45 protein-coding genes, 1 pseudogene and 1 riboswitch (1 of these 47 running past the window's edge) are annotated in these 57671 nt (G+C 48.6%); of the genes and pseudogenes, 13 read left to right on the forward strand and 33 right to left on the reverse strand.

Annotated features, from left to right (window positions below):
* A pseudogene (locus tag CR164_RS12195) lies at positions 1-200 on the reverse strand (MotA/TolQ/ExbB proton channel family protein); the annotation flags it as partial.
* A gap of 364 nt (positions 201-564) precedes the next feature.
* On the opposite strand from CR164_RS12195, the gene dnaG reads away from it, so the two are divergent.
* On the forward strand, positions 565-2460 hold the full coding sequence (dnaG, locus tag CR164_RS12205; RefSeq protein WP_110024278.1) for a DNA primase: 1896 nt from the start codon (positions 565-567) through the stop codon (positions 2458-2460).
* 274 nt (positions 2461-2734) lie between these two features.
* Here dnaG and CR164_RS12210 read toward each other — a convergent pair whose 3' ends face one another.
* From CR164_RS12210 to CR164_RS12220, 3 genes are all read right to left on the reverse strand, one after another.
* Positions 2735-3103, reverse strand: coding sequence for a DUF2784 domain-containing protein (locus tag CR164_RS12210; protein ID WP_110024279.1), 369 nt, complete (start codon positions 3101-3103; stop codon positions 2735-2737).
* A gap of 229 nt (positions 3104-3332) precedes the next feature.
* Positions 3333-4655 (reverse strand): serine hydroxymethyltransferase, encoded by a 1323-nt coding sequence (gene glyA, locus CR164_RS12215; protein WP_110024280.1) that lies wholly within the window; start codon positions 4653-4655, stop codon positions 3333-3335.
* A gap of 150 nt (positions 4656-4805) precedes the next feature.
* Entirely contained in the window at positions 4806-6062 is a 1257-nt protein-coding gene (locus tag CR164_RS12220; RefSeq protein ID WP_110024281.1) for a bifunctional 3,4-dihydroxy-2-butanone-4-phosphate synthase/GTP cyclohydrolase II, read from the reverse strand.
* A gap of 287 nt (positions 6063-6349) precedes the next feature.
* Here CR164_RS12220 and carB point away from each other — a divergent pair, with 287 nt between their 5' ends.
* The gene (gene carB / locus CR164_RS12225; RefSeq protein WP_110024282.1) at positions 6350-8206 is read left to right on the forward strand and encodes a carbamoyl-phosphate synthase large subunit; all 1857 of its coding nucleotides are present in this window, start codon (positions 6350-6352) and stop codon (positions 8204-8206) included.
* On the opposite strand, the gene CR164_RS12230 is transcribed toward carB, so the two are convergent.
* Positions 8191-8646: a putative molybdenum carrier protein gene (locus CR164_RS12230; protein WP_110024283.1), complete on the reverse strand. Its 456-nt coding sequence runs from the start codon at positions 8644-8646 to the stop codon at positions 8191-8193. The genes carB and CR164_RS12230 overlap by 16 nt on opposite strands.
* 12 nt (positions 8647-8658) lie before the next feature.
* A complete protein-coding gene (locus CR164_RS12235; RefSeq protein WP_110024284.1) occupies positions 8659-9075 on the reverse strand; it encodes a Rieske (2Fe-2S) protein in 417 nt (138 codons plus the stop codon).
* A 91-nt stretch (positions 9076-9166) separates the two neighbouring features.
* Between CR164_RS12235 and CR164_RS12240 the strand changes: the two genes are divergently transcribed.
* From CR164_RS12240 to CR164_RS12285, 10 genes are all read left to right on the forward strand, one after another.
* Positions 9167-9652 (forward strand): rubrerythrin family protein, encoded by a 486-nt coding sequence (locus tag CR164_RS12240; protein ID WP_110024285.1) that lies wholly within the window; start codon positions 9167-9169, stop codon positions 9650-9652.
* 322 nt (positions 9653-9974) lie between these two features.
* Entirely contained in the window at positions 9975-10226 is a 252-nt protein-coding gene (locus CR164_RS12245) for a FeoA family protein (protein ID WP_322113289.1), read from the forward strand.
* The gene (locus CR164_RS12250; protein WP_110024287.1) at positions 10223-10450 is read left to right on the forward strand and encodes a FeoA family protein; all 228 of its coding nucleotides are present in this window, start codon (positions 10223-10225) and stop codon (positions 10448-10450) included. Before CR164_RS12245 ends, CR164_RS12250 begins: the two co-directional genes overlap by 4 nt.
* Complete coding sequence (gene feoB, locus CR164_RS12255) at positions 10450-12798, forward strand: Fe(2+) transporter permease subunit FeoB (RefSeq protein WP_110024288.1); 2349 nt, start codon at positions 10450-10452, stop codon at positions 12796-12798. The genes CR164_RS12250 and feoB overlap by 1 nt, the downstream gene beginning before the upstream one ends.
* Before the next feature lie 40 nt (positions 12799-12838).
* On the forward strand, positions 12839-13090 hold the full coding sequence (locus CR164_RS12260) for a FeoC-like transcriptional regulator (protein ID WP_239994558.1): 252 nt from the start codon (positions 12839-12841) through the stop codon (positions 13088-13090).
* Positions 13091-13441: 351 nt separating this feature from the next.
* On the forward strand, positions 13442-15961 hold the full coding sequence (locus tag CR164_RS12265; RefSeq protein WP_110024289.1) for a TonB-dependent receptor: 2520 nt from the start codon (positions 13442-13444) through the stop codon (positions 15959-15961).
* A 30-nt stretch (positions 15962-15991) separates the two neighbouring features.
* Positions 15992-16879, forward strand: coding sequence for an ABC transporter ATP-binding protein (locus CR164_RS12270; RefSeq protein WP_110024290.1), 888 nt, complete (start codon positions 15992-15994; stop codon positions 16877-16879).
* Positions 16880-16937: 58 nt separating this feature from the next.
* Positions 16938-18911, forward strand: coding sequence for a DUF4857 domain-containing protein (locus CR164_RS12275; protein ID WP_110024291.1), 1974 nt, complete (start codon positions 16938-16940; stop codon positions 18909-18911).
* 172 nt (positions 18912-19083) lie between these two features.
* Positions 19084-19278 carry an indolepyruvate ferredoxin oxidoreductase subunit alpha gene (locus CR164_RS12280; RefSeq protein WP_110024292.1) on the forward strand — a complete coding sequence of 65 codons (195 nt, stop codon included), beginning with the start codon at positions 19084-19086 and terminating at the stop codon, positions 19276-19278.
* Positions 19279-19357: 79 nt separating this feature from the next.
* Complete coding sequence (locus CR164_RS12285) at positions 19358-19543, forward strand: 4Fe-4S binding protein (RefSeq protein ID WP_110024293.1); 186 nt, start codon at positions 19358-19360, stop codon at positions 19541-19543.
* 59 nt (positions 19544-19602) lie between these two features.
* Here CR164_RS12285 and CR164_RS12290 read toward each other — a convergent pair whose 3' ends face one another.
* The 21 genes from CR164_RS12290 to CR164_RS12390 all read right to left on the reverse strand — a co-directional run bounded on the left by CR164_RS12290 (position 19603) and on the right by CR164_RS12390 (position 45796).
* A complete protein-coding gene (locus CR164_RS12290) occupies positions 19603-20217 on the reverse strand; it encodes a DUF3793 family protein (protein WP_110024294.1) in 615 nt (204 codons plus the stop codon).
* A gap of 14 nt (positions 20218-20231) precedes the next feature.
* The gene (locus tag CR164_RS12295) at positions 20232-20891 is read right to left on the reverse strand and encodes a metal-dependent transcriptional regulator (RefSeq protein WP_110024295.1); all 660 of its coding nucleotides are present in this window, start codon (positions 20889-20891) and stop codon (positions 20232-20234) included.
* Between the two features lie 178 nt (positions 20892-21069).
* Entirely contained in the window at positions 21070-23205 is a 2136-nt protein-coding gene (locus tag CR164_RS12300) for a TonB-dependent receptor (protein ID WP_110024296.1), read from the reverse strand.
* A 36-nt stretch (positions 23206-23241) separates the two neighbouring features.
* Complete coding sequence (locus CR164_RS12305; protein ID WP_110024297.1) at positions 23242-24699, reverse strand: ABC transporter permease subunit; 1458 nt, start codon at positions 24697-24699, stop codon at positions 23242-23244.
* A 105-nt stretch (positions 24700-24804) separates the two neighbouring features.
* Positions 24805-26196 (reverse strand): ABC transporter permease subunit, encoded by a 1392-nt coding sequence (locus CR164_RS12310; RefSeq protein ID WP_110024298.1) that lies wholly within the window; start codon positions 26194-26196, stop codon positions 24805-24807.
* A 2-nt stretch (positions 26197-26198) separates the two neighbouring features.
* On the reverse strand, positions 26199-26903 hold the full coding sequence (locus tag CR164_RS12315; RefSeq protein ID WP_110024299.1) for an ABC transporter ATP-binding protein: 705 nt from the start codon (positions 26901-26903) through the stop codon (positions 26199-26201).
* Positions 26904-26918: 15 nt separating this feature from the next.
* On the reverse strand, positions 26919-28145 hold the full coding sequence (locus tag CR164_RS12320; protein WP_110024300.1) for an MFS transporter: 1227 nt from the start codon (positions 28143-28145) through the stop codon (positions 26919-26921).
* Positions 28135-28956, reverse strand: coding sequence for a Rossmann-like domain-containing protein (locus tag CR164_RS12325; protein WP_110024301.1), 822 nt, complete (start codon positions 28954-28956; stop codon positions 28135-28137). The genes CR164_RS12320 and CR164_RS12325 overlap by 11 nt, the downstream gene beginning before the upstream one ends.
* A complete protein-coding gene (locus tag CR164_RS12330) occupies positions 28949-30226 on the reverse strand; it encodes an ATP-grasp domain-containing protein (protein WP_110024302.1) in 1278 nt (425 codons plus the stop codon). Before CR164_RS12330 ends, CR164_RS12325 begins: the two co-directional genes overlap by 8 nt.
* A 7-nt stretch (positions 30227-30233) precedes the next feature.
* A complete protein-coding gene (locus CR164_RS12335; protein WP_110024303.1) occupies positions 30234-31238 on the reverse strand; it encodes a pyridoxal-phosphate dependent enzyme in 1005 nt (334 codons plus the stop codon).
* A gap of 1 nt (position 31239) precedes the next feature.
* The gene (locus CR164_RS12340) at positions 31240-32112 is read right to left on the reverse strand and encodes a GHMP family kinase ATP-binding protein (RefSeq protein WP_146204173.1); all 873 of its coding nucleotides are present in this window, start codon (positions 32110-32112) and stop codon (positions 31240-31242) included.
* A gap of 567 nt (positions 32113-32679) precedes the next feature.
* Positions 32680-32927: riboswitch (cobalamin riboswitch) on the reverse strand.
* 89 nt (positions 32928-33016) lie between these two features.
* Complete coding sequence (locus CR164_RS12345) at positions 33017-33664, reverse strand: class I SAM-dependent methyltransferase (RefSeq protein ID WP_110024305.1); 648 nt, start codon at positions 33662-33664, stop codon at positions 33017-33019.
* Positions 33665-33869: 205 nt separating this feature from the next.
* Positions 33870-34892: a class I SAM-dependent methyltransferase gene (locus CR164_RS12350; RefSeq protein WP_161953531.1), complete on the reverse strand. Its 1023-nt coding sequence runs from the start codon at positions 34890-34892 to the stop codon at positions 33870-33872.
* A gap of 351 nt (positions 34893-35243) precedes the next feature.
* Entirely contained in the window at positions 35244-36497 is a 1254-nt protein-coding gene (locus CR164_RS12355; RefSeq protein ID WP_110024307.1) for a hypothetical protein, read from the reverse strand.
* The gene (locus CR164_RS12360; RefSeq protein ID WP_204901814.1) at positions 36494-37309 is read right to left on the reverse strand and encodes an outer membrane lipoprotein-sorting protein; all 816 of its coding nucleotides are present in this window, start codon (positions 37307-37309) and stop codon (positions 36494-36496) included. Before CR164_RS12360 ends, CR164_RS12355 begins: the two co-directional genes overlap by 4 nt.
* A 92-nt stretch (positions 37310-37401) precedes the next feature.
* Positions 37402-40041: an efflux RND transporter permease subunit gene (locus tag CR164_RS12365; protein ID WP_204901815.1), complete on the reverse strand. Its 2640-nt coding sequence runs from the start codon at positions 40039-40041 to the stop codon at positions 37402-37404.
* Positions 40042-40097: 56 nt separating this feature from the next.
* Positions 40098-40544, reverse strand: coding sequence for a MarR family winged helix-turn-helix transcriptional regulator (locus CR164_RS12370; RefSeq protein WP_161953532.1), 447 nt, complete (start codon positions 40542-40544; stop codon positions 40098-40100).
* A gap of 272 nt (positions 40545-40816) precedes the next feature.
* A complete protein-coding gene (locus CR164_RS12375) occupies positions 40817-42607 on the reverse strand; it encodes an ABC transporter ATP-binding protein (RefSeq protein ID WP_110024310.1) in 1791 nt (596 codons plus the stop codon).
* Positions 42608-42610: 3 nt separating this feature from the next.
* Positions 42611-44395 carry an ABC transporter ATP-binding protein gene (locus CR164_RS12380; protein ID WP_110024311.1) on the reverse strand — a complete coding sequence of 595 codons (1785 nt, stop codon included), beginning with the start codon at positions 44393-44395 and terminating at the stop codon, positions 42611-42613.
* A 439-nt stretch (positions 44396-44834) separates the two neighbouring features.
* On the reverse strand, positions 44835-45242 hold the full coding sequence (locus CR164_RS12385; protein WP_110024312.1) for a hypothetical protein: 408 nt from the start codon (positions 45240-45242) through the stop codon (positions 44835-44837).
* Between the two features lie 146 nt (positions 45243-45388).
* Positions 45389-45796, reverse strand: a complete 408-nt coding sequence (locus CR164_RS12390) for a winged helix-turn-helix transcriptional regulator (RefSeq protein WP_204901816.1) — start codon at positions 45794-45796, stop codon at positions 45389-45391.
* 150 nt (positions 45797-45946) lie between these two features.
* Between CR164_RS12390 and CR164_RS12395 the strand changes: the two genes are divergently transcribed.
* Positions 45947-46489 (forward strand): nuclear transport factor 2 family protein, encoded by a 543-nt coding sequence (locus tag CR164_RS12395; RefSeq protein ID WP_110024313.1) that lies wholly within the window; start codon positions 45947-45949, stop codon positions 46487-46489.
* A gap of 85 nt (positions 46490-46574) precedes the next feature.
* On the opposite strand, the gene CR164_RS12400 is transcribed toward CR164_RS12395, so the two are convergent.
* The 6 genes from CR164_RS12400 to CR164_RS12425 form a co-directional block, all read right to left on the reverse strand.
* Positions 46575-48347, reverse strand: a complete 1773-nt coding sequence (locus CR164_RS12400; RefSeq protein WP_110024314.1) for an ABC transporter ATP-binding protein — start codon at positions 48345-48347, stop codon at positions 46575-46577.
* Positions 48340-50223, reverse strand: coding sequence for an ABC transporter ATP-binding protein (locus tag CR164_RS12405; RefSeq protein WP_110024315.1), 1884 nt, complete (start codon positions 50221-50223; stop codon positions 48340-48342). Before CR164_RS12405 ends, CR164_RS12400 begins: the two co-directional genes overlap by 8 nt.
* Before the next feature lie 486 nt (positions 50224-50709).
* Positions 50710-54084, reverse strand: a complete 3375-nt coding sequence (locus CR164_RS12410; RefSeq protein WP_110024316.1) for an ABC transporter permease — start codon at positions 54082-54084, stop codon at positions 50710-50712.
* Positions 54081-54980, reverse strand: coding sequence for an ATP-binding cassette domain-containing protein (locus tag CR164_RS12415; protein ID WP_204901817.1), 900 nt, complete (start codon positions 54978-54980; stop codon positions 54081-54083). The genes CR164_RS12410 and CR164_RS12415 overlap by 4 nt, the downstream gene beginning before the upstream one ends.
* Positions 54981-55064: 84 nt before the next feature.
* A complete protein-coding gene (locus CR164_RS12420; protein ID WP_161953533.1) occupies positions 55065-57077 on the reverse strand; it encodes a TonB-dependent receptor in 2013 nt (670 codons plus the stop codon).
* Between the two features lie 393 nt (positions 57078-57470).
* Positions 57471-57671, reverse strand: the final stretch of a protein-coding gene (locus tag CR164_RS12425; protein WP_110024319.1) for a class I SAM-dependent methyltransferase. It continues 624 nt past the right edge of the window; the window shows 201 of its 825 coding nt (coding positions 625-825); the start codon falls outside the window, past its right edge; the stop codon is at positions 57471-57473.

A 57671-nucleotide genomic window follows, 5' to 3' on the forward strand; every position in this document is an offset into this window, starting at 1 on the left:
TTGTTCAACGCTATCATCCGCTCCACGATATAGGCGATCACCATCAATATCAGCGCCATCAGCACTATCACCACCTGCCCCCCCTTGTAGAGCTCGTGAAAGGTCGTTCCATCCGGGGTCGTTCCCATCCAAAGGTAAAAACCCCCCGACACTACCGTCGTCACCACGATCAGGAGTAGCGTGAATATTCCTTGTTTCATAGCATGAATATATTTTTAAACATATTGTGGATATACTACCGACTGCGGAACATGAACTCGATTGGTCACGGGAAGTATACAAATAAAAACAACTGCGAAAAACCTCTGTTCAACCTCAACCGATAAGCCTTTTCAAAGTACTGTCGAGAAATTTAGAAAAAAGGAAAGTTTCAGGAAAAATCTTTTTTCTCTGATCGGTCTTTTCTTGCTCGTCCCCACAAATAAATCACGATACGAATGCCCGATAATTGCGAATTGCTGTTTTTCACGCTATCATATGATCAAAAGCATCAAGCAAACCAAAAGGAAAAAAATCTGAAAAACACAATACAGACCAAGCAACAAAAGAATACAGTATCCTCCAATGATTCCGCAGAACAAAATTGATGAAATACGTGAAAGCTGCGATATCGTTGATGTGATATCGGATTATGTGAAACTCCGGCCTTCAGGCAGAAACTTCAAGGCGCTTTCACCCTTCACCAAGGAAAAAACCCCCTCGTTCGTCGTCTCTCCGGACAAGCAGATTTACAAATGTTTTTCCAGCGGAAAAGGGGGAAACGTCTTTACCTTCATTATGGAAATGGAGAAGGTCTCTTTCCCTGAAGCCGTCGAAATAAGCGCCAAACGCTGCGGTGTGGATATCAGCAACTACGTGAAAGGGCCAGCAACTCCTGGTCCGGCCGAGCAGACCTCCCATGAAACGCTCAAGTGGGCGGCAAGGCTTTTCAACCGACTGCTTAATTCCTCGGATGGAAAAGCAGGACTCGGTTATCTTGTAACCAAAAGAGGCCTGACACCCAAAACCATAACAACATTCGGCCTTGGCTGTGCACCCGACCAGTGGGAATATCTGCTTTCCCATGCAAAACGCTCAAAAATACCACTCGAGCATCTTGTCTCAACCGGCCTTGTTTATCACAACCCGAAAAAAAACTCTTACTACGATTATTTTCGCAACCGGATCATGTTTCCAATTTTTTCCATTGGAGGCCAGGTCATCGGTTTTGGGGGAAGAACACTCAGCAGCGATAAAAACGCTCCCAAATACCTCAATTCCCCCGAAAACAGAGTCTTTGACAAATCAAAAGTCCTTTATGGCCTGCATGCAGCGAAAGAAACCATTCGCAAAGAGGCCTTGGCTATTCTTGTAGAAGGCTATATGGATGTACTGGCTCTTCACCAGGCTGATCTCTGCAATGCAGTAGCATCCTGCGGTACTGCACTGACCCGCGAACAGGCAAAAATATTGCGAAGATACACCGAAGACGTGCTCTTTGTCTATGACGGTGACGAAGCCGGTATAAAGTCAATGCTTTCAGGAATTGACATCCTTGTCGGGTCAGGTCTTACGCCATGGATAGCCTCTCTCCCGAAAGGTGAAGATCCGGATAGTCTGATAAGAAAAAAAGGGAAAGAGGGGTTTCTGCAGTTCGTGGAAAGCTCACGAGAATCGTTCACCGATTTCCAAATCTCCTTTTACCGCAAGCTCGGTTTTTTCGAACAGCCAGAGAAAAAATCACAAGCGGTCCATGAAATGCTCAAAACGGTCGCACTTGTTCCCGACACTATCCGCAAAGAATTTTACCTGCAGAAGCTCGAACAAAAAGTCGGCATAAGCGTACCGGTTCTCAAGAAGATCATGGCTGAGGATAAATCAGTTAAGCGTCTTTTAAAACGATCTGAGAATGAAAAAGAGGCTGCAGATAAAAGTACCGCAAATAAAACCTCGCTTTCGGTGCTTGAAAAAACATTTATCAAAGCATTGCTCGAAAGCACCTGGTATGGAAACGAAGTACTTGAGTTTTGCGCTTCGCATGAAGCTCTCCTGAAACTATCCAATCCACTTGCAACCCATATACTCCAACACCTTGTCGAACGATATCGAGAAAAACAGAGCGTTCCTGACAGCTACCTCGACATTACAACGGAAATAAGCTCGATATCGCTTCCCGAAGCACGCGACCTCGCTTCAGGCCTCTTGATAGATCCTCCGGTGAGCAACCGATGGTACGAATCATTCGATGAAAAGCAGCAAAAAGCCAAACGGTGTTTAACCGCCTTTCTCGATTCAGTGAGAAGCCTTATTCTGGAAAATTTCCGAGAAAAAAGAAAGCGGGTAACTGAAAAACTACGCACCGCTCCTGATCTCGACACGGAAAAAAAACTTGCCGCCGAACTCAACATTTTGCGAAAGGAAGAACAAACAACCGAAGCAGAGGTCAATAAGATGATCAAGATCATTCTGCAAAGCCATTAAGTGCGATCCCGCACCGGTACTGTCGCTTAAAAAAAATGCCTTAGTGTAGCTAAATCGTACTAAGTGTGCGATTTATTTCGTATAATATTATCACAAAATCACTGTTAACCCCCGACAAACAACCCCTATGCTTTTCGAGTTCATACATTCGAACATGTTTTTCGAGCTTATGACGTTCCTTTCAGTGTACCTATTGGCAGGTCTCCTGTGGCTTGCGCTCAAGCGCAGGTAACAACAAATCCCAATGTTTTCGGCAGCACTCCCTTTTTTCATCTCACTTCTTGCGTAACGAGAAAACTGTGTATCCACCATAAAAAAGAAGATTCACAACAATCACCAATGCCCCAAGAAAATACTGTATCTCCTGGGTAAGACCTGCCGGATAAACAATGGGAAGAAGATAGTGCCCGATAAACCCTCCCTCGTAACCGGAACCTTGTGCTTTATATCGAAGATAGTTTTCCAGAGGAGTCAGGGGACATATCCACCCTTTCCACTCGATCATCACAGCCCAGACAACTGCAGGGAGATGGAACCATGCGACCCAGCGTTTCACAAAGAGCAGTAATCCGCCTGCAATGACGAAGATGATAAACAAAAGATGGAACGCCACAACAACATCCGCAGCAATATCGTAGACCATGATTTCTCAGATAAGAACGTGACGAGTTGGGAGGGATAGCATTCGACCCCGAGATCCGATATTGGCTTTGAGAACATCAGACAAGCCTCTAATGAATTGCCATCACCGAAGCACAGTAGGGGCGAAAAATTTTTCGCCCCTACGGGATCATCCACAAATATCTCACATGAGCGAGCATCCCGACATGTCGCTTAACAATTCAACAGTCTTCCGAATTCCAGCTTCTCATTCATGGAGTAGGGCCAAAATCATTGAGAGGTAATGCTCCGCACATCGCCTTGACATCCTCCCTCACTTCCGCACAAACTTTTTCTGACTGATCACCGTTAGCTGCACTGATTACCCTATCGATGAACCCTACAATGGCTTCTGCATGTGATTCGCTCATCCCTCTTGTCGTCATCGCCGGAGTTCCGATACGGATACCACTCGTCACAAAAGGAGACTTATCATCGAATGGCACCATATTTTTGTTGACCGTAATACCTGCCTCGTGCAGAAGGTTTTCCGCTACCTTTCCGGTAACATCCTTGTTGCGCAGATCAATCAGCATGAGATGGTTTTTTGTTCCACCGCTGACAATGTGGTAATCAAGACCGATAAACTTGTCAGCCATAACAGCTGCATTTTTACGAACCTGTACGGCATAATCATGGAACTCGGGCTGCAAGGCTTCACCGAAAGCAACACCCTTGGCAGCAATGATATGCATAAGCGGACCACCCTGAATACCCGGCATGATCTCGGCATCTATCACCTCAGACATCATTTTGGTACGCACACCTTTCTTTGTCTTTACGGTAATCCCAAGAGGATTCTCAAAGTCCTGACCCATCATGATCATGCCCCCCCGAGGTCCACGAAGGGTCTTGTGAGTTGTCGTTGTCACAAAATGACAATGCGGTATAGGGTCGTTTAATAAACCGGAAGCAATAAGACCTGCCGGATGAGCGATATCGGCCATGAGAAAAGCCCCTGCCTTATCGGCTACCTCCCTGAATGCTTTGAAATCAAACCCCTGGGAATAGGCACTTGCCCCGCAAATGATAAGCTTCGGACGAACCTGAAGAGCCATTTCCTCGATCTTGTTCATATCGATACAACCTGTCGCCCTGTCTACCCCATAGGTATGGGCATCAAAAAACTGACCTGAAAAATTGACCTTGCTTCCATGAGTCAAATGGCCACCGTGTGAGAGATCGAGTCCCATAATTTTGTCGCCGGGCTTCAATACAGCAAACAGCACTCCCATGTTCGCACTCGAACCCGAATGTGGCTGGACATTGACATACTCGCAACCGAACAGTTTTTTTGCACGTTCCCTTGCAAGATTTTCCGCAACATCGACAAATTCACATCCCCCGTAATACCTTTTGCCAGGATATCCTTCGGCATATTTGTTTGTCATGACCGAACCACAAGCTTCCATAACGGCCCTGCTTGCAAAATTCTCCGATGCAATCAGTTCGAGAGTTTCTGTCTGGCGACGAACCTCTCCGCTTATCGCCTCAAAAATCTCTTTATCCTGTTTCTGAAGGACATCCATGTTCATATGCTGTTTATTCTTCTTATAGTTAATGGTTAGTTACCGATTGACTCACAACACTTACCTGGAGATAATCGTATCCGTCTTCAACATATCAATACAGTTCAACAGCCCTCTGTCTCCGATACACTCTTCTTGGCTATCGAGCTTGGCTTATCATTTATGCTGATGGTCGTTTTCAGATGTACAAATGCAGGAACACGAAATCATATGCCCCATTTTATCCCGCTTGGTCTCAAGATACATTTGATTGACCGAATTAGGAGCTATTTCAATCGGAACCCTTTCGACTATCTCGAGCTCATATCCTTCAAGCCCTATAATCTTTTTCGGGTTGTTGGTCATCAGACGCATTTTCTTCACCCCGAGATCCTGAAGAATTTGCGCCCCGATACCATAATCCCTAAGGTCAGCCTTGAACCCGAGTTTTTCATTGGCTTCCACCGTATCGAAACCTTGATCCTGAAGATTATACGCTTTGAGTTTGTTGATAAGACCGATACCACGCCCTTCCTGCATCAGGTAAACAAGAACGCCCCTGCCATCTTTTTCGATCTGCTGCAAGGCAGCGGCAAGCTGGTTTCCGCAGTCACAACGCAACGAAGCAAAAACATCGCCAGTAGCACATTGAGAATGGACACGCACCAGAACCGGCTCGTCAGTATCTACGTCACCTTTTACAAAAGCGAGATTGTTTTGCTGTTTATCATCACAACATGTTCCATAGGCAATCAGCTTGAACTCTCCGTGCATCGTCGGCAGCTTTGTTTCCACCAACCGTGAAACCAGTTTCTTGCGTTTCATCTGATAGGCAACGAGATCCTTTATGGTAATCAGCTTCAACCCGAATTTCTCTTTGATCTTCAGGAGCTCGGGCAACCTGGCCATACTTCCGTCGTCATGCAAGATTTCACAGAGAAGTCCTGTAGGTGAACACCCTGCAAGTTCGGCAAGATCAACCGCGGCTTCTGTATGACCGACTCTTCTGAGAACCCCCCCATCCATTGCACGCAAAGGGAAAATATGGCCGGGCCTCGAAAAATCGTCCGCATGGGTATCAGGGTCTCCCAGCATCTTTATCGTCATGTACCGATCGTAGGCAGAAATACCGGTTGTCACCCCTTCGGCAAGAGCATCGACCGATACGGTAAAATTGGTTTCATGCTGTGAAGTGTTTCGTTGAACCATAGGATCGAGCTGCAATTCTTTCGAGCGTTCCATAGTCACTGCGACACAGAGCAAACCTCTTGCCTCCTTCGTGATGAAGTTCACCATTTCCGGGGTTACTTTTTCAGCGGCAGCTATAAAATCACCTTCGTCCTCACGGTCCTCATCATCGATAACAATAACAAGCTTTCCCGCCTTTATATCCTCAATTGCCGACTCAATTGAATCAATCTTCGACTGTTCCATACTGATATATCCCTAATGTTAATGACCCCTGTAAAAAACCAAACCGGCACTCCAAAGCAGTTGCATTTCTACTCAAAAGAAATGATGGAATGCGGCGGTAAAACAGGTGGTCCGAAACTCCATATAACGTACAGTAATGTAAAAAATCTTCGGATACAACCCCCCTCTTTGATAACCCTTCACATTTTTGTATACTTCACGGATTTACGATTACCAGGGTATTTTTCTTATCTTTCTTTATCAGTTTCAGCTTTTCCTGTAAGCTACGTAAAACTCATCGACTCTGCATGACAACAGCAGCTTCAGACCTGTCCGAAGAAGTCCTCAGCCTGACTTGTAAAATATCTAAAGAACATCTTTTAAAGGCAAAAGAACACGGTTTTTCCGACTGTCAACTTGCCTACATCTTCGATGTTTCCGATCAAGACATCCGTAACCTGAGAAAACAGTACGGTCTTGACTCCGTATTTAAAACGGTTGACACCTGTGCGGCTGAATTTGACGCAAAAACACCCTATCATTACTCGACATACGACAAGGAAAACGAGTCGGTTCGTTCAGATCGTAAAAAAGTGGTTATACTGGGAGGTGGCCCGAACCGTATCGGGCAAGGAATAGAATTCGATTACTGTTGCGTTCAAGCCGTTTTTGCACTCAGGGAAGCCGGTTACGAGTCTATCATGATCAACTGCAACCCTGAAACCGTTTCTACCGACTACGACATCGCAGACAAGCTGTATTTCGAACCCCTTACGTTCGAAGACACCATTCGTATTCTCGAGCATGAACAGCCCCTTGGCGTCATTGTAAGCTTTGGAGGTCAGACACCGCTGAAACTTTCCACAAAACTCGAAGAAGCGGGAGTTGCAATTCTCGGCACGTCATCCAAAGGAATTGACCTTGCCGAAGACAGAAAAAAATTCGGAGCGCTTCTTCGTAAGCTCGACATCCCACATCCGGATTATGATACCGCGGTTTCGTTCGAAGAAGCACAGGAGATCACCGGCAGAATCGGTTATCCGGTCCTGGTAAGACCCAGTTATGTCCTGGGGGGACGAGCGATGAAAATCATATACAGCGATGACTCGCTCAAGGAATATGTCGACCAGGCATTGTTCATCTCGGAGAAATATCCGCTGTTGATCGATCGCTTTCTTGAAACCGCTGTTGAATTCGATATCGATGCGCTTGCAGATAGTACGGACTGCGTTGTCAGCGGTATGATGCAGCATGTCGAAGCCGCCGGTATACACAGCGGGGACTCGACCTCCATTCTTCCTTACCATAACATCGATCCGTCTGTTATCGAAACCATGAAAGAGTATACACGCAGGCTTGCCGAAAGCCTGAATGTGGTTGGATTGATGAACGTTCAGTATGCTGTTCAGAATAACAAGGTATACGTCATCGAAGTTAATCCCAGAGCAAGCCGTACCGTTCCGTTCGTTGGGAAAGCGACCGCTGTACCGCTTGTAAAAATCGCAACACGGGTCATGCTTGGAGAAAAGCTCTCGGACCTTCGCAAGGAATACCGCCTGGCTGACTGCGATGAACTGGGCATGAGCCACCTTGCCATCAAGGAGCCGGTCTTTCCATTCTCGAAATTCCTGAAGTCCGGAGTGTATCTCGGTCCGGAAATGCGTTCAACGGGAGAAGCCATGAGCCTCGCATACGATTTTCCCGAAGCTTTCGCAAAAGCATACCAGGCAGCGAACATGGAGCTTCCGACATCCGGATCGGTGTTTATCAGCGTAAACAATCATGATAAAGACGAAAGAATCATCAATATCGCAAAAAAACTCTACGATATTGGATTCGACCTCATAGCCACGGCAGGAACGCAACAGTTTCTTGCTGACAACGGTATTGAATGCAAAAAAGTGTTCAAAGTTGGCGAAGAAGGACGACCGAATGTCTTTGACACGATCAGGCTCGGCAAGATCGACCTTGTCATCAACACCCCTCTGGGTGAAAGAGCATTGCATGACGAGGAAGCTATCGGGGCGGCATCGGTCATGAACGGCGTTCCATTTGTCACCACCATCGAAGCTGCCGAGGCGTCCGTGCAGGCAATTGCATGCCTTCGTCAACAGGAGTTTGGCGTTAAAAGTCTGCAGGAATACGCCGCTTACCGGCAAGCGTAAATGTTCCCGAGAAACTCCAGAGTCATAGCGTAAATACCCGGCTCCGAGCTTGATCTCGGGCCGGCGATATTCACTACCTCGATATTGTTGTTTACCAACCAGTCAAACACCTCCCGTTCTTTCCCGAAACCTCCTGATTCGGCTGTGAAGACCGGCTTTCCCTGTTTTCGGGCGACCTCACAGGTATAGAGAGTACCACCTGTCAACTCAAGGCTGAAGATAACCAACGTGCCGTCGGAATCTCTCACATTCCATTCGGTCCGCTGATTATACTCTTTTCGAGGCGTTTCATTCAGGCGGTATCTTTCATCCAGTTTTCCATCTTCTGCCAGCCTCCCTTTCGGGCACCACCCACCGTGCTCAATTCCATGCGCCAAAGCAAAATCCAAGGCTGCCCGATCGACACCGGTCTGTCCGCCAGAAACAATTTTCCGGAACATTGAACAGCAATTCTATACAACTATGCTCAAGGTTTCTCCCATTCGGCTCACCTCATAAACCTTCAAAGGTCCTTTTCCAGGGCCTTCGACCAAAGTACCATCATAGTTGAATGTTGAAGTTCCGATACTGCAGCACTGAACTGTTTTTGTTCCGGGAACAGGATCGAGAGCACGCTTTCCATGAGTGCATCTGTTTTCGAAAGCGTGATATTCCCCATCATCCCCATGCACAACAAGTACAGGAATATCAACCCCTTTCCCCTCAATCCGTATGGCGGAGCCTTTACTGCCGAGCTCGGGCATCATGTTAAGGTCAATAGTGATTTTTTCATCTACCTTTTTCCAACTTTGCTCCTGCTGAGGCTTGGGAGTCGCACAGATACCGAACAAACGCTGGAAAAAATTTCTATCGAGTTTTTTTACGCTCATTTTTATCGTAATTGATGGTTGACATTGTACACCGAAACATTGAAATTTACATTAACGAACCTGTCACGCCAACACACCTTTTCCTTTTCCCATGAATACATCATTATCTGAACTTCTCGACCTGTCTATAGCCCACGAAATCAATATCAGCCGGCTTTACACACTGTTTCACGAACTCTTCGAGGAAGACGAAGAGTTCTGGTGGCAGCTTTCGATCGAAGAACGAAACCACGCCGCACTTCTCCGTAATGAAAAAAACATTCAAAAACCTTCCGGTCTCCTCCCGGAAAACCTGCTGACCTCCGATCTCAAGGCTCTGCAATCCTCAAACGCCGAACTTGAAACCCTTATCGCCGAGTACAAGACCAACCCGCCTTCACGCCAGGATGCATTTCAAACCGCGTATGATCTCGAACAATCTGTTGGAGAAATCCATTACCAGGAGTTCATGAACAGAAAATCCTGCTCTCTTTCCGACGAATTGTTCAAGCAACTCAACCTCGAAGACAAAGATCATGCCGACCGCATACAATCCTACATGCTGGAGCACGGCATCCCCTTTCGAGAAAAAGACTGAACTGAAACATATTGTGACTGTGCGTTGCTCCTTTTCTGAAAACGCATAATAACTCAATATCGGTATCAAACCCCACCGATTCTCCTTTTTCAAAAAACCTATTTGTATTTAGTCCATTTAAATCAATATATTTTCTCTCGAACATGCTGTCAGATTTTTACAGCGAAAATCCATCATAAAACCGAAAATATTCTCGAACAAGTCCTGCGACAATGGAAGACAAAAAACACGATAGCATGCGGCACCAAAAGAAAACAAAACCGGTACAAGCATTGACAATGTAACCGGAGAAATAACAAGCGCAATGACACCTCTGACACAAATGAAACAGGGCATGACTGGCAAAATCGTTGGCATCCTCAACAATGGACACCGCCAGCAACACGGTCATGGCCATGGGTCGCACCACAATGGAGCTACAAGACTGAGAGAAATGGGTTTTTATGAAGGACAACAGGTGACCGTGCTGCAAAATCGAAACGGCAGCCCGCTTTTAGTCAAGCTTCAGGACAGCAGAATGGTCCTGGGACGCGGACTGGCAAAGAACATTTTAATAGGGAGCGGCAACGTATGAAACTGTCGGAACTTACAAAAGGACAAACCGCGCGGATCAAAAAAATCTCGTGCTCCGGTTCTCTCAAATCAAAATTGATCGACATGGGCGTTCTCAAAGGAGAAAGAGTTCAGATTGTACGCATTGCGCCCCTTGGAGACCCCGTCGAAGTCCTGATCAAGCAATACAAACTTTCATTACGCAAAAAAGACATCGAGGGAATAATCGTCGAGGAGGTGCAATAATGCCCGACACCATGATAGTGAATGAACAAACCACGCCAAACCAAAAGAACATACGAAAGGCAACGATTGCACTCGCCGGTAACCCGAACTGCGGAAAAACGACACTGTTCAACGCCCTGACCGGCCTGAACCAGAAAACCGGCAACTGGCCCGGTGTAACCGTTGACCGTAAGACAGGAACATACACTCATGAAGATCTCGAAATAGAGCTGGTCGATCTACCGGGAGTGTACTCCATTACAGCATCGTCAGTTGATGAGGAAATTGCAAGAGAATATATACTGTCAAAAGAGGCAAAACTGATCATCAACATCGTCGATGCTTCGAACTTGGAACGGAATCTCTACCTCACAAGCCGTTTGCTTGAAATGAACGTTCCGGTACTGATAGCCTTGAATATGATGGATGTTGCCAACGAACGGGGCCTTGAGATCGACATCCATGCTCTTGAATCGAGACTCGGCTGCCGAATCATTCCCGTCATTGCATCGAAAAACAAGGGAATCCCTGCTCTCAAAATAGCTATTTACCAGGAAATCGACCGCCATAAAGAGTACCGTTCGCCGGCACAATACCCTCGAAACCTCAGTACCGCAATTGAAACTTTCGCCGAAAAACTTCGTACCAACGGCAGGCAAACGGACGCTGATCCTCAATGGATGGCGGTTAAGCTTCTCGAAGGAGACCTGCCTCTGGAAAAGCTTGTCGACAATGAATTGCAAAATGAAATTTCACAGTCAAGGCAGAAGCTCTCTCTAGAACTCGATGAAGACATCGACATTATCGTGGCCGATAGTCATTACCGCCAAATCAGTACAATAGTCAACGAAGTGGTCCGGAGAAAACTGGAAGTTTCGGAAACCGTTTCGGACAAAATTGACAAAGTTGTTTTGAGCCGCCTCTGGGGTATTCCGATCTTTCTGGCAGCAATGTACACTATGTTCATGTTCACCATTAATCTTGGCGGTGCTTTTATCGATTTTTTCGACATGTTCGCAGGGACTATTTTCGTCGATGGCCTCAGCGCACTGCTCGAACCGCTTGAAACCCCACAATGGTTGCTCACCATCCTGGCTTCAGGGCTTGGCGGCAGTATTCAAACCATGGCGACATTCATCCCTCCCATCGGATTTATGTTCCTCTTCCTTTCTTTTCTCGAAGATTCGGGCTACATGGCCAGAGCGGCATTTGTCATGGACCGGGGAATGCGTTTTCTTGGTCTGCCTGGAAAGGCATTCATCCCCCTCTTGGTAGGGTTTGGCTGTAATGTCCCGGCTATCATGGGTACCCGGACCATTGAAAACCAGAGAGACCGCCTGATGACAATCATGATGAATCCCTTCATGTCCTGCGGCGCGAGACTTCCTGTCTACGCTCTTTTCGCTGCAGCGTTTTTTCCGGTAGGAGGACAGAACATTGTATTCCTGCTTTATCTGATAGGGATTGCGTTTGCCGTGCTGACCGCTCTGGTTTTGAAAAATACTCTTTTGAAAGGCGAAACAAGTCATTTTCTTATGGAACTCCCCCCATACCATTTCCCTACCGTGAAAGGTGTTCTGCTGAGAACCTGGGACCGCCTGAAATCATTCCTGGTTCGTGCAGGAAAAGTGCTTGTCCCGGTCATCGTCGTGTTGAGCTTTCTCAATTCACTGGGAACGGATGGTTCATTTGGCAACGAGGATACTGAAAATTCAGTGCTTTCGTCAATCAGCAAAACAATATCGCCAGTATTCGCCCCGATGGGGGTCACTGAAGACAACTGGCCGGCTACCGTCGGTATTTTCACCGGCATTTTCGCCAAGGAAGCGGTTGTGGGTACGCTTGACGCTTTATATGCCCAGATAGGAAGCGACGGAGAGAAGAGTGATGAGGAAAATGAAGAGTTCGACTTCTGGGCCGGTATCAACGAATCTTTTGCGACAATACCGGCAAATCTCGGGGACCTGGCAGATACCGTACTCGACCCGCTGGGAATCTCTATCGGAGATGTTTCCGACATGGAAACAGCAGCTGAAGAACAAGAGGTCGAAGCCTCTATCTTCGGATCGATGGTCAACTTGTTCGACGGCAAAGTCGGTGCGTTCGCCTACCTGCTTTTTGTTCTCCTCTACTTTCCCTGTGTCGCGGCGATCGCAGCGGTATATCGTGAAACAAACCTTGGATGGACAATTTTTGTTGGGCTATGGACTACCGGCCTGGCATATATTGCAGCTGTGATTTTTTATCAACTCGGCACTTTTTCCGTAAACCCTGCAGGATCGTTGCTCTGGACATTCTCCATGCTTTCTATCTTCGTTGTTGCAGTTGTAATTATGTGGTTGAAAGGTAGACGGAGAGAAGAAGCATAAACCGTTCAAAAAGCGGGAGTATCACAAGGGTGCTCCCGTCATGCCAATCAAACCAGTATCATTCATGTCTCTTCTTGAACTGAAAGAATACTTGCAAAACAGGGGTATCGTCTCGATCAACGATCTCAGTGTCCATTACAATGCTTCACCTGAGACACTTGAGCCGATGCTCGAGCACTGGATCCGCAAAGGCAAGCTCCGTAAGGAAACACCCGACAGTTCATGCGGAAACAAAAAAAGCAGTTGCTCCTGCTGCACAGGCAATGATGTATGGTATCAGTGGATACAGTAGACCTTCAAACATCTGTATAGGCACCTCTCTTAATCCATTCCTCGATTCTATCACTTCTTTGAGTGGATTGAGAGGTGTTGCCGTGAGACAAAGAGCTGCTCAGACATTCCAGCCTTCAGGCTCCTGTCATAAATACTTACAACACATCACAGCCCCAAATGTGTAAGATCTTGCGGAAAAACACATCCCGATTTCTACCATCCTACATGTTTTCAATCTCTTAATTTGTTTATTTTTATTTTGTCTAAATAAAAAAAATAGACAAATTACGACCGCCATTGATATGCATGCATGCGCTTCATAGGCATTTATAGCAGTATCCTAAAGCAGCATCAGTAAAATCAGTACCTCATGCACAACAAACCTGTCCTACCCGCACTATTGTCGATCATTCTGCTATCGGCAACAGGCAGTGTGTTACTGCCTCAAAGAACCTCAGCGACTGAAAATACAGCAGAGACACCTAGGATAGATACATCCAAAACGGATACGTCCAAAACGCTTCGGCTCAACCCCATACTTGTCAGGGAAGCAGCAGACGAGCCGGGAAAAAGCACGATCGGGGGAGAAAGCCTTCAGTCTCTGCCCAACTATACCGGCTCGATAACGGGAGCGCTGAAAGTGTTTCCCGACGTGCAGTTTTCCAACGATGAAAGTTCGAGTTTGACTGCTGGTGAAATAAGGCCTCCCCGGGTCTCGATCAACGGTGCAAAACCCTATGAAAACAGTTTCACAATCGACGGAATCGGCAACACCAACACTTTCAACCCCAGCGGTCTGGGCGCTGAAAACAACAATGCGGGAGCGAGCTTCAACGATCTGGGCGTCCACGGGGCCGATCAGAACCTGTTCTATGATATCAGTCTGGTCGAATCGGTGACCGCCTATACCAGCAATGTCCCCGCCAAATACGGAGGGTTTACCGGCGGCCTGATCGATGCGGAGCTGCGCAATCCACGTGCCGACCGGTGGCATTTCACCCTTTCCGGCAGGCATACGAGAAGCGAATGGTTCGTCATGCGTGACGTGGATGAAGCATCCGAAGAGCCCGACAATCAACCCGACTTTTCAACTTACAATCTCAATGCAGTTCTGGAAGGCCCCCTGACCGACAAGGCCGCCTTGCTGTTCTCCGCATCGAGACAGCATTCCACCATACCGCTGGAACGACGGGAAAGAGACGGGGCGAGAACCTATGTATACGATGACGACGAACAGTTCAGAACCAATGAAAACTACTTCGCCAGGTTTCTGTTCAACCCTAACAGCAATCTCCTGCTGACGTTTGACGCAACATATGCGCCATATACCGAAAAACGGTGGCGGGCTGCCTGGGCGGACAGCGACTGGGAGATCTACAACGACGCCTACCGTTTCAGCGCCGGCGCCGACTGGGTAACCGGCCTCGGCCTGCTCAGTTTCAAAGCCGCCTACTCGGAAAACGGTTACAGCCGGGATACCAAAACCAACTACCGCTACTCTTATATCGATCTCGCTACAGACGACGGCGAACAGTATGGTGGTGTGGGTGACGCAACGGTCGAAAAACGCAGCGTCGATCTCCGTGTGGACTTCGAGTCAAGAGAGTTGAACCTGCTGCTTCTGAAGGCCATATCAACGGGTGTGAACGTCAATGCAGCCACGATAGACATGTGGAATGAAGCCGCAATGGTCGATGTTCTCGTTAAAATGCCTTCCAGGGCAATTCGCACTACATCAAATTACCTGGAATATAGTCAGTCAAGATCGCTGAAGACGCTGGGATACTATGCAGAGGCCGATCTGGCATGGAAAAGACTGCTGGTCACTCCCGGCTTTCGCCTCGATTATGACGATTACACCGAAAACCTCGATATATCGCACCGCTTGCGAGCCGAATACGACACGTTCGGCGACGGCACGCTGCGCCTGATCTCCGGTTATAATCGCTATTACGGCACGGCTCTTCGGACCTACGCCTTCGACCGATACCGCCCCTTTGTGAAAAATCAATGGCTCAAACAAGGCGACGAATGGATCAAGATCGCCGACAACGTTACCGGCGCCGACAAGAGCTACATGGCAAAGGGTCTCGACACACCTTACTCCGACGAAATCATGGGCGGCCTGATCGGTTCCGTTGCGGGATTCGACTACAGTGTCAAGATGGTCCATCGCGATCACAGGAAACAGTTGATGAACATGAGTGAAAAAGAAGACGACGAGACCCGATACTGGATGACCAACGACGGTCAGGGCTCCTACGACGGTTTCACGGCAACCCTCACACGCGCCTTCGATGCCGGGGACTGGGGTAAACATGCCTTCACATTCGGCGCAACGACCTCAAAAACCAAAACCTTTAACGGCGGGTTCGGCGATAACGTGTACAAGGAATCCAATTCCATCGAACGGGTTTATTCCAAGGTGTATTACGACGGCGAGCTGATGCAAAGGGTCGATATGCCCGCCGATAACTACAATGCGCCGTGGGTGCTGACATTCACCTGGGAAGGCAGCTTCTTCGACGACAAGCTTCGTCTCTATTCCTTCAACAGATGGCGGGATTCGAGCAGGGGCTTGAAAAGGGATGCACGGATCAGCAGTGAGACCCCCTATGGAACCACATCGGGCAGCGAAACCCGCAAAAGTTCGGACTGGCTTAACCCGAACGGCACGTATTATTACGAAGCATACGTTATAGGGGGCATAGACGGAGGGTTCATGTCCGACCTGTCCATAGAGATGGATCTGTTCGCTTCGGAGCAACTGTCCACTACCATCATACTGGATGTCCTGAACGTTTTCAACTCCAAAATGGACACCAGCGCGCTCGAAGACGGAACTGTCCGAGGCCGGGGTTACTATCTCGGTCTGAGAGGTGAGTTTTAAATCATTTCAACGTGCTTGTCATTCATTTATATGGATACGTTAATCGAATGTGTCGACCTGCGTCATGCATACGGCAAGAAAACCGTGCTTCACGGCATCAGTTTCAACGTGAAGGCCGGCAGCATATTCGGCCTTCTGGGAAAAAACGGAGCCGGAAAAAGCACGGTCATCAACATCCTGATGGGGTTCCTGCAGGCATCGGGCGGTACCTGCAGAATTCTTGGCGAAGAGAGCCACGCGCTCTCTCCGTCAACTCGTTCCAGAATCGGCTTGCTACAGGAAGGTTTCGTCCAATACGACTTCATGAGTGTAGCCGAACTCGACCGGTATTATGCTCCCTTCTATCCTGAATGGAACAGGGACATCTACTATGACCTGATCTCCCGCATGAACATGCCCGCCTCGAGACGATTGAGTGAGATGTCGCATGGACAGCGTTCCCAGGTAGTGCTGGGACTGATCATGGCGCAGATGCCACAGTTGATGATTCTCGACGATTACAGCATGGGGCTCGATGTCGGTTACCGGAGGCTGTTTATCGATTTCCTGCGTGACTACGTCACTTTTCACGGCACCACCGTCCTGCTCACTTCGCACGTCGTCCAGGAACTCGACCGGATCATCGACCACATGGTAGTACTGAAAGAAGGGAGCATCAGCAGCTGCATGGCTAAAAAGAAGTTCATGGAAACATTTCGAAGCTTCACGTTCGACAGCACTGCCGCATCATTACAGATGACCGTGGACGACCGTATACTCGGGGTGGAACACAACCGGCAGACAACCACCGTATACGGCTTTTTCAACCGCTCCGAACTGCAGGAGTACCTTGAAGAGCACCGGATTCCCTGCAGCGGAATCACATCGGTTACCATGACTTTTGAAGACGCTTTCATAGGGTTGACCGGAAAGTATTGAATCGGCACAAACGTTACGCTATTCTGTTTCCAAATATGTCTTTAACCGCAGCAACATCATGAACAACCAGTGGCAATCACTCCTGAACAAAGAGTGGATCAAACTCCGTAGGGGAATATGGCTGTTACCTCTTCTGCTCATTTATACAGCAACCGATACCTTTCTCAACCTGCATGCTCTGCATCGTCATTACGGGCCGTTCGGGTTATGGGAAACCGTCATTTTCAAACAACCCCAGTTTTTCAGTACATACATGCTTCTTGTCGCCTGTGGAATTATCACCGGTTTCCTTCAGGCCAGACCGGAGTCCTCAGGGAAACGTCTGAGACTGCTGTTTCATACCCCTACCGATCCCTCTCGCATCATAACCCTGCTCCTCATGACGGGCACGGCCATTCTGCTGTGCGTGAACATCACCGGGCTCACACTGCTTGGCGGCATCCTGTCGCTGTTTCATTTTCCATGGAACGTTACCTATCCCGTGCTGCTGACCGTCCTGCCCTGGTGCATGCTCGGTTTCATCGCCTACCTGGCCACGGTCTCTTTTTTCCTGTCGAGCGACTTGCCGATGAAGCTGCTTTCACTCCTCACTTTTTTCCCGGCGTGGATGATTCTGGCGACCAAAGACGCTTATGGACTTTCCGCACCATCGCTGTGGACCTATGCTTTGGCAACCATATGTTATATTTCTCTGGTGTATTACACATCCCTGCGCTTCACGGGAGAGCCGTCAAAGAACCCATTCTATTCCATTGCACGCATTATTTCCATCACTCTGGCAACCTGCGGACTCTCCGCGATATTGCTTATCCTGTACTGGCGGGTCGCCACACCGGCAAAGATCCACAAAACCATGCTGTATAGTCCTATATACAAGCAATTCATGTTCAGCCATAGCGATCCCGACAAAGTTGACGAACAGTGCTATATGCTGGAAAACGGCACATCGCTGACCCGCAAGGCATACCGTTCAGGACAACCGTTTCTCTATGTCCGTGACCTGGAAAAATGGGGAACGTTTCCTGAAACGATCGACGGCATACCGATCACACCACAACAGGCACGGCACGGTTGGCAATTCACACGTCTCTCGTCACGTGATTTCAATGCACCTCCCGCGATGCTTTACATGATGCTGGAATCCAACCCGCAGGGTGCCAGGCTGCAGAAACCGTCAGATTTTTTCAGAGTGATCCGAAACGGTAACGCCATCGAGTTCATCTCTCCCTATACGGGCGTCATAAACCGGCCAAAAAGCATAGCGTTCACTGAAGCGTTGCGAACAGCCGGTTTCATATTTCCGATTACCTCCATGGGAGGAAATCCCGACATTAGAAAAGAATACGATGCCGGTTATTTCCTGACAGATGCCAATGGAGCACTTTTTCAACTACAGATGACTGACAACAAGCCCTCCTGCAGAGCGACAGGACAACGCATTACCGAACAGATCGAGGACATCGTGATAAAAGAGCACCCCTTGAAAAAATTCTTTGGATTCATCATCACGAAAAAAGCTGTATACGCCATCATGCAAGAAGATTGTTCCCTGAAATCGCTGCCTGTCGATGATTTCAACGCTGAAGCGTTCACGCTCACCCTGTGGTCCGACCTTCTCCACTCCTCCTTCATCACCCGAACTCCGGGCAGAGAAACTTCATCTGCGAGAGGCATCGCCATTTCATCCAATTTCAAAGTGATCCATGCTTTCACGAGCGAGCCCGACCCAAAATACCTGCACAGCATGTCACTGCACCGAACCATAGCGTCGTTCCTCTTTCCTGTGCAGATAACACAGTCCATACCCGGATCATCATACCGACACCTCATTGTCACCCATGCAGATAATCCGCGGGAAGCATTGGCCGGCAGTGTTTTTGCGCTGCTGCTCGTATTCCTGATACCCGGAAAGTCAATGCGGCGGTCTTTACGCGGACTCGACTACGGTCTCATAGCGATCTTTGGCCTGACTGCGGCGTTAATCATATTCCTGACGAAGTGCCGTGATAACTTTTTCTGGAAAAGAACCTAACTATGATAGAGCAAAAGAAAATCCACCCTGAATTCGGTTAACCTCTCTACAATATTCTTTATTGACGAACCCTCTTTCCTGCTCTATCTTTATAGGTGAAGATGTGCCATACTCAAGCATCTTCAGAGAAAAAACGAGATGTTTCCAATAATCATTAAAGCAGGAGGGAATCATGGCTTACACGATCAACCCGGATGCCTGCGTGATGTGTGATAGCTGCCGCACAGCATGTCCACGGAATGCCATCAAGGCGCATGAAACAGAAAAAACCTATGTTATCGACGCAAACCTGTGCAACGACTGTGGTAACATGTCAGCCATTCGTTGTGTACCGCAATGCCCATCGGAGGCTATTGCAAAAACATAACCCAACGGGAGTCCGACCTTTTACAGGGTTCTGCATCTTTAACAACGTACTATTATATAACAACTAACGAGGAATTATCATGGCACTGTTTATCACCGAAGAATGCACCTATTGCGCCGCATGCGAAGCGGAATGCCCGGTCAATGCAATTTCTGCAGGCGATGACATATATGTTATCGATCCAAACACCTGTAACGAGTGCGCCGACCTGGACGCACAGGCATGTGTTTCGGTCTGCCCGGAAGAATGCATCGTACAAGGCTGAACAAACGAATTCAAAGCACCATTGATGCCGTCAACGACCCGATACGCGGGTCATGATATCTATGCAGCCCGCAGAAGACATTCCGCTCTCTTGCGGGCATCTGCATAACGGGCACGGGTTTTCATCGAAGGCTCCGGATCACCAAAAATCTGCCACCCGCAACTTCCACTGCAGCGGAATTTATTCAAACCCATAAAACCCCACACATCTTTCAGGGGATAACCGAGAGCAACACCTATTTCATGTGGAATGCGGCCGTTTTCCTGCCAGCGCTTTGCCAGCTCATGAAGGAATGTATGCGCATTCAAACCGAACGGGTATCTCAAATGACAATGAAGAATTTTTTTCGACGCCCGTTTAAGCCGGAGATTCACCGCATCTTCCCGATAAACAATGAATTTCAGGGAACCATCGGTCATTACGAGCATTTTGTATTTCAATCCCCATGATTCGCAGAAAGAATCGGCATGTATCAGACAGCATTCCAACGGCATACTGAAAAAGTCTTTTTTCACAATGAGCAGCTCTCCCGTCTTGCCACCGAAAAGAACACCGGATGCCTGTATAAAAAGCCAACGCTCAAAAGATTCCTGCGGACTGTCGACCGATCCCAGTTTATTTTTCCAGTCCAAAAACACAGATTTGTGAAGTTTCAGCAGATCGTTATCTATCATGACTGTTGTGTTTTTTAGCTATCGAAAGTTTCAACTTCGATCAACGAGGCAAGTGACAAGGAAACCGGCACGTTTTTCCCGTTCATCGCCACCATCACAGGCCCGTCAAAAGGTGCCTTTTCTATAACCCTGCACATGTTGTCCGGCAGAAAGCCCAACTGATTGATGTATTTCATTTTTTCTATATCCGTCGTACAGATAGCAGAAACCTTAGCCTGTGAACCCGGAGCGATTGCGGAAAGAGGAACCGTCTCCCTTCCATTCAACTCTCCTTCGGCCGAAGGAATAGGGTGACCGTGAGGATCTCTGGCCGGATAACCAAGCATCTTGTCTAACGCATCGGTCAAGCGCTCCGAAACAACATGCTCCAAGCGACAGGCATCTTCATGAACCTCATAAGGAGAATATCCAGCCATACGAACCAGAAAGGTTTCGACTAACCGTCTTTTTCTGAGCAGTTTTGCCGCTAACCGTCTGCCATCGTTGCTCAAAGCCACCCCTTCACGCCATTCATGCAAAAGCAGGCCCTGATCGGTGAGTTTTTTCACTTTTTCTGAAACTGTCGAGAGACTATACCCCATCGCCTCGGCAATCATGCCGATAGTTACTTCGCCATTTTTCTCGGACAACCGAAACACCGTCTGGATATACATCTCACTTGACTCACTAAGCATTGATCACGCAGTTCAACCGTTTATGATATCGTCACTTAAAAAAACCCCTCCGTAAGCGAATTACGGAGGGGTTGAAAGAACAAAGGAGAATCAACAAAGGAGTTAGTGAATAATATAAAACCGTTATTTATTTAGACAAAATAAAAATTACGATCTTTTCAAAAAAATTGCACCTTCCTCAGATTCTCAGATTGACAAACAGTTCATACGTCCTCGGATTTGCAATGATAACCTGATCTGTCGCGTAATGACTTGACCAGTTCGCATATAACTCATCCGTGACATTGCGTACGTTCACACCAGCTTTAGCCCACGAGTTGAATTTGTAGTCGAGCGAAAGATCGAGCGTCGTATATGCGTCAAGCTCAAGGGTATTGGCATCATCGACATACACCGGACTGACGTGTCTCACCCATGCACCAAATCCCAGATTTTCATTCATCATGTAGCGAAGGCCGAAGTTCCCGACCCATTCAGGGGCGAAGGGTGGTCTGTTATCGTCAAGAGAGACTGGTGGATTCCCGGCCGTATAGTCATCATAGCGGGCATCGACCGCAGCGATATTCGCATCGATCTGCCAATGACGGCTTGGACGCAGCCCAAGACTCAGTTCCGCACCACGAGAAGATTGTTGGCCGACAGCCAATTTGTCACCGGGAGAAGATGGATCGGGAACAAAAACATTTGTTTTGGTAATATCGTAGACTGCGAATGTCCATTCACCTTTACCATCCCAGAAGGTTTGTTTCAACCCCAACTCTATCTGTTTTGCCTCGGTAAGATCCAGTTGGGTCTGATTGCGTTTTATCAACAACAAGGTACTCCCGGGCTCGACGGCTGTCGCATAGGAAGCGTAGAGAGCGATGTCCGAAGTAAGATCATAGACCGCGCCCAGTCGCCATGATGCGAAACGATGGGTTTTCGATGCTTCCGGCGAACTCGCTTCGTCGAGATAAATCCACTCCGCATGAAATGTGTCGTAGCGAAAGCCACCAACCAGTTTGAACGAAGGTATGATCGATAGCTGGTCCTCCATGAAGACAGCCCATTGACTGATGGTAACGTCCCGTTGAGGAGTTCTGTATCCTCCGGCTACATCAATGAAATCAGCAACGGGAGGATCGTATGGATCAACTATTTCAGAACCCGAAAAATCGTTTCGATCGCTCTCGAAGTCAGTATAACTGAAGTCGACACCGACAAGGAGTCTGTTTTCCATGCCACCGATCTTACCTTTGTAAAGGGCATCGATACGATCCCCTATAACCTGATGATCGTTACCGATATCCCCCCACCAAGACCTTGTCACCACACCGTTGTCATACGTGAATTTTTCGACATTGCGCCATTCACGAAAAGCATCGTAATAGTACAAGCGGTTTGTGATTTTCCAGTCAGCTGCCGGTGTCCATTCGAAATTGCCGCGTACCCAAAGAGCATCCGATGCGGTAATATTGTCAGTCAGGTTATTATAGTTGATCTCCCTCAGCGATTCGTCGATCTTGCCGTCAACCAGCGGTGTGCCATAATAGGCGTTATCGGTTTCATCACGCATATAGTCGGCTTCCAGAGTAAACGACATGTTATCTGACGGTTTGAAGAGCAGTGAACCGGTCACACGGTCCAGAATTGTACGCTCATCATCGATATTGCTGCCGTAACGGTTTGTACTCACATCGAGCCGGTATGCCACTTCATCGTCCCTGATACTCCCTCCGGTACCGGCATGGAACCGATGTGAATTGAAACTCGAAAATCCATAATCGATTTCAATAGGCTGCTCACTAAACTTTGGTTGTCGAGAAATGAGGTTTATAGCCGCTCCTATCGCCCCCTCTCCATGCAGCACTGAAGCTGGCCCACGAAGAACTTCGATCCTTTCAAGATTCGCTGTATCCATAACGCGCGCCGATAGGTTACTTCCACCGGGAATCCTGATGCCATTATACAACCAGGCCACGCTATTGCCGGTAAACCCTCGCACAGAAAAAACACCTGGTGAGGCAGGACTGGACGCACTGGCAAATCCAGCCGTCTTGTCGACGGCCTCGAAAACGGTCCGATCACCACGCTCTTGGATCGTCTCCCGATCGACAACTTCAACACTGGCCGGGGTTTCGCGTATCGTAAGACCAAGCCGCGAAGCCGCATCAGTTTCATCATCGAGCGCGACGGTACTCGTCGATACCTTTTCACCTACCACCGAAATTTCAGGAAGGGTGAATTCCGGCTCTTCGGCAAAAAGAGGTGTTACAAGCAGGACATTACATATCACAGCAGGAAAAACTGCCTGAAACAGTACTGATCTTCTCATGAATTTACTCCAGTTATCGGTTAACAAAAAAGGGAATCACAAAATATCGGTGGCTTTCGCAAAGTTGCGCAACCCCAGCAGGAACAGCACTGCCACCATAAGAAAGATCAGCAGAGCCTTCATCAGGCTCCCGATAAGAACTACGCCCGAATCGAGTTCACGCCATGTAAAACGCGGCAGTTTACCCAAATCGGCTACGGTCATGGCCAGCCCTGAGGTGATACGAGGTTCAAAAAAATCTTTCCATTGCTGATGATACTCATTCACCTGTCCTGTAAAATGCTGATAACGCCTGGTGCCGGTACCGGCAATGGACAACAGTCCCTCATAGGCGAGGATCGCAGGCGAAACGAACCCGAAACGTTCTACCAGGTCCTGTTGTGCGAACAGACGCATCTCGAAGTCAGCCAGAAGAGTCCCGACCTTTTCGTCCACCGACTTGTTGATGAGATAAAAAGCCTGTAGACGTTCCGGCACCTCGAACCGTCCATCCTGCGGCAAAAGCATCGATGACTCCTGGACATGGCGGTAATCCGATGAGAGAAGTTCTTGATAGCGGTTCAAGCCGTCGATAGTTATCAAGCGAGTCTCTGTTGCCAGTTCGATACGCGAAGGAGCCGGACTCACACGGCTGACGTATACGTTCAGAAGCACGGGCGCCACAAGCACTAGAAAAGCCCAGATACCGACCAGAATAAGAGCGTTGCCTGCCGAAGAGAATCCGAAACTGTTAATAAAAAGCGCAAGCATAAACCAGAACAGCGCATACGCCAGAACGATCAATACCGCCACAAGACCGTACAGCAACTGACCGGATGCTATCACGGCAGTACCACGCAGAATGAGAAACGGCAAGGTGATAGCGAGAATGGAAATAATCATCACCGGTACCATGCGCGCGGTCAATTTAGCAATCATGAGAAGCTGCAGAGTCACCGGTTGGGACAACTGCATACGTAAAGTTCCCTGTTCTTTTTCTGAGGAAACAAGATTGTAGCTAACAGCGAAGATGAAGAGTGGCAAGAGGTACACCAACACAAAAACCGGATCGAAACGCCCTGTCAAGAGATTCCAGGGATTTTCATTTTCGGTTTGATACATGAACGTCGTCTTGTTCCTTATCGAAACCCTGTAATGATCCGGCAGCATATCGGACTGTCCTAAAGCAATGGGCGACAATGGACTGACCGGCATAACGGCATGCAGAGCTCCCTGTCCCGAACCCAAAAGCGCTGGATTGAGTGGATTGGAAAATGCTGTCGGCATTTCACGACCCGACTCTATAAGGCTGATTTGTTTTGCTGTCGCTGACAGTTTTTGTTCCTGTTGCACTGCCAACTCACGTATCCGCTCTTCCCTGACATCCGTTGCGGTAAAACCGATAAAAAGAGCATAGCCTAAAAGAAATATCAGCAACAGGGAGACAAGAAACAGGCTTCTATCGGCGACCATGATCCGCCACTCGTTATGCAAAATGTTCAGAAAGTTTTTCATCCGGTAACTCCAACTGATTAATTAACTCACGACCGAGTACAACCATATGGCAGGAACCCGTAGGCCTATCTGCCACTACGACCGTTTCAGACTGTGAAACGTATTTCATACAAGTTTTCTCGAGGACAAGAGAGCGAAAACAAAGGAAAAAAGAAGTGTTGCACACATGATGGCAAAGCTGTTCAGCGACCTCTGCAGTGCAAACAACACGGAGGGCGCAGCATACTCGAATGGCGGAATTCTGGACCAAAACTCCTTACTTACCTTGTAGTCGAAATGATGCTCACCCTGGCCATCTGCATGCTCGACAAGTTCACTGCTGATAAGATTTTGCATCAGACGCCGATGCTGTTCCGCAGAAACAGCAAAATCCCGATGATGCGAAAAATCAGTAGCGGTTATTGCCATGGAATACGAACGAACCGACAGCATCGGAAAGACAAATCCGAAAAACTCCTGTAGTCTCTGTTGATCATCATATCGGTTCCACAATGCTCCAAAATGACGGTCAATAGCATTATACCCTGCTTGGTCATCAACCTGAAGCGCTTCGCCCCAGCGGCTCAAAGGCACGTCGGTTCCCCAGCGATCTTCGACACCGAAATGCTCTTTCCACGCTTCCGTATATTCTTTTCGCAGTTCCTGGTTCAACTGTGCATTGAATTCCACTTGATTCGGCGTAGGATAGACCGTTCGGGCTACATCGACCAACACCCTGGGGGCAAGAATGGTCCCGGCAATCCAGACAGCCAATAACACGACCAGTGAAATTCTCGATGCAGGAGTAAGCACGGAGACTGTAAGAACCATGAAAATGAATATCCCGAGATACACCAGGTAGCCTAAAACAAGCAATCCCAACCGGATCAAAACATCATAGCGATCACCTGCTTGCACATCGCCGAAAGCAATCCAGAACGCTAACATCAGCAGAGGTGCCAATAATAGAAGAGCACCAAGAAAGAGTGCAAAGGCTTTGCCCACCAGCAGCTTCCATGAAGGAACCCCCAAGCTGATCAACTGCCGAAGCGTACCTTGTTCGCGTTCACCTGAAAAACTGTTGAAGCCCAGAATTATAATCAACAGGGGACCGAGCATCTGAATAATCCATGCGGGGGTCAAACTTCCAAACCGTTGAAGCCCGGTCGCATCCTGGGCAGGGCGAAACTTCACTTCTGTCTGGCGATGAGCCTGCAGCCATTGGGTTGATCCCACATAGTTGGTAATACCAGGATCGACGAACGAAAGTGGCGGAATTGGCTTGAACACATGCATTCCCTGGTGCGCTGCATCATGCGGATGGCGCTCCGGCTGATTGATCCAGTCGTCATAATCAAGCTGCTGAGCCACTTCCCGCTCTGAAAAAACATTTTTCCGCTGCTCGAAACCGACAAGAAATGCAGTAACAAAAAGCACAACGATCAGCCCTGCACCAAACAGAAACCGGCCGTCACGATAAAACTCCCGTATCTCCCGGGAAACGATAAGCCATGTCATACTCAATCCCTCATATTTTTAAGATAAATTGTCTCCATGTCGGTATGGCTCACATCATCGCTGCTGAACTCGGCAAGCATACTCCCGCTGCGCATAATCCCTATTCGATTACCCGTTTCTTTTGCGTGAAACAGATCGTGGGTAGTCGTAAAAACCGCCACTCCATTTTCAGCCGCTTTTTTCAAGAGAAGAGAAAACTCATTGGCTGCTTTCGGATCGAGTCCTGAAGTAGGCTCATCGAGAAGAAGGGCTTTTGCATTCTTGGCCATGGCAATCGCAATACCGACCTTCTGCCTCATTCCTTTCGAATACGTAGAAACCCTGCGCACTGCGTCTTCCGGGCGCAACCCGACATCCGTAAGCAACTTCATCAACAGGTCTTTTGGCTTTTTCCGGCCTGTTGCCAGCGCTGAAAAATATTCGAGATTCTCCAATCCCGTCAACACACCGTAAAGCATGACGTTCTCAGGGATGTAAGCAATATCCCTTTTGGTTTCGAGAGGATAGTTCATCACGTTTTTACCATTGACCAGCACCTCTCCCGAAGTTGGCTTCAGAAAGCCCAAAAAGTGATTGATAAGGGTTGTCTTCCCGGCACCGTTAGCTCCTAACAAACAATAAATCTGACCCCCGGTTACCGAAAGAGATACATTGTTCAAAGCAATATGGGAATTGAAGTTTTTTGTCACACCGTTGGCTTTAAGCACGTTTTACTCCTGTTGTTATTTACAATCTGAAAAAGCTGTAGTCGTAACTCCCGCACGCCGAACCCAGTAATGCAATGCTATGGCCGTAGTCAGTCCGATAACAGCAAAGGTTACCCATGGAAGTCCCGGCACCTGGGATTCGACCGATACATCAAAAAGTGCACCTCCCGTGATATGCCCGATAGCCCCTCCGAATCCCAGACTGAGAGAGCTTGCCCCGAGGTATGTCCCCAAAGCCTTTGGATTGGCCGTGTCGGCGATTATCGCCTGGTAGGTAGGCCGTACAAGAACCGCGCCTGTCGAAATGACCGCAACACAGAACAGCAGGCCTGAAAAACTCTGGAAAAGAGCTATGGCACCCATACCGGCCGATAAAAGCACAATGCCTGCAGTAAGGATGGCATGGTTGCTGAAAGACCGTGACAACCTGCTGGTCAGATGATACTGCAAAGCAATGGTTATTGCTGCCGACAGTGCCAGAGCGATACCGGCCCCACCTTTCGATCCACTTGAAATACCAGCCTGCAAAGGAATGATGATGCCCATCTGGACAGCGACAACCCAGTAGCCGGCCATCAACATGATGAGAGAGGCGAAGCGGCGGTCCTGGCCGACAAGCCGTATATTATCGGATACGTGACTGCTCTCCCGGCTGGTATGTATAACCGGCAGTCTTGTTATCACAACCAGACAGAGAAAGAACAACGCTGAAGAGACAAGACAGACCGTCATGAAATCAAAGCCGACCAGTATCGCACCAAGAAGAGGCCCGACGGTACTGGCCACCCCGCTCACCCAATTGCTCAGGGAATAATATCGTGTCCTGTCCGAACTGGTTGTGAGTGCCGCTATAGCAGCCTGATAGGGTGCTTCGAACAGGGCGCCGCCAACCGCCGAAACCGTAAGGGCGATAAACAGCGGCAATGCGCTATCGGCGAACGCCAAACCCGCGAATCCGATCGCACGCACAGTAACGCCGAGCCCTATCATCCGTTTCGTTCCATAGAGATCCGCGAGTATCCCACCTCCTATGGCAAGCCCCTGCTGCGTTATCTGACGCACAGCCAACGCTACACCGACAAGCGTTGCCGCCATGCCGAGGTCGTTCACATAGTGAACGGCCACCATCGGCATAAGCATCGTAAAACCGGTAACCATGAAAAAGGTATACACCAGAAGAACACGTAGTCCACTTTTTCGCTCACCCGGCGAGTACTGATGGATACCTTTCTCAGGAGACATACAGATACAATGTCGTTTCGTGAGAACTGAACTGGGAAAACGGGAACGGCTCTGCCGAGACAGCGGCTACCCCGTTACCGAGAAAATTGGGGGCGATGCCACTCCCGGTTTGTGCATAGACTATAAGCGGCACACCGCTTTCCCTGCCCGCCTGCAGAAGCGTATCGAAACTTCCATTAGACATCGTCATGCCCGTAGCAATGATCATATCGCAGTCATAAATGATCGTATACATATCCTGCTCGATCACTTGGCCATCCTGGGTAGCGTGAAGATTGAAATCGCAAGGCATACAGATACCGCCGGCATTCTCTATGGCTTTAACCAACGGATTCACTACCCCAATCAACGCCACCCTTGTACCGGGGTCTATATTCACCAATGATGTAATTGCAGCATCACGATGCTTCGCCCGCTCAACCGCAGTACCTCCGGGAAGTGCAAACGGCCTTGCCTTGGAATTGTTTTCATGAGGATGCACAAGGTTGAAGTACGCGTCAAGAGCCGCGACCCGAACCGGCAGCCGCTCATCTTCCAACAAACTGCTCACTCTTTTCCCTGGCAATTCGTGCGCAATTTCATCCGAAAGCTCATTCTCCTCGATCGAGCATGCTCCGAAAGAGGTTTCCGCTCGCAACAGCAGATAATTGTTGCGGTACCTTTGTGACGTTTCAGTCAACCGTGTCCCTTGCTTAATGTGAAAAGCTCCGCTTATGCACACATCGCCCGGATCCCGTTCGAACTGATTCTCGAGAACCGACCCAACCAGATCATGGATGGTCGCAGCTCTACAGTTGACACCCTCACTCATTGACTTCCTCCTTCTCACTTGTTGAAACTTCAATTTTCAAAGATTCCGCTGCATTCTCGGCAATCGCTCTTGCAGCGCCACCATTCGGATCCACGGCAACCAGATGCCCTATGTAACACCCGTTGTCTATAGGCTCGTTGACGTGCCCGCCCACTTTCGCATCCAGGTGCCACCGGGTCACATGCGCATTGTTCTCCAGCGTTTCAATACCGGAAATGCTTTTCACCACCCCCCCTAGATCCGGCATCAAAAACTTGATCGCCGCGCTCCCTGCACCGTTCCGCTCATGGATCATCGACGGCTTTTCACCAATGGCAAGGCGCACAAACGCTTCAACAAGGCTTTTGCCTGTAACATGCTCGATAAGCTCACTGATATAGTTCCCTGCCGGACGCGGATTTATTTCAACGATTCTCGGACCACGTTCCGTAAGCTTGATTTCCGTGTGACTTATTCCATTATCGAATCCGATCGCTTCCAGCGCAGATTCAGCCAATTCGCAAGCCTCTTCAGCAAGCTTGTCATCGAGCTGAGCCGGAAACATATGCCCATCTTCGATGAAAAACGGCGTCCCGCTGATACTCTTGTCCGTCACGCCTATAATCGTTGTCTTCCCATCGATTGTAATTGCCTCCACACTTACCTCTTCCCCACTCATGTACTCCTCGATCAAACATGCCGTATCACGTTTCTGATCCCGGAAGTTTGTCTCGAATTCCATAATCGCCCTGCAGGACTCTCTGAGCTCATCTCCGTTATGCACCATACGCACAAAAGCACTCGAAGCAAGATCGGTCGGCTTTATAACCAAGGGGTAGCCCAAGTCATTTCCGGCATGCAATGCCTCTTCGACCGAGTTCACAACGTCAAAGCCCGGATTAGCCAACCCATGCTGCGTGAGCGCCTTACGGACCTGGTCCTTACGTCGGGCAACCGTGCTGTTCTTCGGAAACGGATGAGGAAGCTCGAGCCGTTCGGCCACGCGGGTGACCGTTGTGATGTAATAGTCACAGATAGTGAGAACCGCATCGAACGCCTCACGCTTGTGGATACCTTCAAGCACCTCACATAAGCCATCGATGTCGTTCGTTTCGGTCACGATAGTATTTTTCGCACCGGCAACAACGGGGTGATCTTTCCCCTCTTGTGCACCATAGTGAGAAGGATTTCTGGTGACAAAGGAGTATTCATGCCCGAGTTTCTTGATCATGGGTGGCAATAAACGGGCGGTTCCTCCAACCCAGCTCTCGATCATCAGTATATGCGCCATTTTTCGTTTATTTTTTGATTGTATATGTTCTGCGACTCCAGTTCAACGTGCACCAGTCAAGAGAGATTTCATTCATACCATGTATGGTTGTGGGAGCAAGAGAATCTCTATCCGAAACCTCCTCATCGCCCGTAAAAACCGCATCGATGTAACGATGCCCCGTATCGGGCATGATGAACACATAATTTCCACGATGATCAGCCTCAGCCTCATATCTGGCAACCAGATAAGCACAACCGCTCGACAGTCCCGCAAATATCGCGTAATCTCTAAGAAGGTGTATGGCCCCAACCCGTGAGTAGTTAAATGACACCCAATGAATGTCGTCATACAGTTCATGCCTGACATTCTGAAACTCGATCGATGAACCTATTCCGGCAACCAGCATATCCGGATCCTGAACGCCCTGACTACCAAACGTCACACTGCCGAACGGCTCTATACCAATCAGCCTGACATCCTCGTTATCACATCGTAGATAACTGGTTATCCCACCGGTCGAGCAACCGGATCCCACTGCACCCACAACAGTAAGGTTTTCAGTACCCACCTCCCGTATTATCTGTTTGGCAACATCTTCATAACCCAGATAATGAATATCATCGTGGTACTGCCGCATCCAGTAGTGATTCCGCTCTTTCTTCATCACATCCAGCACCTTTTCGACCCGGAACTTCTGGTCCAGCTTCAAGGTTGTTTGTGCCGGTATTTTTTCCACGTTCGCCCCAAGGTTTTCAAGCAATGCGGCAAGGCTTTTATTGATGGTGGTAGACGCAACGATGCGGGACTTCAACCCATGTTTGTGACAAGCCATAGCAAGAGCGTAAGCGTACAAACCGCTGGAACTATCGATGAGTGTTGTTTTCGTATCGATGCGCCCCTCATCGAGAAGACGCTCGACAGCCGTTATTGTGGAATACAGCTTCATTGTCTCGAACCGCAATGCGAAAAGGTTGCTTTCAAGCTTTATGATCGCCGGTTTTTTCATGGCGTCAGCTATGTGATCGTACATATCAAAACCCCGCTTGTGTATATTGAATCTGGTGTCCGAGCGATCTGGCAAAAGCCGCGACGTCAGCCACCATTGTTTCCAAAGGATTGCGTGCATAGAGATACCCGATAAGCGTTCCCGTATGCGCTACGAATATTCCGTCAGCCCCGAAATGTTCTTTATAATTCAGGAATGAATCCAGATTTTTTTTCGGCAGCACGTTTTGTGACAAAATCGCACTTTGTGTCGCACACTCCGCTAGCCTCCTATAATCCCGATTATCGAAAGCGCTGATGGCTGAATCGAGGTTCCTGCTATACTCTCGCAGCTTTTTGCGATAATGCATCAACAGCAGTTCATAGGTCCCCTCCGTTTCGACCCGTCCACCTTCATCTATGTAATAACAATGAAGCTGGGGCTTGGAGCTGAATGTTCTGACAGTCTGCTGCATATCACTCAGGTACAAGGCATAGCGGTTTATGAAAACGCTGTCGGACCGCTCTATCCCCTTCAAAATTTTCGATACTGACTTTTGATCCGTGACTCTGCCATTTATTTTGTCGAGACAACGGATGGTAGCCACAATGTCCGCTGTTGAACTCGACATCCCTTTTCCGGTAACGAGCTCCGAATAAAAACCCCATTCTCCTTTCGGCCGCTTGGTTTTATGAAGTGCTCCGTAGAGATCGATTGCTTTCATGCTACGAGGTTTTTCTTTTGCAACATGCTCTATATTGTCACAATCGCTGTTCATGAAATGCACCCAGCTGAACTTTCTTGCATGAAGAGAAATAACACTGATCGATATGTTCCTGTTTATGTGAAACGGCCCCTGAATGATCTCACCTACCGTTCCATGACACACTCCCGTAAATCGTTTTTCATTCTGTAACATGACCCATGAACTAGTTTTGAAATCAACAAAACCGGACACTTTGAAACCCCGAATTCTTAGGACAGCAAAAACAAAAAACACCTTTAAAGTCGGTCAAAAGCACCTTCTTTTTACAACACAACCCTCTAAAAAAAAGGCCTTACAAAACCTCACTCTTTACAACAAAAGTATATCGAGACAAGCATGACCTGCAGCAGGTTTTCCAACCATCTTGTTATACAGTAAACGCTTATCTCTCAAGCACAACGCTTCTGCGAACAGGAGTCTGCAGAAGAAAAACCGCCAAACTCGATCAACACGCTTCAGTTTATGATTTATTTTTATTTAGACAAAGTAAAAAAATAAAAAAAATAAAAAACAGATAGTAATGACCGATTACCCTACTTTTGGCGACAAACCCTTACAACACATTCCGTGTACCACAAGGACAAGGTCCATCAGGACAAAACCGACCGATGGCAGAGCAAAAAAAGTAATCACAGGGCTGTACAGCCCATTGCATACGACAACAACATTTTTTGAAAATTACACTGAAACGTTACCGAAACTATAACCCGTAGTTCATAAACCGGTAGTGTGGCACTGGCAGGTCTCCTGACTTTATAACGAAATGCATCATGTACATGGCCTTCCCGTGGATTTCCAGGCGGAAATCAACATAACACAGTGACCGTACATACCTCCGATACTGCAACATGGAGCCATGAAGCAGTTCACGGAAGCTTTCCGTCATTACAGTTGCGGGTACAGTGTACGAATCTCACGTACTTCCCTATTCTCCGGCTTTTAAACCGGCACCAACCACAAAAGAAAGAACAGTATTATGACTGTGTAAATACAAAAAAAATCTCGTACTCACAAACATAGAACAAAATATATAAGCCAACAACCATCTACAAAATGTTCACTGCCGGAACACTGGACTCGCAACAACATATCCCAGGATCATTCCCCGGGCCTGCTGTTCATAACGAATTTCAACAACATCTTTTTCCTTCACCTCAAAACCGCAACGGGTAATCAATGCACACAAATCACCACATGTGAATACATGGAAAGATCTATGCCCTGACTTGGAAGCCCACTGCTGATAATGTTTCAGGTTCTCCTCAGTTTCCGCATGACAATACGTCGGCACGACAAGCAATCCTGATGGCTTGATTACACGATGAACCTCTCTCAACGCAACCTCTGGTGTTTTCATGACATGCAGGGAGTTCAGAATAACGACCGCATCGAACGTCCTGGGGGAAAAACAAAGTTCATATGCACTTCGAGTATGAAACGTTATGTTTCGCAAACCCGACACCACAGCGTTTTGCCGTGCCACAGCGATCATTTCCGGTTCCAGATCCACTGCATCGACTTGACTGACTTGCCGTGCCAACGCTCGTGACACAACACCGGTACCGGCACCGACATCAAGAACACGATTAACCTGGCCTATATCACTGCAGATTCTATCGACCAAAGCACTTCTGTCTTGACTGGTCTGTTTGTCGAAGTCCCGGGCACTCTTTGCCCAGAACGAAGCATTTTCATTGAAAACCATTCATACCATTCTTTACACTTTATTCATCACGGCTCGATACAACCGGAGGCAAAAAAACAATCGAATCGCTCGATGGCATGTCATACTGTGCGTCATAAGCTTTTTACGGATCCGAAGCTTACTGACGCACATGTATTCAAATTCACTCACCACAATTATCTATACTAAATCTAAATAAAAGCATCTCGAAAAACCAATTGCAAAGTCACTGTTTTACAGCGGCGAGTATATAGCTCGATTTGTCGGAACCTGTTCTTTGCACCCTGTAATCCGCGAATCCCGCTTCACGCAAAGCATCTTCAAGCAGCTCCTGGTTCAGAAAATGCGTCGGATACCCTAACATTTTTGTCGTTACTTCTCTAACGGTTTTCTCTTTCTGGCGACCATATTGTGTTCCTGGATCCATATTTTGAGTCACGAAAACACCGCCGCTTTTTAATGCACCTGCGATTTTTTTGATTGTCTCATGAAAATTTTCGACAAAAATGTGCAGTACGAATGATGACAGTACCAAATCATAGGCCTGTTCCGGCAACATATCCCGACGTAAATCAAAAGGCAGTACAGAAATCCTGTCGCGATAATCGGAATTTTGAAAACCTGGTTCAATCAAACTCGTGATTTTAGGTATGTCGGCGATCACAGCGGATAATGAAGGATTCCTGTCAAGCAACGCCGTTGTATAATGACCATGATTACCGCCTATATCACACATTTTTTTAGCCGACATGAACTGCGGCAAGTCCACGATGAAAGCGACTGCATCCTGTAATGTACCTCGCATCGCAAACTGAGCCGGCCCCAGCAGAAAATTCATGTTACCGGTGCTTGACATTTTTTTCCCATAATCGCCTTCATGATTTCTCACCGGTCGATCACGTAAAAAAGCGCGCATTGCGGAACAGGCTGAATCCCCTATCTGCTCCTGCATTTCGAGAATATTTCCCTGATAAAAAGGCGAACTTGACACGAGAAACTCTGCCGCCTGTGAAGAGTTGACATAGCAGCCGTCACTGTTGACAACCAGCTTCCTCGCTTTCAGAAAATCGAGTAATGCCTGCAAAATTGGCCCGTCGAGAGGAACGTGCCGAGAAATCTGATCCGGCGTGACAGGGGATTCCATGATATCGAAAAGTTTTACACGAACAGACTCCATAAACAGTCGCGAAGCGATACCGTCGATAAGGACACTTTCGATACCGGAAAAATCATGTTCTGGTTTTTGCATGTTCATATCTTTCTCCATTTTTGTTATTAGTTACTTATTACTTCCGGGGTTCACCGTCGAAATCGGTATCGAAACCGCCGCCAGTTCGGGCAGCCACAGGGGGCTGCCCCTACACTTTGCCAACTGCCGACTGATTCCTTTTCTCCCACCTCACCCCCTCTCCATTTTTAGGGCACCCCTATGTATTGTCATGAGTCCCGATTGCATCGGGATGCAAGGCGAACGGTGTCCCGATTGAATCGGGATAAACTTCGAAACCGGAGTCCCGACAGGTCGGGATGAGGATTTCGATCCCGACTCGTCGGGACAACGAAGCAATTGGAACGCGGAATAAATACATAGAGGTGTCCCTTAAAAGGTTAAACGAAATGCCGTATATACATTTGTATTGTTCTTCAACTGACCGAAAAATGTTGAGGAATCATCACCGAAAAACAGATTTCCTCCAATGACAAAACTCGCGTCATCCGTATAGTCATACGTGATTCTCGGCCTGAGATAGCCGTCATTGTCACTTGGGGAATAATAGACCGGAACCGACAATTCAATTGTCTGGTTCAAGAGCAGCTTCGTCGCCTGTATTGTCAATACATGACGATACTCGTCCTTTTTCGTCTTACCTGCAGTCTCCTCATACTCGTCATAGTCAAGCATCGCTTCCAGAAAATACTGGACACTGAGATTACAATCCTTCGCTATATCCTGCGTATAGCCTATAAGGCCGCGAATTTCGGAGTTACTCACCGATGGATCGGATCCCTCGCTATCATTCAAAGACCGGTAATACGCAAATTCCAGATTCCCGATTCCGCTAAAGACGCTCCCCCGAACACTGCCACCGTAGACATGCAATCTGTGATGGTTCTTCTCACGGAACAGTGCGTCATAATCCGGTGTTTTCCAGAATCCCCGGTAGCCATAGAGCGCGTATTCATAATTGTTCACGTTTTTATGGACTCGAATCGCTATTTCATGATCATCAAACCACGTATCGGGAGTATGGACAGCCACGGCAGCCTTATCCCCCGCTATGCTTCCCGACAGAGGAGACCAATGAGAGATATATTCACCCGTTATGTATCTGTCTGGATCGAATTGGGGAGTATAGACCAGATCGACGTTGACGATGTCGGAAAAAAATCCCAGCTTCACGGCATCTGACGGCGCTTTTAAATATTCCGGATCTCGGCCGATGAAAAACGATTGCCAGTCCTTGGGAAAAAGGTCATTCAAAAAAACCAGGTCTCCGGTACCCCATGTCAGTATCTGGCGGCCGATCTTGACATCCATATACTCTGTAGGCCTGGCAAAAAACCACAGTTCACGTGTATCATACTTCACCTCCTCGAGTACCCAGTCAGCATAGACATCCCCCCTGTACTGCACGTCGAATGCATCCGCGTATCCCCGGCACTCGATCTGCAAACGCTGCTCCATCACCGAGGCATCCTGTTCGTAAGGATCATCCCTCAAACGAAGCCCGCCGAGTACTTCCACGAATCCGTTCATTTCCAGCTCCGGTGCATCCTGTGCAGCAGCTGTAAAGGATGTGATCGCCATTGCACAGAAGAACAGCATACCGGCAAGTGTTGTACAAGGTTTCATCGTAATACGTCTCTCGAAGGTTTTCTGAGATACCGTTCCGTAAATACGTTGTCACGTATTCCCGTATCGTAGACAATACCTGAAAAGATCATTTCCGTACTGCTTCCCTTCTCGTAATCCCGTGCGACGGATCTGGTCACGGTCGGATACATGTTATCGCCGGCAGGAACATTTTGCACCTCCTTGACAACGATATCCCTGTACAGGACATCGTTCTTCTTGTAATATTCCAGCTTCATGGCTATCCCGGTCTCTTTATCGATAGAGGCCAGATAATAGTCGAATTCGACTCCCCCTTTTTTAGGCGTGTTTTTTATCACATAGAACCTGTCCGTTGTTTCGACAAGCTCATGGTCGTCCTCCTCGGGACTACGCCCCGAAATATCTTCATACAGAAAGTCCGAACCGACGAAACTGGTCCTTTTGTCGCTTGCGGCGATCCTTTTGACCAGATCGAGACCGGGCATATAGAGCCAGCGATCATCGTCATGACCGATATCGGCATGCTTGTGAACCATGAATGTCATGTTTCGCACATCCGAAGGAGCAATGAAACAGGTGAAATATTTCTGATCCCCCCCGTCGGCTCCGGTATCCTTGCGCAAAATGTTCAGCACTCTTTTTCTCGTTCGCCCCTGCTTGTCGGTGATGATAAACTGTAACTTCCCTTTGCTGTCATCACCCTGGTAGAGTGACACGTAATTCGAGTGATCGACGATCTCCCTGACACTCGGTCCTTCAGCCCTAGCAGCCCCCACACCGGCGGACACCAGAGCGATGACCATGACAGCTGTCTTTGAAAAACGTTTCATTTTCATTCCTCCTTTTTAGTGCACCTCTATTAATTGTCATGAGCGACACCCTCTCCTATCCGCTTAACGATGCAATTGAACCGCGGAATAAATTAATAGCGGTGTCTTTTAAAAAATGTTTTCTCGAAAAGCCGTAACATCGCCGGCAACAAAAGCAACGTCACAATACCCGATATCGTCAGGATCCCGAACAACATGACCCCTGTGGTCTTGTACGGCACAAGCGGAGCGACCACGAGCGGGAGAAAACCGACAGCGATGACAAGGACGTTTCTGCTGATCGCCCGGGCCGGCTCCCCGTAAAGCTCAGGCAGTATCGACCTCCACGTTTTTTTTTCATCATACAACGTCCGGCTCCTGGATAGAAAGTGTATCGCGAAATCGACGGCCATGCCGAGAGACAAAGAGCTCAGCACGGCAACCGGCAGGTCGTAGTCTTTTCCTATGAGTCCGGTGATCCCGTAGATCATCAAAAGAGTGATACTCAACGGTACCATGCATAGAGCACCCCATAATGGCGAACGGAACAGAAAGCTCATGATGAGAAAAACAATGATGAAACTGCCCGCGAACGACTGTAAAAACCCTTCGACGATCCTCTCTTCCAGGACCAGATTGATGTAGTGCAGCCCTGCCCAGTTGTATTGCAAGGAAACGGGAGGTTCGTTTTCGGCAAAAAACCTGTCGACAGCCTCGACACATGCTTTTGTCCCCCTGCTGTCACCGGTCCTGAACTGCACTGCCACATTGGCGCGCTGAAAATCAGGTGTCACCATATGCCAGAGATCATGAGGCCGGTGCCCCTGCTGGTACTGCATGTAGCATTCGGCAACCCCCTGGAGGCTCTCGGGAATCACAAAATTTTCCGGTTCGCCGTCCGTCAGTTCCTGGTTCACTTTTTTAACCACATCGGCAACCGATGAGCTTTTTCCGATCAGATCACCGGACTCGAGAAACTTCTGAAGCTTTGCTACGTATTGCAGAACATCCGGTCTTTTGAAAACTCGCAGCTCCTCTTCCAGACGGTATGCCGAATCAATGAGAGCTTGCAGAAAATCGGACTCTTCATCAAGCAAGGACTCCTGAAACCTCCGATCGAACGCATCGATTATCGCGGTAAGCATGGCATTTTCCGAATCGCTGCCTGCCGCAATGCTCCTGATCTCTTGTGCAACTTCACCCGTCTCACGCTGGCCGATACCGAACCGGGCGCTCAGCTCGTCCAGGCGGGCTATCATGCGCTCTTCCATAGCACGCTTTCTTTCCTCAATCACTTCGGGGCTGACCTTACCCTCAAGGATAAGGTTCGCCATATACGTCCCCCCGAAGTGCTCATTCAGGGCGACATCGGCCTTGCGGATAGGATGACTCCCGACAAACCGTTTTGCGTAATTATCATTGACTTGGATTTGCCCTATTCCCCAGACTCCGAGCAGCACAAGCCCCGCAAACAAGACCAGAACGAATTTTGAATGCTTCCAGGAAATGAAGCCCATGCGCCTCAGTCCGCGCGTCAGCAAACTTCTCTTTTCCACTTCCCTGACCTGCAACCCGAACGATTCAAGCCTTTTATCGGGGATGAACATGATATAGGCAGGCACGAATAGGATCGTAACCAACCACGATACCAGCGCACCGATGCTCAGAAACAGTCCGAAAACCTGTGCAGGTGGTATCGGGGCGAACACCAGCGAGCAGAACCCCGCAGCCGTGGTCAATGATGTATAGAGCATCGGCGTGAAGAGTGTGCTCATAACCTTCCTGATATTTTCCTTTCGGTCCTTTCGCCTGTCGTATACGTCAAAAAATTCAGAAAGGATATGTACCGTATCGACCATCGAAACCGACATCAGGAATATCGGAAGCATAGAACTCAGGATATGAACCGGATAGCCTGCAGCTATCATAGCCCCCATGGTAACAATGATCGAGACCGTGGCGATGAGTATCGGCAGGACAATCATGTGCACCGTCCTGAAAAAGAAAAAGAGCAATGCGAAAATAACCGCCATCGACAACATCGAGCCCAGGCCCATCTGGGTGAACATCTCCACACCGATAGCACCTTCAGCAACCGGCAAACCGGTAATATGCCACTCTTCATCACCCTCCAGCCCGGCGATCTTCTCCTGTAATGCCGTATAGACCTTATAACTCAACAGCTTGTCCGTCAAAGGCAGGTAGATGCACAGCGCCTTTGCGTCCTCCGAAACCATTTGCCCTACAAGCAACGGATTCGACAATGCCTTCTCGCGTACCGACAACGCCTCTTCCCGGGTTGTCGGCGGCTCCGGCATCAGCCACTCGAAAGAGATCGTTCCCGGCCCCGCCTGACTCATATGGTCCATGAGCGACGGAGCCACCATGTCGACTTCGATCACACCTTCCATTCTGGAAGAATCGTCCGGATTCCGCCATTTCAAGGTTTTAGCGAACTCTGTCAATTCATGAATCCGCCCAAGCGTTTCCACGGTAAACACACCGTCAGGACCCTTCTCGTTGACGACACCCAAAACGACAATCTCGCTGAGTTCGAACGCTTTCTTCGTTTCATTGTGAAAAATCCTCGCAGGCTCGGTTTTCATCAGCATGTTTTCCGGATCGGTATCCATGACCACTTTCGATAAAAACGCCCCGGCAACAATCACAACCAGAACCATCAATACTGCAACGATCTTGCTTCTATTGATCGCCCAATCGATCATCGCGTTTTTCAGCTTTTCAACCATCATGTCAACAACTGTTTTATATTATTGTTAGTAAACCTAACATTATTCACAAAAAAAACTCAGAACTCCTCTCTTCTCTGCTTGACATCGGAGAGAAATAAAGAAAATCTGTTCAGATCATGCATGAAGGAATCCAGAAAATATTCAGCATCATCGCCAAAATGCTGCTCGAAAACCTCGAAGAGCTTATGATGCTTTTCTTCATGATTTGTGTGTGCAGCCCACCCTTTCTCCGTCAGGAACAAGAGCACTTCCTTGTTGTTTCCGAAACCGCTTCTCTTCTCAACCAGTCCCGCCGATGCAAGTTTTCTGATCCTCGCCGATATGGTCGGCTTGGTAACACTGAACACACCGGCAAGCTCTGTTATATTAATCCCTTCATTGTCACCGATCGCCTGGATAGTATGGATCTCTTCACGCCTCAACGTATCCTCCACACCGAAATCCTGCTTCTCGTCATGCCATCTCATATAGATCTTGGCAATGTCCATAATAACATCGTTCATTCGATGAAACCGTTTTTCTCTTTCATGATTTTCATGCATGGGACTCGACAGATAAACATTCACCCGACATGCGAGAGTTTTTTCGTGTTATCAACCATTGTTAGTAATACTAACAAAATCAAAACAAAAAAACAAAAAATAATTCCGGAACAGAACAAGCAACAAAAAGAAAACCTGTCGCAACATCATCAAACGCAAACAAAATCATTAAAGACCTGAAAACTTTTCGCAAGGAACGAAGAGTTGCCAAGTAAGCACGTCTCTATCGCGTTTCATGGTTTCTGCATAAGCGAAAAACCCTTGGCATCACAATCTGTCTTCATTTTCCAGCCCCTTGCCTTCTGCTGCTCACGCCAGAGACGGGCATAGAGTCCATCTTGTTTGACAAGCTCCTCGTGTCGCCCTCGCTCGACGATACGCCCCTTATCGAGCACGAGAATCTGATCGGCTTCGAGGATTGTCTGAAAACGATGTGCGATAACGATGACTGTTTTGCTTTTGACAAGATTATCGAAAGCCTCCTGAATATCCGCCTCGTTTTCAGGATCGAGTGATGCCGTCGCTTCGTCGAGCATGACAACCGGGGCATCCTTGAGTATAGCCCTGGCAATGGAGATCCTCTGCTTTTCACCACCAGAGAGTGAAGTTCCGCCTTCTGCGAGTACCGTCTCATAGCCGCCTGGCAGAGCATCGATGAAGTCATGACAGCATGCCTGACGGGCCGCATTTTTTACATCTTCCAATGTTGCCCCGTCTCTCCCAATGCGGATATTGTTGGCGATCGTATCGTTGAACAGATACACGTCCTGAAATACCATAGAAATATTCCGAAGCAACTGGGCAGTATTGCACCCTTTGATCGGCTGCCCGCCGAAAAGAATCTCTCCCTCTTCGACATCCCAAAAACGGGAAATCAGGTTGACCATCGTGGTTTTTCCAGATCCGGAAAGCCCGACAAGTGCAGTCATCTGCCGCTCGGGAATAACACAGTTTACACCCTGAAGAACAGGAGCGTTCAGGTAGCGGAAATGAACATCACGGAATTCGATACCTCCTGCATGCAGGGGCTTTCGTCCTGTTTCTTCCGGAAGCTCCTCAGCTGAAAAAACCTCTTCGATACGCCGGGTGGAAACCATCGCATAGCGCAGTTCCATAAGCATGATCCCCAGATTCTTGACAGGAGCGAAAAAAAAATACCCAAGGATAGCATAAGTAAGGTAATCCACAACGCCGAGTCCGCCTACAGCGATCATCCAGGCTCCAGTCAGAAGCATCAGAAGATAACCCATATCGAGAATCAGGAGAAAAACCTGAACAGGGATTCCGGTAAACACCTCCACACGAAAACTCTGCTTCTTCAGATCCAGCATCGACTGCTTCAGAGAATCGAAACGTTCACCCGTCATGTTGTATGCCTTGAGCAACTTGAGCGTACGGGCATATTCGAGCAACCGGGAAGACGTAGACGTAATCGAAGCGATATGCTTCTCCCCCAGATGCGACACTATCCGTGAAGCGACCAGGAGAAAAACCGATGCCACGGCTATGGTCCCGACAATTACCCCGAAAAGAGAAACATCGATGACGACGAGGAACGCACCAAGAAGAAACGGCACAACGATCGCGGAAACGATATCGGGAAGCTGATGAGAAAGGGTGTTTTCAGCCTTGGTGACATCATGAAGAATACGTGATGTGACATCGCCCGGGTCCTTCGCCTTGAAAAATCCCAAAGGCAACTTCCGCAGTTTCTCACCCAGCTTGAGGCGCAACGCCGTCGAGATTTTATATGACTGCACGAAACTGTTCGTTTGTCCCCACAATGAAAGCAGAAAATACGACAGAAACACAAAAACATATAAGCCATTAAAAAACCACAGGTTGCGGAAATCAATACTGGTATCCGTCAACAGCGGAACCGACAGGGAAAGAATGATCACATAGATACCGCCGGTAAACATGCCGCGGGGAAGATTACTGATAAAATTCCCGACAAAAATACTGAGGAGCGCACGAGGCTGCTCCTTGAACAAACTCCATTTTTTCACCTGCTCCGTGTTCATCCGTCACACTCCTCTCATCTCTTTTTCCGTTTCTTGAAACCGCCAGTCATGAGCTTTCCGGCGAGCGTTCCACATCCGGAAATAGACCTCGTGCTCATCACAGACAAGCTGATCGTGTGTTCCCCGCTGAACAATGCGACCTTTATCCATAACAATGATCTCGTCGGCATACATGATCGTTGACAGACGATGCGCAATGACGATAACGGTACGCCCCTGCATCAAAGAAGAAAATGCCTGCTGCATACGACTCTCGTTTTCCGCGTCAGCATATGACGTCGCCTCGTCGAGCAACACGATCGGCGGGTTTTTCAGAATAACCCTCGCCAGAGCGATACGCTGCTTTTCCCCTCCCGAGAGATGAACCTCTCCACCCTCACCGATAACCGTGTCATATCCACGGGGAAGCGCTTCGATGAAATCGTGGCATGCCGCGGCTCTTGCCACCTTCTCGAGCGCTTCTTGCGAAACATCCTGCCGACCCATGCAGATATTCTCCCTCACGGTCGCAGTAAGCATCTGAACATCCTGAAACACCATGCCAACAGCATCGTTCACACCCCGCGACCCAAGTTCGGCAAGAGACTTGCCGCCTATACGTATTTCGCCGTCCGACACATCCCACATCCGCGCAAGAAGATGCACCAGTGTAGTCTTGCCGGCACCACTCGGACCGACCAGCGCCACGAACTTCCCCTCCGGGACGTCGAAGTCAATATCTCTCAGCACAGGCGCTGCACCGGAAGAATATCGGAACGAGACATCATCCACCTCGATATCATAGCCCGATGGTCGGGCAGAAGTATCGGGTTCGGCAAGCGGTTCCTCCTGAAGCATGTCCTGAATTCTCTTTGCCCCTTCGGCAATCATCATCACTTTGGAAGCCATGGTGACAAAGCTCACCAGGCCGACCAGGCAACCTGTGCCCAGAAGCAGAAAAAGAATGATCGTGGGAATATCCACTTCCCCCTGCTGCAACAGAAAAACAGCAACCGGAAGGATGAACACGCCACCACCGAGAACGATCGAGGTGAAGCCCGCCCAGAAGGGCGTCATGATCTTCGACCACCTGGTCACCAGCATACCGTAAAGTGCCACCGAATCTCTGAGGCGATTGAACGAATCGACCGTCAGATTGAAAACCTTGATCACCGGCATTCCCTGAACGTACTCGACCGTTCGGGAATGCATCTCTTCGAGAGCCGTATGATAACGCTCCATGATTTCCGATCTTTTTCCAACGAGGCCGAAACCTCCCATGGAAACATAGACCAGACCCAACCCGAGAGGCAACGGGACGGTAGCGGCAAGAGCCAACCGCCAGTCAACCACGTAGAGAAATACCAGAGTTACCGCCGGCAGCACAAGACCGGATACGAAATCAGGCACATGATGTGCGATAAAATTTTCTATCGCCTCGACATCTTCCTGAATCACCTTGCGAACCGCTCCTGAATTTTTCCTGTTCCAGTACCCCATAGGCAGTTTGCCGAGATGTCCGGCCAGGCGGGAGCGAATATGATACAAAAGATCGAAGGCCGCGATATGGCTGAAGACGAACGCCGAGACACGCAGCACATAGTGGAGCAGTATGGCAAAGAGCGCCCATTCGACAATACCCGCAACAGGCTCTGCAACGGCTCCCTCTCCCTCTTGCAGATAGTACTGCACGATGTAGTATATCAACGCATAGGGAACGATCAAAAGGATCGAACTGAGTGCAGCGAGTACAACTGATACGATGATCTGCGTTCGTTTGCTTTCAGCAAGCTGAAAAATAACTTTCATACACTATTATCCATGAATTGTATTTCTTACCTCATACCATCATTTGCTATAAGCACCCTCACCTCAATGTGTAACTGATATGCGTGCAGTAATCGAAAACCCGAGCAGGTTATTTTAAGGATTGATAAAAAAGCCTCTCTGCGGCACATACAGAGAGGCTTTAGCAAGGAGAATCAACAATGGTAGTAACACAACCAGTGTTGATTCAAATATAACAACATTTTTATTTAGACAAAATAAAAATAAATAAAATTCTCAAAATCAATCACCAGCCTGATTTTTTCCGAACCTCCAACACCCGGTTATTATCATCTTCGCCATGTCTGGCAATCTTCAGAAATATCAACGATCATTCATCCAAGATAGCCGATAGAAAGACTTTGCTTTTTTTTAACACTGTATCTCGAGACCGACAGACAATCCCATGGACTCGGAAGCGTCATGCATTCGGCTTCCCCATCTGATTGCGACCACTTTGCCGGTGATCCTCGAAAGGCCCCAGTCCAAACATTGGCTGCATCCGACTTAAGAAAACATGAAAAGCGGTCCCGTAAGTCATGGACTGAAACCCCATACTCTGGATCGAGTTCCAGCAGAGGTTTAACTGGCAGGCGACATGGAAAACCATATCTTTCCAAACCAGACTATCGTCCTGAAATGGCTTCCCTGTAATTTCGAGCAGGACGAAAAATTGTGAAACACCAGTCAGGTAACACAAAAAGATATCACCTTCCTTGATCCGCTGAATCGTTTTCCAGCGTGTTTCTCGGAAGCCAGTTACCTTGCTACCTGCGTTGCTGAATTCGTTCCACGTTACGCCAGCAAATAAATCAAGCCAGTAGGTCACGATGATGGTCTATTTCTTTGTCGAACACCGTTTTCAGGTGCACCGTAGGCTTCACCTGGAAAACTTTGTTATGTGCGCGTTGCTCATGCCTTGCTTGTTGATCGCCAATACCTTTCGCTGATTTTACGTTGCCACTTCTTTTACAATTAGCCTCGCTCGTCGTAGGCTTGTCGTGAACGTTTGATTTCGTCATGGTGTGTTTCCGCCCAAGAAACCAACTGATATAAGGGTTTGACTAAACCTCTCCCCATTCCTGTAAGCTCGTACTCCACCCTTACTGGTACTTCGGGGTAGACGGTTCTATTTACATACCCTTCTCGCTCCAAGCCACGCAGGGTTTGCGTGAGCATACGCTGTGAGACACCTACCACCCTTGATTTAATGGAGTTAAACCTGTCGGGGCCTTCGACGAGTGCAAATAAAATCAGCACTGACCATTTGTCGCCAATCTGGGCCACCACATTACGAACGGGGCACTCGTCGTTGTTATGAAATACCCGCTTTTCAGCTTTCTGTTTGCTTATAGTCTTCGTTTTTCCTTTGTTCTTCGCCACGTAGCAGTCCTCCTACCAACTTCTATCTTTAGGTTACCAACATGTGCCTAGATGACATCTTAGTGCCCTCTTGTAATTTAGGTTACTATTAATTACCATTATATACAAATCATACTTACTCCGAACCAATGACATAGAGAGGAACGACTTATGCGGAAAATCATTGCATCAACACTTCTGATATTGGCAAGCGTAACTGCTTCTGCACAAAATGCAGACAAGCTGGTTATAGATCTACAATCATTACAGAAACCCAGTTGGACAGAGCAAGAGCTGGCAAACGCCACCTTAATTACAGACTTTGTTCAAAACCTGATGAACAACCATAATTTCGACTACATACTAGAGCGCTATAACGATAGCTCGTATGTTCAGCACAACCGCAACCTGCCCGACAAAATCACGGGGTTAGTAGGCTTTTTAAAAGAGTTTGTAGAGGACTATCCCGATTACACCTATGACGTAAAACACATCTATGTTGACGGCGATTACGTTATCTTTCACTCACATGCCACTCTAAAGAAAGATGACAGAGGTAACGACAAAAAAGGCATGAATATTATTGATATTTGGCGCCTTGAAGACGGAAGAATTGTTGAGCATTGGGACTCAATTCAAGCTCTTGGTACCCTTATGCGATTTTATTCGTTAATTAACGGCGGCAATATTCAGAATGCCAATGGAGTGTTTTAGTCACCGTCAGTCACGGTATTCATATAAAAATCCCTGAAAACCAGGGGCAATGGCTTCGTGCAGTGCGCTCCGGGACATTTTCAGACTATGCGCTGATGTGCCACTCTTTGACTCTTTGTTGTGCTGACCACATATCGAAGTATTTACCTCTTCCGGCGATCAGTTCATCATGCTTCCCGCTTTCAACTATTTCGCCGTTATCGATAACCAGGATGTTATCCGCTCCGGAGATCGTGGACAAGCGATGCGCGATAACGATCACCGTTTTATCTTTTACAAGTTTATCTATCGCATTTTGCACGGCCACTTCACTTTCAGTATCAAGGGCGGCGGTGGGCTCGTCCAGAATGACGATAGGCGCATCTTTGAGAATCGCTCTGGCAATGCTGATGCGCTGACGCTCGCCACCAGACAGGGAGCCGCCTATATCGCCAACACCTGTATCATATCCATCGGGAAGTCGTTCGATGAATTCATGGCAATGAGCCGCTCTGGCAGCATCCTTGACCTCTTCATCACTGGCTCCCGGTTTCGCCATGCGGATATTTTCAATGATGCTCTCATCAAAGAGATAGACATCCTGAAAGACCACTGCGAACATGCTCAAGAGATACTCCTGGGACATTTGGCGAATGTCGGCTCCGCCTATTTCGATCGCTCCCTTTTGCGGATCGGCATATCGCATCATCAGCTTGGTCATGGTCGTCTTCCCCGAGCCGGAAGGACCGACAAAGGCCGTCATCGATTGACCGGGAATCAGGACGCTGACCCCTTTCAACGCCTCTTCTTCCTGGCCATGGTATCTGAAATCAACAGACTTGAATTCCACGTCATAGCTGCTGATCCCGACTTGCAGTTCGTCTACATCGAGAGGGGCGACCGCCAATACCTCTTTGACCCGCTTGAACGAAGCGGACATGATATCCATGACAGCCGTGATAGCCAAAAAAATCGACAAAGGCTCCATAAGGCGCGAGACCATCACCAGTACGGCCGCTACGGCGGCAACACTCATCGTTGCATTGCCGACCCACAGGCTCCCCAGGAACCCGATCACGATAAGAGTAACAAGGATAAGCGCATCCAGCATAAGCATCAGGATGTTGGTCTTAAAAACTTTGGATTTTTGAAGATCCCGCACATGGATAATACCCTCGTACAGTCGTTTGGCGTTGGTGCCTGTCTGATTGGTTGCCCGCAGCACGGCAAGCCCCTGGATGTACTCGATGATATTGGATTCCAATGCCGCGTTGGCTCTACCCATATCAGTCTTTTCCGCCATTCCGCTTTGTCGTTTTCTCTTATACAGCGGCATGGCAAGAGGCATCATCACCATCACAATGACGGCCATGCGCCAATCGATAAAAAACAATCCCATAACGACCACCAGCGGGGTGATCACAACATCGAGAAACATCCCCGATATCATACCCAGCATGGTAACGCTTTCATCCACATTACTGGACAAGCTAGAGTTAAGTTCCCCGGTTTTATAACGGCCCAGCCGCTCCAAAGGCATGGTGCGAAGCTTCTCTCCCAACTTTATGCGCAAATCGTGCATCACCCTGGGAAGAGTTCCCGTGTAGTCGAAATCATGGGCAAACCACCGACTGATACCGCTCAAACCGGTAAAGACGACAAACAGCAGAAGCCACATCAAGGCTGTACGGGTTTCAACGGGAGTACTGAAAAGGGCGACAAAGATCGGGTAGATGCTCAGGTAGGCCAACCCCTGATTGATAAAGCTGAAAATATAAAACAGCAATGAACGGGTATAGAGGTGCTGATACTTGCCGGCAATCTCTTTTCCGGTCTCATAGGTCTGCTTGAATGTGGTATATGCTGATACGTTAGACATGTGCGGCTCCTTTGTTAGGGTGTTCGACCGGAAAGACGTTTTTCCCTGAACTCCCAGTTTCGATACTTCCTGTGGCTGAACCATCTGTTCCGGCCGGCTGTTTTGCATGCAGATCCCAGCCTTGAGCAGCCTTGTAATTTGACCAGAGTCCGGCGTAAACACCTCTGTTGGCGAGGAGTTCCTCGTGCTTACCCCGCTCGACAATCTCTCCTTTATCAAATACCAGGATCTGATCGACGTGGGTGATGGAGGAAAGGCGATGGGCAATGGTGATAACCGTCTTGTCCCTGGTCAAGAAGGAGATGGCCTTGATGATCTCCTCTTCGCTTTCCGGATCGGCAAAAGCGGTTGCTTCGTCCAGCACGACAATGGGAGCGTTGCGCAGGATCGCCCGAGCAATGGTAATGCGCTGGCGTTGACCGCCGGAGAGGCGATCTCCCCTCTCACCGGCATGGGTGTCATACCCTTCGGGCAGTTCCATGATAAAATCATGTATCTGGGCCGCTTTGGCCGCCTCGACCACTTCTTCATCGGTGGCGTCCGGTTTTGCCATTTTAATGTTATTGGCCAGCGTATCGTGGAAAAGGTAGGTATCCTGAAAAACAAAGGTCACCGTATTCATCAGATCCTCACTGGTCATCTCCCTGACATCGACCCCGCCGATGGTAATGGCGCCTTTATCGATATCCCAAAAACGGGGCAGCAACCTCGCCACGGTACTTTTACCGGCCCCGCTCGGTCCGACAAGGGCGGTGGATGCACCGGGAAGAGCCGTGAAACTCACGCCGCTCAGGGCTTTCTCTTTACGGTTTTCATAAGAGAAGTCAACGTCATCGAATCGTATGGTCATCTCGCCGGGGACTTCACCCCGTTCCACATAGGACATGGTCGGCATGGAAAGAATTTCTTCGATACGATTGGCGGCGGTTTTGGACTTTCTCAAAAAGTTGTTCAGCCACATGAGCGGCATGAAGGCATCTACCATGGCCGTCGAGATAAAAAGCATCGCCACGAGGGTCGGCACGGAAAGGGTTCCCTTGCTGATAAAGAAGATTCCCCCCGCAATTACGGCCGCCATCGTGGGAAGCGGACCGAATATGATCATTGAAAGCCTCGAGGGCGAGCTGCATTTATCCATCCATTTGATAAATACCCCCTGGAAACTCTCCAGGGCTTTATGATAGCGCTTGAAAGAGCTGGTTCCGTCATCGAAGGTTCTGACCACGACCATGGCTTGGATAAACTCGATCACCGCCGCGTTGATTTTGCCAAGACTGGCGTCATACTCCTGTCGAATCTCACCGTAGTCTTTCATGGCGATGCTCATCATGATCATGCCCAGGATCAACACGCTCAGCGCAATGAGGGCCAGCCGCCAATCGATAGCAAAAATCAGAATGAGGCTGACAACCGGAGCGGTGAAGCTCCGCCCGATCATGGGGGTGCTGTCGGCGACAAAAACATGGAGGTTTTTTACATCGTCAAGAACCACTTTTTTCAGCGCCCCCGTACCATTGGTAATGATATAACCCAGAGGCAGCTGCGCCATATGTTCGGCAAGTTTTGTGCGCAGATCGACTTCAAGCTCAAAGGCGCCCAGGTGGGAAACAGAAAAGGCGATCGAGGATAGGATAAATGCCGAAAGGCCTACGGCTCCTACACCAATGAGCGTGCCCGGGAGACTCCAGTTTATACCCATGAAAAACAGACTGCCGCCGTTGAGCAGCACCGCTATCATAAGCGAAAGCAAGAGGAGCGTCGCAATCGTGGCGACCGAACCAAAGGCATGGAGTAGCATGGCGCTATAGATATGGGTCTTGACCGGCCTTATAATGCGCCATAAAACGCCATCACCTTCTGATTTTTTATTGGACATAGTGCATTTCCTCAATAAAAAGGTTATCAGAACCTAAACTGAGCGTCCCGACTCGTCGGGATGCTCCATATTGGTAAGTTTATCAAAGAGAATCTGTTATACTTTCTTTATAGAGGTGCCCTAGAGCTTATCCCTCATCTGCAGAGCGAACGTGAAAACAGGTAAAGAACCGCATGTGTTGAAATCCCGACAGCGGCATTCCCTGTGCCTTGCATCTGTGGCATGCTCGACAATCACTCAATTTAGAGTTAGCAAACTTGCTTCTGAGAACATCTCGTTAGCCTATGAACACTCCGGCAAAGGCGCCCAATTAATACTCATACTTTCCGTCTTGCACTCATTCACTACTGTCCCAACGGTTGTGGTTTGATGTGCGGACGCAAGGCGTCCGCACATCAAACCCATCAAACTAAGCTGACGATATTAGAAGTTGTAGCGGGTGCCGGTCCCGAAGGTCCGTCGACACACTTTATCGTACAGACTCCACTAGGGGTTAGCCGTATGTCTCCAAACATTATCTTTGGGTGTTCGCTCGACGCTTGACCAGCTATCAAGTACGATAAAATCCTGCATAGTATTTATCTCCAAGGACTTTTGCAGATCAAGTATCTGTGTCTGCTCCCCTACTATCTGTAAAACTTCTTTTGGTTCTTCTATCAATTCCCAACCCTTGTCATTCCATTGCCAACGTTTGGCTTTTATCTGCACTTGCTGTTTATCATCTACGTGTACTGCAATATCTGAGACCATAGGCATACCTAATAAACGCTCGGCAGTTTGTTGTCCCGCCAGTGCTGCCAACGCCTCAGGCAAAGGTTCGTTATTTTGAAGTCGATTTAGCAGGGCTTTGATTACAACAACAGTTTGTTCAGTACCTTGACTTGCTGCCCAATTCAGTGTACTTAGTGTTGTATAAAGCTTGACCCAGTCGGCTTCGCCAGCATCAGCTACCTGACCAACTGGTACTTCCCGCCTTTCACCCATTGCTTTGGAGAGGTCTTGCGCCTGCCAGTTTAGCTCAGCGATCCAGGCCTGCTTCCCATCACTGCGTCTAAGGCATTCCATACCGACCCAACCCGATACCCCAGAGAGCAACCACTGCGCACCCTTTTCGGTACGCAGATCAGTAGCCTGAAGCAGTAGATGCCGACTAAGAGCCGAAGCTATAGCCGCACGCCGACGTTTGCGTCCAGGACCTTCGCTGGCAAGATCCCAACCAAGGTTTTCGGGCAACCAGAGCAGCTCACCAAACTGTGCTATTTCCCCTAGTTCACGCGGCGCCTGGACAACATAACGCACATCAGGCACCTGCCCCAGCAGATCGCCGACGTATTGCGTCATGAGCTTCAGGTCCTCAAGGATATCTTCGGCGGCTTGCCGGTATTCGTGCCCATGCCAGGCCTGAATGCCATTTTGCGTCGTCTGTTCCGGTGTGTCAGGCAACCAGACCATGGCAAAATCCAACGGACCGTTCAGTGCACCGGAGGTCTGTGTAGTAGCTCCGCCACCCTCAATCTCTACACGCCAATGCCAGGATCCCGCCGGCGCGACGGCCTCGGCGGCTTGCATGGCATGGCGCGGCAGGTTGCCCTCTAGCTTAGGTAGACCAAACTGCGCTCTCTCGGCAGGTATATGCAGGCGGCAATCCGGATCAAGTCCCAATGTCGGTAAAACATCAGCGGCGCGTAGCCAGACACCTGAGGGGAGTAGCCAAGACTGCACATCATCCGCCGACCAATCCTGCAGCTTGGCCGTCAAGGTCAGTTGCACATCGCATCCTTCAACCGGGCAGCCCTCCAGCGGCAAGGTGAAATGATCATACGCCGTATTCGGGACTACTTTCTTATCTTCAACCACCGCAGAGCTAATGCTGACACCGTGCGGCAGACTGCCGTGTAAAAGATTATTGGCACTTTGGACATTATTTAATGTCCACTGCGCTTCCAGTGTTCGCTTGGATGGATTGAGTTGAACATGGACTTCGCCACCATCCAGTGAATAGGCACCGCCTTTATTCCACCACTGCTTTTCCCAAGCAGCAGCTTCAGCTATCTCCTCTTTTAGTGACTGATACTCACCGTAAACCACCAGTTTTTGATACAGCACTACACCAGGCAGTGTAATCAACAATAAACCAGCAATAGCCAAAGGAGCAACACTAGGGATACGAGAACGTGCAATACGCCAACGCATTGCAAAACCAAAATCCACCCCACGAAGCCAGACAAGCCAAGCCAAAGCCACAATGACCAAAGCGATACCAAGCTTCAATAGATCGGTACTGATCACACTGGCGAGCCAGGGACGCCAACCACTGAGGGATGAAAACGACAAGGATACAGCTTTACCGATCTGGGCTGGTGGATAGGAGACCAGAAGCAGCTCTTGATTCATAAACGCGATGAAGGCAAGCATCATTGAGACCCCGTACGCGGCCCCTGCGTTGCGGATCAGGCTGTGGCTCAATACAGCCAGTGCTGCTATCTCCAGCAAAGCGGGTGTCAACACGAGCATTTGGAATGCCAGCGGATCCCACCAGGCAATAGACATCCCGCCGATAGCCATGACAATCCATACCGTGAGTGTTGGAAACAAGCCGATAGCCATCGTCAATAAAAAAGCACTCAAGATCCGTGCCAGCACACGCGTACCAAGCGGTGCGGGTGTAGCATCAAACATCTCTTCAAAGCCACTACGCTGATCACGGCGCATCAAGGCGCCGACAAACCCCGCCACGGCAAGCAGGGTAAACAGATAGAAAAAGCCTCTGATCGATAATAAATGCTCTACATACGGTACCATGGGTCCTTGACCGTTATACAGTACCTTCATAACTGAACTAAACACTCCCATGAGTAATATTACTCCCAATGCCAATAGCTGACCCCTGTTTTGCAAAGAGAGCCGTAGATGCCAGAGTGCTTCGCTAAACAGTGCACGCAACCACGATGGTTTGCCGTTGATAGTCACAGATGCAGTTGTTTGTACGGCTGACAAGGTCTGTTTAGCAGTAGTATCACGAACCGTTTTTTTACTGTTATCCAGTAGCAAGTGATCACGGTTTAAGCGGCGCAATACAAACAGTAACAGCCCCACTGGCAACACAAACCATAACAGGCGGTTCAGCAGATAGAGCGATGTCACATCCAGGAGGAAATCGTTTTTTTCATTCGGGGTCAAGTCACTGATCTGGCGGTCAACCTCATTAAACATCGTTGGGTCAAGCACAGATGCAAGGGTATCGCTGATATCACTTATGCGAAAGACGAGAAGACCAACCATCCAGATCAGCATCAGGAATGCGGCAACCACAAAAGGTCCTGCCGTCGAACGCGTCCACAGCGCACTACTGACAAACAAGGCACCTATACCCAGAACAGCTGGCAGCAAGAATAGCAGGAGAATTAATAGCACCGGCAATACTGGTGCATCACCGATAGCTGTTGGAGGAAACAGTCCTAGCCAGGCAGGTATTGGCATCAGAAAAAAGCTGAGTGGCACAACTGCACCAAGTAAGAACGCCACAACGGAAGCACCGAGATAACGTGCAAACAGTAGCTTAGGTAAACTGATAGGCGAACTCAACACATTTTCATCCAGACGTACATTGCGGTCGCGTACCACTACCTGAGCGTAAATCCACGCCCAAACAAAAAACAGATATACGGACAAAAATGTGGCAAATTGATACATTATTGCCGCCGAATTACGCGTAGCGCCAAAACCGCGCAGTACATTGCCATTGGTCAGTACGACTAGGACATACAGCGTAAAGACGACTGCAGCGATAGGGAGCAAAGGACCTCGTAGACCCGCACGAATTTCATGGCGAAATTCCGCCCAGTAAACAGCATGGTTCATACGCCAATCTCCTTTCCAGATGTTTTTAGCGCTACATGGTAGGCATCTTCAAGGCTGGGCTGATGGGCTACATAATCCCCTTGCGGTGCCTGATCTCTTTGCATAATAACACGCAGACCGTTTGGGTGTGCCAAAATACGCAGTGCATCGCCGGGCGGTTCCTGACCTCTGGCAATGACACTAGACCACAGACGACCCTGCAAGGGCTCAATGAGCTCCTCTGGTGAGCCTGTAGCAACGATTTGTCCATCTGTCAAAATAGAAAGTCGACCACACAGGTTTTCCACATCTTCGACAATATGGGTTGAGAGCAGTACAACAGCTTCATTTGCAACATCTGCTAACACACGATGAAAGCGATTTCGCTCCGTTGGATCCAGTCCTGCAGTGGGCTCATCGACGATCAACAAGCGTGGAGAACCGATCAATGCTAGAGCAATACCAAAACGGCGCAACATACCTCCGGAATACTCTGCCACTGCCCTTTGAGAAGCATCGCTTAGATTGACGCGTTCGAGTAAACACGCCACCTCATTTGCACGCTTTTTCCGATCAGTATAGCCTTTTAACCAGGCAAATCGCTCCATCAGGCTTCGCCCGGACACACCGGGATAGGCACCAATCTGCTGTGGCAGATAGCCAAGTTGACTACGCAGCTGATCCGCTTCAGCCAACACATCGATGCCGTTGAGTGTAATGTTGCCGCTATCGGGTTGCTGTAGTGTGGCAAGGGTTCTCATCAGGGTACTTTTGCCTGCGCCGTTTGGGCCGAGTAAGCCATAAAGCCCTGGCCGCACCTCAAGATCAACCCCATCTAATGCACGCACACCGTTTGAATAGGTCTTGTTCAGACCGGTTACTTTTAAGCCTTCAGTCATGGGAGTTCTCGCTATCATAATTATGTTCTGGTTTCCTGGAGTAAATACCTTTCATGTTTCGTTGTGGTGGTAAACCTGGTCCAGTCGTGTTGGTTAGTAAGATCAGAAGTTATAACAGGCCCCAATACCGAAGGCTCGCGGATCGCCGTAGGACGCAACCGCCTTCATACTGGCCGTTTGGAATGATGTGATATATTCTTCATCGGTCAGGTTGTTACAGTAGGCGTAAATATCATACCCCTCGAAGCGATAACCGACCTTGACATCAGCGGTGATGTAGCTATCCAGCTCGTCGAACTCATTGTTGGAACTATCGTAATAGGGAACCTCGCCCAGACTCCTAACATCCCCACGAGCGTAAATCCCATTGGGGTGGTAGTAGGCGAGACCGATCCGCGCCGTATGCGATGGAGTTCCAGAGATCGATTCACCGTCGTAATCAACAGTGCCGGTATCGTAGTCGTCATATTCTGCCTCGATGATGCCGAGTGCTGCTGTCAATTCAATAGAATCGGTCAGAAAATAGGTCAACTCCAGCTCCGCGCCCAGAGAGTAAGCGCCGCCGGCGTTATCTGTCACCCACATATCAATCTCATTGTCGTATTTACTGATTTGGATACCATCGATGTCCATATAAAAGACGGCGGCGGCAAGACGTGCGCGGGCAAACTCCGCCTTGGCCCCAATTTCGTAGTTGATCGACTGCTCCGGCCCAAAGCTGATGTCTTCCTCTGAACCAGAGGAGGCATAAAAGTTGAAACCGCCGGGCATATAACCTTTCGCCACAGAAGCGTAAGTGATCCAGGTGTCATTCAATTTGTATGAGAGTGCAACCTTGGGCAAGAAAACGTCCCAGGTCTCATCGGGCTGAATCGAGTAGATGAGATCACTGCTGGCCCCGACCAGTCCATAGTAGGTATCCAGGTCCATCTCTTTGTCGATCCGCTGATAACGTGCCCCGAGAGTCAGTTCAAAGCTGTCGAGAAAGGGAATCATTATCTGCCCGAACAGGGCCTGGGTCTCACTTTCAGTTTTGGATCGATAACTCATTTCGTAGTCATTTCCGGAGAAAGACATCTGTATTCCATCGGGGCCTTTCTTTATATCCTCAGTATCAAAATATGCACCGGCAACCCAACGTACGCCCTCCGTATTATTGCTTGATAACCTCAGTTCCTCGGTCCAGGTTTCAGAGTCGGTTGCGCTAAAGCCAATAAGCCCGTCATAACTGGTATTTGCCTGGGCATCGCGATCGTTGATACCATCAGTTTCAACATCTCTATGGGTGGTCGTTGAAGTCAGGGTCACCGAATCGAACTCATACTTCAGATGAAGACTCTGCGCCATCACTTCTGTCTCTTCAACAAAGTCTTCATCGAAAGAACTGTGCTCGGCATCGTCCCGGTCGAACTCACTGGCTCTTGTTCCGCTAGGCAGACCGTAACCTGTGATCCCATATATTTCGGAGTAATCGTTTGACAGGGTGAGCTTGGCGGTGAACCTGTCGGTCGGCGTATACAGCAGGTAGCTCCCCAGATTGTAGAGGCTGCTCTTGTTGAATTCATCGTCACCAGTGTAGTCGTTTGTGATCCAGCCGTCATCTTGCTGATAGCGACCGTTCAGCCCGAGATAAAGCTTGTCCTCAATAAGGGAGCCACTGACATTAAGAGAGCCCTCCATGTCGTTGTAGCTGCCGTATCCGGCGCCGATACTTCCATGCCATTCGTTTACCGGCTCTTTGGTAACCACCTTGATAACTCCACCGATGGCATCCTTTCCGTAAAGCGTACCCTGAGGGCCACGCAGAACCTCGACCCGTTCGGCATTGACCAGCGAAGCGTCATAACCGTACTGGTTGGTAGAGGGTACCCCGTCAATATAAATGACCACAGGGTTGTTGCTGGTTAACAACGAGGTGCTCAAGCCCCTGAAGTTCACTTGACCGGCATAGCTAGAAGTATAATTCATATTAGGGATCTCACTGATGATGCCGGTAACATCTTTGATCTCCTTCTCCTTAAGGACCTCATCGTCGATGACCGTGATACTTTGGGGAACGTCCTGAACATCCTCCTCGATTTTATTGGCGGTCACGATCATTTCCGGCATTTCCATCGTGGCACCTGACTCCTCCTCACTGCACCATGACATAGCCGGCACAAAGGAGCAGACAGAGCCTATACAAAAGGCAAACACTATTATTTTTCCAAAACGCACTTTCTTTTTCTCCAGTTAATTTATGGGCATATCAACTACCCTGTTGTTTGAAAGATATTTGCACCTAAACTGAGCGTCCCGACTTGTCGGGATACAGCGGCATTCCTTGCGCCTCGTATCTCCGACATGCTCGACAATCACTCAATTTAGGTTGCATAAAAATCGAAGGCGATAATCCATATACATGTTCGGGACAGATGGCTGGAGCCCGGGCGACAACATCATAGGTGATCGGCGAACAGATTGCATTTTTACAATACTCCCATAATGAAAATCTGTATCGACTCGCAACTAACGGGAAGATCCGATTCTCATATGCACCATCGAACACACACCCAGCATATCCGTAATGGCTCCCATGATTTTAAATTGCAGCGCAATCCCTTTTTTCATCCCCTTTGACATGGGGAATGAACGTATCACCCTGATCCTCTGATCCCACTTTTCGAGCGACGATACCGGCTTCAGTCCCCATCCGCCATCCATGGACAT

The organism is Prosthecochloris marina (genome assembly GCF_003182595.1).
GTDB classification, from domain to species: Bacteria; Bacteroidota; Chlorobiia; order Chlorobiales; family Chlorobiaceae; genus Prosthecochloris; species Prosthecochloris marina.

Excerpts from the sequence above, each read along its gene's own strand:
- CR164_RS12375 (WP_110024310.1), bottom strand. The coding sequence starts at position 42,607 with ATGAACACGGAGCAGGTGAAAAAATGGAGTTTGTTCAAGGAGCAGCCT.
- CR164_RS12280 (WP_110024292.1), top strand. The coding sequence starts at position 19,084 with ATGGCTTACACGATCAACCCGGATGCCTGCGTGATGTGTGATAGCTGC.
- dnaG (WP_110024278.1), top strand. The coding sequence starts at position 565 with ATGATTCCGCAGAACAAAATTGATGAAATACGTGAAAGCTGCGATATC.
- CR164_RS12355 (WP_110024307.1), bottom strand. The coding sequence starts at position 36,497 with ATGAAACCTTGTACAACACTTGCCGGTATGCTGTTCTTCTGTGCAATG.
- CR164_RS12250 (WP_110024287.1), top strand. The coding sequence starts at position 10,223 with ATGAAACTGTCGGAACTTACAAAAGGACAAACCGCGCGGATCAAAAAA.
- CR164_RS12405 (WP_110024315.1), bottom strand. The coding sequence starts at position 50,223 with ATGTCCAATAAAAAATCAGAAGGTGATGGCGTTTTATGGCGCATTATA.
- CR164_RS12365 (WP_204901815.1), bottom strand. The coding sequence starts at position 40,041 with ATGATGGTTGAAAAGCTGAAAAACGCGATGATCGATTGGGCGATCAAT.
- CR164_RS12220 (WP_110024281.1), bottom strand. The coding sequence starts at position 6,062 with ATGGAACAGTCGAAGATTGATTCAATTGAGTCGGCAATTGAGGATATA.
- CR164_RS12285 (WP_110024293.1), top strand. The coding sequence starts at position 19,358 with ATGGCACTGTTTATCACCGAAGAATGCACCTATTGCGCCGCATGCGAA.
- CR164_RS12230 (WP_110024283.1), bottom strand. The coding sequence starts at position 8,646 with ATGTTCCGGAAAATTGTTTCTGGCGGACAGACCGGTGTCGATCGGGCA.
- glyA (WP_110024280.1), bottom strand. The coding sequence starts at position 4,655 with ATGAACATGGATGTCCTTCAGAAACAGGATAAAGAGATTTTTGAGGCG.
- CR164_RS12350 (WP_161953531.1), bottom strand. The coding sequence starts at position 34,892 with ATGCAAAAACCAGAACATGATTTTTCCGGTATCGAAAGTGTCCTTATC.
- CR164_RS12345 (WP_110024305.1), bottom strand. The coding sequence starts at position 33,664 with ATGGTTTTCAATGAAAATGCTTCGTTCTGGGCAAAGAGTGCCCGGGAC.
- CR164_RS12335 (WP_110024303.1), bottom strand. The coding sequence starts at position 31,238 with ATGTACGATCACATAGCTGACGCCATGAAAAAACCGGCGATCATAAAG.
- CR164_RS12360 (WP_204901814.1), bottom strand. The coding sequence starts at position 37,309 with ATGAAACGTTTTTCAAAGACAGCTGTCATGGTCATCGCTCTGGTGTCC.
- CR164_RS12270 (WP_110024290.1), top strand. The coding sequence starts at position 15,992 with ATGGATACGTTAATCGAATGTGTCGACCTGCGTCATGCATACGGCAAG.
- CR164_RS12380 (WP_110024311.1), bottom strand. The coding sequence starts at position 44,395 with ATGAAAGTTATTTTTCAGCTTGCTGAAAGCAAACGAACGCAGATCATC.
- CR164_RS12235 (WP_110024284.1), bottom strand. The coding sequence starts at position 9,075 with ATGAGCGTAAAAAAACTCGATAGAAATTTTTTCCAGCGTTTGTTCGGT.
- CR164_RS12325 (WP_110024301.1), bottom strand. The coding sequence starts at position 28,956 with ATGAGTGAGGGTGTCAACTGTAGAGCTGCGACCATCCATGATCTGGTT.
- carB (WP_110024282.1), top strand. The coding sequence starts at position 6,350 with ATGACAACAGCAGCTTCAGACCTGTCCGAAGAAGTCCTCAGCCTGACT.
- CR164_RS12420 (WP_161953533.1), bottom strand. The coding sequence starts at position 57,077 with ATGGAAATGCCGGAAATGATCGTGACCGCCAATAAAATCGAGGAGGAT.
- CR164_RS12290 (WP_110024294.1), bottom strand. The coding sequence starts at position 20,217 with ATGATAGATAACGATCTGCTGAAACTTCACAAATCTGTGTTTTTGGAC.
- CR164_RS12410 (WP_110024316.1), bottom strand. The coding sequence starts at position 54,084 with ATGAACCATGCTGTTTACTGGGCGGAATTTCGCCATGAAATTCGTGCG.
- CR164_RS12210 (WP_110024279.1), bottom strand. The coding sequence starts at position 3,103 with ATGGTCTACGATATTGCTGCGGATGTTGTTGTGGCGTTCCATCTTTTG.
- CR164_RS12260 (WP_239994558.1), top strand. The coding sequence starts at position 12,839 with ATGCCAATCAAACCAGTATCATTCATGTCTCTTCTTGAACTGAAAGAA.
- CR164_RS12305 (WP_110024297.1), bottom strand. The coding sequence starts at position 24,699 with ATGAAAAACTTTCTGAACATTTTGCATAACGAGTGGCGGATCATGGTC.
- CR164_RS12330 (WP_110024302.1), bottom strand. The coding sequence starts at position 30,226 with ATGGCGCATATACTGATGATCGAGAGCTGGGTTGGAGGAACCGCCCGT.
- CR164_RS12275 (WP_110024291.1), top strand. The coding sequence starts at position 16,938 with ATGAACAACCAGTGGCAATCACTCCTGAACAAAGAGTGGATCAAACTC.
- CR164_RS12340 (WP_146204173.1), bottom strand. The coding sequence starts at position 32,112 with ATGTTACAGAATGAAAAACGATTTACGGGAGTGTGTCATGGAACGGTA.
- CR164_RS12415 (WP_204901817.1), bottom strand. The coding sequence starts at position 54,980 with ATGATAGCGAGAACTCCCATGACTGAAGGCTTAAAAGTAACCGGTCTG.
- CR164_RS12240 (WP_110024285.1), top strand. The coding sequence starts at position 9,167 with ATGAATACATCATTATCTGAACTTCTCGACCTGTCTATAGCCCACGAA.
- CR164_RS12370 (WP_161953532.1), bottom strand. The coding sequence starts at position 40,544 with ATGAACGATGTTATTATGGACATTGCCAAGATCTATATGAGATGGCAT.
- feoB (WP_110024288.1), top strand. The coding sequence starts at position 10,450 with ATGCCCGACACCATGATAGTGAATGAACAAACCACGCCAAACCAAAAG.
- CR164_RS12310 (WP_110024298.1), bottom strand. The coding sequence starts at position 26,196 with ATGACATGGCTTATCGTTTCCCGGGAGATACGGGAGTTTTATCGTGAC.
- CR164_RS12265 (WP_110024289.1), top strand. The coding sequence starts at position 13,442 with ATGCACAACAAACCTGTCCTACCCGCACTATTGTCGATCATTCTGCTA.
- CR164_RS12245 (WP_322113289.1), top strand. The coding sequence starts at position 9,975 with ATGAAACAGGGCATGACTGGCAAAATCGTTGGCATCCTCAACAATGGA.
- CR164_RS12400 (WP_110024314.1), bottom strand. The coding sequence starts at position 48,347 with ATGTCTAACGTATCAGCATATACCACATTCAAGCAGACCTATGAGACC.
- CR164_RS12300 (WP_110024296.1), bottom strand. The coding sequence starts at position 23,205 with ATGAGAAGATCAGTACTGTTTCAGGCAGTTTTTCCTGCTGTGATATGT.
- CR164_RS12295 (WP_110024295.1), bottom strand. The coding sequence starts at position 20,891 with ATGCTTAGTGAGTCAAGTGAGATGTATATCCAGACGGTGTTTCGGTTG.
- CR164_RS12320 (WP_110024300.1), bottom strand. The coding sequence starts at position 28,145 with ATGTCTCCTGAGAAAGGTATCCATCAGTACTCGCCGGGTGAGCGAAAA.
- CR164_RS12395 (WP_110024313.1), top strand. The coding sequence starts at position 45,947 with ATGCGGAAAATCATTGCATCAACACTTCTGATATTGGCAAGCGTAACT.